Genomic DNA, 45,197 nt, shown 5'->3' with positions numbered 1-45,197 from the left:
GCCGGTGTATTCGAGTTCGGAGAAGGTCTTCTGCACGCGCGTAACGCTCACGGAGAGGGTGGTTGGTTGAAGGTACTCAGTGTGCCAAGGGTGGGGACGGTTGGCTATTTTTGCAGCGTCTCCCTAATAAACGTTATTACCCTGTGGCTCTTTAGTTAGACGAGTGAACATTTTTTATGGTTTCGATGATCGGTGATGGAATTTTTTCGTTGCCACAGAACATGGCGGCGCGGGCGGATGCTGGCGCGGTGACGGCGGCTGGACGGCGCAGTACATCGCCATCCGCCAGTGACTGCAACGAGCCGAAGCCTGGCGGCCGTGGCGAGCCTATGCAGCTCAGCAGCTTTGGACTTCGTTGAGCCATTCGGACTGAGACGATTCCGAGAACGGGGGTAGCCATTTCATTACTAGACCGAGCTCAGACACAAATCATGTGTATGACACAGTTCTAATGTGGGAGCGGGCTTGCTCGCGAAAGCTATTTGCAGGTCACCACCACTGCGCCCGGTGCGAACCCAATTCCCCGGCCGGAATCGTCCATTGCAGTGGCGTGCCGGTCATTTTCAATGGCACCTGCAAACGATGCGCTAGGCCCCATGAAGTCTGCTCGACCAACATGCCCTGATCACCTGCATCTTCTGCCCGCAAAGGCTCCTGCGTATTGACCTGACCATGCTCCAGCAACAACTTCGCGGTGCGTGCCAATGACAGGCGCGCCGAACTGCAGTGGCCGTTACTCAAGCGCTCAGTCAGTGCGCGAATCGCGCTGGCGGCCATCAGGTAGCCAGTCCCGTGATCCAGTGCCTGGACCGGCAGGGGTGTGGGTATGTCGGTTTTTTTCCAGTGCATGCCAGCGTCGGCGATGCCGCTGCTCATCTGCACCAGGCTGTCGAAGCCCCGGCGGTTTTGCCAGGGGCCGCTCCAACCATAGGCGTTGAGGCTGACGTCAATCAGCCCCGGAGCGATGTTCTGCCGATCATCTTGCCCGTAACCAAGGCATTCCAATGCGTCGGCGCGGTAGCCATGAAGCAGGATGTCGGTGTCTTTGAGCAGTGCTTCAAACACGGCGCGATCAGCATTGTCGTGCAGGTTCAGCCGGGTGCAGCGTTTGCCTAACGTGACTTCGGGGATCACACCCGGTTCGTTCCAGTCCGGCGGATCGACGCGCAGTACATCGGCGCCGAGCCCAGCCAGGAAGCGGCTGGCGATCGGGCCGGCGAGGACGCGGGTCAAATCCAACACCTTGATTCCGGCCAGCGGTTTAGCCACTGAACCTTGCCATGTTTTTGCGGTTTCGTGGATGTTCGCAGCGAAGTGGATCAGCGGCTCGGCATTCACCGCCACGCCTTGGGGATGGGTTTGCCATTGCTCCCAGGAACGCATCTCGGCCGCGCAACCTCCGGCATCGACGACGGCTTGTTCCAGCTCGGTTTTGCCCCATTGGCTGACTTTGGCGGCCATCGTCGCTCGATCAGCGCACTGGCCCAGAACACGCTCGGCGCTGGCGCGGTGATGCGGTGCGTTGGTGTGCAGACGGATCCAGCCATCGCCGGTGGCGTAGTCGCCGGCAATCGGGTCCCAGAGAGGCGGGACGCTCCAGCCGACGGGGCGCAGCGAAGTGGCGAACCAGAAGGACGCCAGACGCCGGTCGACTTCCAGCGCGGGCAAGCGGCCGGTCTGTCTGCAAAGGAGTTCGGCGACGGCAAGGCCTGCGGCAGCGATGCTGGCGCTGGCCAGATCGGTGACGGCAAAGGCTGAGGGCAGGGCGCCGGTTGCGGTGAAACGGATGGCTTCAGGGGGGTGCGGTAAGCCGAGTGCAGCATGAATGGACGTCAGAAAATCAGTCATCAAAGGCCCTCCGGGAGAGAGGGCCATTGCAACCTAAAACGGGGAGGTCTGTCGAGATGACTCACGCAGTGCTGAAGTCGCCATGATCCCGTAGCAGCTGCCGAAGGCTGCGTTCGGCCGCGCAGCGGTCGTAAAACGGCATACCGCGATTCTGCAGATGAATCACGGACGGCCAATTACGAGCGCTTCGCACTCGAACGCAGCCTTCGGCAGCTGCTACGGGATATGCGTTGTTACACCCGAAACTGATCCATCAATTTCATTTGCTGCGTCGCGAGGGCGTTCAACTGACCGCTGATCTGTGCCGATTCGGTGGCTTGTTCGGTCAGGGTTTCGGTCACGGTACGGATCGCCGAGACGTTGCGGTTGACCTCTTCGGCCACGGCGCTTTGCTGTTCGGCGGCGCTGGCGATTTGCAGGTTCATGTCGCTGATCACCGTCACTGCATCGCTGATTTTGCTCAAGGCCTGCACTGCTTGTTGGATTTGCCCGGCGTTGCTGTGGGCCTGGGTCTGGCTCGAATGCATGGTGGCGACCACGCCACGGGTGCCGCTTTGAATGCGTTCGATCACCAGGCGGATTTCTTCTACCGAGTCTTGGGTGCGTTTGGCCAGGTTGCGGACCTCATCGGCCACCACTGCGAAACCGCGACCGCTTTCCCCGGCGCGCGCCGCCTCAATCGCGGCGTTCAGAGCCAGCAAGTTGGTTTGCTCGGCGATGCTGCGGATCACCTCCAGCACCGAACCGATCTGCTCGCTGTTGACCGCCAGTGCTTCGACTTCGGTCACTGCTTTGCTGACTTCTTCAGCCAGTTGATTGATGTCGCGGGTGCTGCGTTCGATGATCGACATCCCGTCCTTGGCCGATTGATCGGCACCGCGTGCAGCGTTGGCGGCATTCGAGGCACTGTTGGCGACGTCGTGGGCGGTGGCGCTCATTTCGTTGGAGGCAGTGGCGACCTGGTCGATTTCGCGGAACTGCACTTGCATGCCTTCGCTGGTCTGGCGGGCGATTTCCGAGGACTGATCGGCAGTGCCGCGTGCTTCGGTGATGCTTTGCTTGATCTGCGAGATGGTCGGTTGCAGCTTGTCGAGGAAGCGGTTGAACCAGCTGACCAGTTCGCCCAGTTCATCTTTCTTGCTGTACTGCAGACGCTGGGTCAGGTCGCCGTCGCCGCTGGCAATCGCCTTGAGCATTTGCGCAACGCTGTTGATCGGCCGGGTCACGCCCGACGCGGTAAGCCAGATCAGCAGCAGACCGAGCAGGCCGGCACCGCTGGCCACCAGCAATGTTTTGATCGTGCCGCTGGACTGCGCTTCGTCGAGCACTGCCCGCAGCTTCACCGAATCGGCGAGCAACACCTGCTGCGGCAAGTCGACCACTACGCCCCAGGCCCTGGAGTCGGCAATCGGGCTGACCGGGTAGACGGCGCGAATCAGGTCGCCTTGCTTGAGGATTTTCGGCGAGTTGTTGCCGAGCAGTTGCAGGACGTCCTTACCCTCTGCGCCGAGGGTTTCTCCGATGTTTTTACCGACCTTGCTGGCGTCAGCGCTGTACGCGGCGAGCACGCCACTGCCAGAGACGATCAGCATGTGCCCGGCGCCGTCAAACAGTTCGCGTTGGGAGTCATTGGCAGCGGCTTGCAGCGAGTCGAGGGCGATGTCCAGGCCGACCACGCCGATGGCCTTGCCATTGACCAGCAAGGGTACGGAGATGGTGGTCATCAGCATTTCTTTGCCGGCGACGGTATCGGCGTATGGGTCGAGCAGGCAGGTTCGCTTGCTGTCGCGTGGACAGGTGTACCAGATGTTGTAGGGGGTACCGCTGAGGTTGAGGGTGGTTTTGGTCATGTCGTCTTCGACCATGACCGTGTTGATCCCAGTGCCACCCGCGCGGCTCCAGTAACTGGCGAAACGCCCGGCTTCGTTGGACACGTGAGCCGCATCGTTGGCGAATTCGCTGTCTTTGCCGTCGAGGGCATTGGGTTCGAAGGTCAGCCAGACGCCCAGCACTTTGCTGTTGCGTTCAAAAGCGGTTTTCAGGCTGTGGTTGAGTTCTTCGCGCAGCGCCGAAGCTTCCAGTGAGCGCTTACCGGCCATGACCCGCAGGTCGCTGATCTGATCAGCGAGGGCGGTTACCACTGCCAGGCTTTCGCCAAAGGTCTTCTGCACCCGTACTGCTTGCTCGGCGGCCTTGGCCTGGAGCAGGTTTTCGACGCTGCCGGTGAGCATCCTGGTGCTGGATGCGCTGATGGTTTGATCGTTCTGATGGGTCTGGTAGATGTTCATACCGACGATCAGACCGACCACGCCGAGCAGGCACAGACCGGACAGCAGGACGATTTTCAGGCGGATGGAGAGAGAGTCGAACATAAGGCGATCTCGCGAACAGACGGGTGATTAGCTGTGAGTCGGGCGACTCGTATCGCCAAGTCCATTCAGCGCCATCCCTGAACCATCGGCTTACAAGTGTTTTGCATGAGGGAAAGCCGATGAATGGTCGTCGGGTTGTCAAGATAGGAGACGCATCGGATGGGGGGATTCTGATCGAGGGTCTATGTCGCTTGATTGGGCGCCTCGCGAGCAAGCTCGCTCCTACAGGGGATCGGTGCTTGTGTAGGAGCAGGGGTGTTGTGGCTCTTGCCCGCGATGAAAACGGAGCGGTATTTCAGGATGGTTGGGGTAGTGACTCCGGTCGCGACCAGATCCACATATTCCCCAGGCTCATACCGGTAATGGCGAGGTAGATCGGCCAGCTGTGCTCGAGGATTGCCAGCATCAAAGCGGCGCAGAGCAGCATGCTCAGCGTGGCGCTGACCTTGGCCCTACGGGCGATGATTTTACCGTTGCGCCAGTTGCTCAGGATTGGCCCGAACAGCCGATGGTTTTCCAGCCAGGCACTCAGGCGCGGCGAACTCTTGGTCGCAGCCCAGGCGGCCAGCAGGATGAATTCGGTGGTCGGCAGGCCTGGCACGACGATGGCGATCAGACCCAGCGCCAGGCTGGCGTAGGCCAGCAGGCCAAAGAGGAGGCGGGCGAGTTTTGAGGTGGGCAGGGATGGGCGGGTCATAGGCTTGATTGTATCGGCTCTTTTGAAACATCTCCGAACCCTGTAGGAGCATGTCCGATTCAGGCTAGTTCAGGTGCTGTTGCGTACGCCTGTTCCAGCAACACGGTGAAGCGATTGAACGCGTCGACCGCGCCTTTCTCTACATCAGCTTCTTCTTCGTCGCTGAACTCCAGCCTGTCGAGGGTTTTGATAAAGCTCTTCCAGCCTTCGGCGCGACCACCGGCCGGCTCGCCAAGGTGACGGGCACCGAAGGTGTCGCTCAGACCCAGGCTGACGGCACGCTTGATCAAAAAAGCCGCACCGAGTTTCGAGCCCTCGGAAACGAAGATCCAGCCCAGGGCTTGGGCTTTGCTCGGGTTTTCAATCGCACCGGCGACCGCCGCCGGTACGTCTGTCTCAAGGTCGGCGAGGTCAGCCTTGGCCTGCTCGGCGCGGCAGCGAACCGGCAGGTCCGGGACGATGTTGATCAGCTCGGCATCGTTGTACAGAGCGACCAGTTCCGACTGGAACAGGTACTGGGCCACGACGAACCGAGCGAAGTTAGCCTGTGTTTCGAACGGTGCGTGGGCTTTGACCAGCGCGTCGAGTTTGCTGTGAGGTTCGTTTGTGATCTGGTTCAAACGCTGGGAGCGCAGGTTTGGGCGCTGGGCTAAGTCCTGAGTGGTCATGAAGATGTCCTTGAGAATGAGTGGCGCTTTGTAACTAGACGAACTAGAAGACGTGGCAGCGTAAAAAATATTCACTGCGCTGCCTGCTTCTCTATAAGGAGCGCGAGCGCAGTGAAGGTTTCAGGTCAGATATCCCAGACCAGATTGATCGCGAAGTTACGACCCGGCTGAGTCAGTCGATCGAGGTTGGCGGGGCTGAGTACCGCGGCTTCGCCGACGCTGTCGTAGCCGCGCACGTCATCCCACAACCAGTACTTCTTGTCGGTCAGGTTGTACAGGCCAGCGTTGACGGTGACGTCGTCGGTGACCTTGTAGAAACCGCTGAGGTCGAGAAGGCCGAAGCCTGGTGACTTGAACTGGGTGCTGACGCCGTCCGGCGACTTGAAGTTGCTGTCGTCGACGCGGTCTTTCTTCTTGACCAGTGTCCAGCTGAGCAAGGCGCCGTAGTTGTCTTGATCGTAGCCCAGGCCAAACACGCCGGTCAGCGGGTTGACGCTGTTGATCGGCTCACCGGTGTCGTTGTTGCGACCGTGGGCATAGGCCACCGAGCCCTGGCTGTAGAGGCCTTGCGGTGCGCCAAAGGCATCCAGTTGCAGGCGACCCTTGACCTCGATGCCCTTGATGGTGGCGTGCTTGATGTTGTTGGTCTGGAAGGTTTTCTCGGTGTAACCGGGTTTGATCGCGTCTTCGTTGATGAAGTCGCGGTATTTGTTATAGAACACCGCCACGTCGAACGAGCCGGACTCGAAATTGCCGCGCAGACCGGTTTCGTAGCTTTGGCTTTTTTCGGGTTCCAGGTCTGAGTTGGGTTCGACGATGTAGTTTTCGCTGAGGTTCTCAAAGCGGCCATACAACGCCTTGGCTGATGGGGTGCGGAAACCTTCGGCGTATTGACCGTACCAGGTGTACTGATCGCTCAGGGCGTAGGTCAGTCCGAACTTGGGCGACACGCGGTGCCAGGTTTTGTTTTCGTCGCTGACGGAGCCTTTGCCATCGGCGGCGACAGTGTTGAGGAATTCCTCAGTGATGTGCGGTTTGAGCTGGGTGTAGTCGTAGCGCAGGCCCGGGAGGAAGGTCCAACGGTTCCAGCTGATTTGATCCTGAGCGAACAGGCTGTAGGTGTTGATGGTCGGGTCCGGGAAGTCACTGGATTTCACCAGGCGGTCCTTCGGGCTGTCGGCACCGACCGCTGTGCAGCCAAGGCCGATGGCGAGGCAGGTGCCGGAACCTTCGCGCGAGCCGGTGACCTTCTGTTGTTTCACTGTGGTGCCGTAGGTCAGCAGGTGCGCGGTTTCGCCAATGCTGAAGGCTTTGTCCAATTGTGCGTCGAGCACCCACTGCTGCTCTTCATAGAGCGTGTCGCGCGAGCGCATCACATTGCGGCTGAACGGGAAGTAGTTTTCCAGGGTGCTTTGGTCGGTCTTGGCAATCTGGTAGTTCAGGCTCCACTTGACGTGATCAGCCAGAGCCGTGTCCAGCGCAAACAAATGATCAACGCCGAAACGCTCTCGGGTAACGGTATCGTTACCGGTACGCGAACGGTACATGCCCTGGCCCTGGCCCTTGTCGAACGGGCCACCGACGGCGCTTTTCTGATTGGTATCGCGATCATCCTTGTACTTTTCGTAGGTCAGGCCCAGACGCGAATCTTCATTGTAATTCCAGCCCAGTTTGGCCAGCACGTTGGTGGTACGTGCGTCTTCCGGGTTGGCAGCAGTGCGGTCGAGGCCGGTGCCGTTGTTGCTGCCGAAGGAGTCGGTTTCATGACCGTCGCGCTGACTCAGGTGCAGCAGGCCGTCGAACTGATCGATGCGGCCGGCGACAGTGCCGGACTTCAGCCAGCTTTCGTCGGCAGAGTTGTAGCCGGTCTTCAGGCGCGCACCGAAGTCCTGGCCGGGTCTGATAATGTCGTCCGGGTCGAGGGTGAAGTAACTCACCGCACCGCCAATGGCGTTACTGCCGTAGAGCACCGATGCCGGGCCGCGGAGGATCTCCACGCGTTTGACGATTTCGGGGTCGACGTAATTGCGCTGGGTTTTGGCGTACGGGCCGTTGAAGAATCCGTCGGGGACTTCGACGCCATCGACCTGGGTCAGTATCCGGTCGCCATCGATGCCACGAATGTTGTAGCCGGTGATGCCGCCACGTTGGCCGGCACCGCCCACCGACACACCCGGCTCGTAGCGCACCAGTTCCTTGATGGTGTTGACGTTCTGCCGGTCCAGCTCTTGACGGTCGTGGACGGTGACGGTGCTCGGCACGCTGGTCACGTCCTGTGCCTGACGGGTGGCGCTGATGGTCACCTGTTGCAGGGCCAGGACGCCGCCGGTACGCCTTTCCAGAACGATGTTGTTGTTACCGAGCTTGCGATAGCTCAGGTTGGTGCCCACTAGTAGCCGGTCCAACGCCTTTTCCGGCGGCAGCGAGCCGCGCACGCCAGGCGATGCGACGTCTTCAGCGAGTTCTGCCGGCAGGCCGACCTGCCAGCCAGTGACGGCGGTAAAGGCATTCAGTGCCGACACCAACGGTTGCTGGGCGATGGCGAAGGTGTAATCGCCCATGTTGCGGGTCGGTTGCTCGGCTGGGGTGGCGGCCATGACGGGTGTGGCTTGCGCGCAGGCCAGGATGGCCGCGGTGAGCAAGGACAGCGTGCAGTTTTGCAGGCGTGCAGAAGATGAAGAGGACCGGCTGTTGAGGCGAAAGGACATCGATAACGCTCCGTGTCGCACGAATCTTATAGGTGCAGATCAGCATTCAAAATGCGAATCAATTGCATTGGCTATAACGAGACGTTCTACCGTTTGCTATCGAGTAAAAATAAATTCGAATCAGTTAAGAATCATCAGTGCCGGGAATTCCTGAAGCCTGGCGGAAGTGATGTGAGCGAGGGAACGAACCACGTCCAGCGGTTTGTCGAGGCGGTAGTTACCCGTCACCGCAACATCGGCAAGCTGTTCGTTGTTGTTGATGATCCAGCCTGGGTAATAACGACGCAGTTCGGCCAACACCTGGCTCAGCGGGCAGTTCTCGAACACCAGCCGACCCTGGACCCAGGCCAGATCCTTGTCGAGGTCCAGCTTGGCTGGCCGATCAAAACCGTTCGGACCGATGCGGATACTTTCCCCGGCAAAGAGGCGTACTCGCGCATCGTCATGGGTCGTCTGTAGCTCGACGTCACCGCGCTGAACCCTGACCTGAGCCACGCCATCCAGATAACGCACGGCGAATGCGGTATCGCGCACGCTGGCCCTGACCGGGCCGGCATCGATTTCCAGCGGCTGACCACGATTGGCCGCCACGTCGAAAAATGCCTCACCCTGATACAGGCGGGCAACGCGCTGCTGGTCGTTGATGGTGCTGGAGAAGGCCGAATTGGTGTTGAGCAGCACCTGAGAGCCGTCCTCCAGTTGCAGGCGCTGGCGCTCACCGACCACGGTCAGATGATCGGCCTGCAAGCGTAGCGGCAGGTTGCTGAAACTGAACAAACCGAGCACCAACACGGCCGCTGTGGTCAGCGGCTTCCAGTACGGGCGCAGGCGCGAGAGGATCGAATTTTTACGCTTCGTGCTCAGACTTTGAGCGCATTGCGCCACCTGCGGGCCGTCCCAGATGACCTGGGCTTTGGCAAAGGCCTGCGCGTGTAACGGCGAGGCCGCCAGCCAGTCGTGAAATTGCCGGGTTTGCTCTTCGCTTGGACTTTCCAGCACAATCAGCCAATCCAGCGCCTGGTCCATCGCGCTGTCGCTGGATATCTCCGGCGCCATGGCTGGCGGGTGGAGTCGGTGGGTGTCCGTCACGGGCATTCCTCGGCGGTGTCTGCGCACGGCTGCTGTTTAGATAGATAGCTGGGAAGAGGGCTAAGGGTAACAAACTGAATTGTCTGACACCCATTGTGCATTAAAGAGTAGTCCTGCCGACTGATCAGCTGTTTAAACGTTCGGCGACGCCGACGCAGATGGCCATGATCAGTTTGAGTTCTTTTTGCACGGTGCTCAGGGACACACTAAGCTTCTCGGCGATTTCCAGATAGCTGTGCCCATGCAGGCGGCTGAGAATGAAAATCTGTTGTTGGCGGGGGCTGAGTTGGTTGAGGCTGATGTTCAAGCGTTCGAGCAACTGCTCGGCATGGGCAGCATCTTCGGCACTGCTCAGGGGCGCGGCGACGCTCTGAAGCACCTCCAGCGGGACGTCCTCCAGCATGGTTCGGGCCTGGATGCGCCGCGAGCGCAGATGATCCAGAGCCAGGTTGCGTGCGGTCTGAAAAACGAAGGGCTCCAGGTGATCGATGGCCCGCTCACTCAAGGCGCGGGTCACGCGCAGGTAGGTTTCCTGCAAGAGGTCCTCGGCGGTGCTGTGGTTGTTGACCATCCGCTCCAGCGTGCGCAGCAGAGGGACTCGCTGAGCGAGGAATACGTGATTGAAGCGCGATTGACTCACAGTAGGACCTGATCCATTTCCAGCGAATGATAATGCTTATCATCTGCTCGGGTGGTCAAGCACTACTTTGTGAGAGGGATTATTTGCGACTCAGCAGATAGGCCTCGTAATCGGGAATCCGGTACGAGTGCGATTGATCCATCAGCGGACTGCTGAGTAAATAATCGGCGCTGCATTCATTGCAGGCCACCGGAATGTTCCAGACCGCCGCGACCCGTAGCAACGCCTTGATGTCCGGGTCGTGGGGTTGTGGCTCGAAGGGGTCCCAGAAAAACACCAGCATATCTACCCGTTGCTCGGCGATCCGCGCACCGAGCTGCTGATCGCCACCTAACGGGCCGCTGATCATGCTTTCCACGGGTAAGCCCAGACGTTTACTCAGCAGCAGGCCGGTGGTGCCGGTAGCGAGCAATTGGTGTTGGGCGAGCTTGTCTTTTTGCCGTTCGGCCCAGTCCAGCAGGAACACCTTGCAGTGATCATGGGCGACCAAGGCGATGCGCTTGCGCGCCGCCATGGTTTTCTGAGTAAAGCTGATACCGATCATCGGTTGCTGTTCCACGGAGTATCCGCCTTATTCCGCGTTGCAGAGGGCCAGGCAGTTATCGAGCATGCGGTTGGAGAAGCCCCATTCGTTGTCGTACCAGGCCAGCACTTTGAGCAGCTTGCCGCTGACCTTGGTGTGGTTGGCATCGAAGATCGACGACAGCGGGTTGTGATTGAAGTCGCTGGAGACCAGCGGCAGGGTGTTGTAGCCGAGGATTTTCGAGTGTTGGCTAGCTTCTTTAAGCCGCGCATTGACCTCATCAGCCGTCGCTTCGCGCTTGAGCTGCACGGTCAGGTCCACCAGCGACACGTTGATCACCGGTACGCGCACCGACATGCCGGTCAGTTTGCCCGCCAGTTCCGGTAGCACCAGGCCCACCGCTTCAGCAGCGCCGGTCTTGCTCGGGATCATGTTGTGGGTGGCCGAGCGCGCACGATACGGGTCGACGTGATAGACGTCGGTGAGGTGTTGGTCATTGGTGTAGGCGTGGATGGTGGTCATCAAACCGCTTTCGATACCCAGTTCGCGGTGCAGCACTTGGGCCACTGGCGCCAGGCAGTTAGTGGTGCACGACGCGTTGGAAATGATCTGGTGCGACTGGCGCAGAATGTCGTGGTTGACCCCGTAAACCACGGTGGCGTCCGCGCCTTTGGCCGGTGCCGAGATAATCACTTTGCGTGCGCCGGCAGTAATATGAGCGGCGGCTTTGGCACGGTCGGTGAACAGACCGGTGCATTCGAAGACGACGTCAACTTTCTCGGCAGCCCATGGCAGCTCGGCCGGGTTGCGGATAGCGCTGACCGCGATACGGTCACCGTTGACGGTCAGGCTTTCCTGATCGTGCTGCACTTCGGCATCGAACGTGCCGTGGACGGTGTCGAACTTGAGCAGGTGCGCGTTCATCGCGCTGTCCCCCAGATCGTTGATGGCGACGATCTGCAGATCCTGACGGTAACCTTGGGTATAGAGTGCTCGCAGGACGTTACGGCCAATACGGCCAAAACCATTGATTGCAATTCTTAGAGTCATTTGAAAAGCGCCTGCTGTGATTTTGTTGTTGGAATTACAAGATTATTCGCAAAAAAATAGAAAACAAGCCTTTTTAGTGGCAATATTTTGTTTTATCTACAACGAGTGACCTGAATCAACTGGTCCAGAAGATTGAAAATCACGTCTGCAATGCCACGCGCAGACCCCTTCAATCAGCATAGACAATCAGGTCGCCACATCCGTTAGCCTGGAGTTCTAAACATGCATCCCCGCGTCCTTGAGGTCACCGAACGGCTTATTTCCCGCAGTCGCGCTACGCGTGAGGCTTACCTGGCCTTGATTCGCGGTGCCGCCAGTGATGGCCCGCAACGCGCCAGACTGCAATGTGCCAACTTCGCCCATGGTGTGGCGGGTTGCGGCGCTGAAGACAAAAAAACGCTGCGGATGATGAATGCCGCCAACGTGGCAATCGTTTCGTCATATAACGACATGCTCTCGGCGCATCAGCCGTACGAGCACTACCCGGAACAACTCAAACACGCACTGCGCGAGATCGGTTCCGTCGGCCAGTTCGCCGGTGGCGTGCCGGCCATGTGTGACGGTGTGACCCAGGGTGAGCCGGGCATGGAGCTGGGCATTGCCAGCCGCGAAGTGATCGCGATGTCGACTGCCGTGGCGCTGTCCCACAACATGTTCGACGCAGCAATCATGCTCGGTATCTGCGACAAGATCGTTCCCGGCCTGATGATGGGCGCGCTGCGCTTCGGTCACTTGCCGACGATTTTTGTCCCGGGCGGGCCGATGGTCTCGGGGATTTCCAACAAGGAAAAAGCCGACGTCCGCCAGCGCTACGCCGAAGGCAAGTGCAGCCGCGAAGAGCTGCTGGAATCGGAGATGAAGTCCTACCACAGCCCCGGCACTTGCACCTTCTACGGTACCGCCAACACCAACCAGTTGTTGATGGAAGTCATGGGCCTGCATTTGCCGGGCGCTTCGTTCGTCAACCCGAACACCCCGCTGCGCGATGCCCTGACCCGCGAAGCTGCGCACCAGATCACTCGACTGACCAAACAAAACGGCAACTTCACGCCGCTGGGCGAGATCGTCGACGAGCGTTCGCTGGTCAACTCGATCGTTGCCCTGCACGCCACTGGCGGTTCGACCAACCACACGCTGCACATGCCGGCCATCGCCATGGCCGCAGGCATTCAATTGACCTGGCAGGACATGGCCGACCTCTCCGAGGTCGTGCCGACCCTGTCCCACGTCTACCCGAACGGCAAAGCCGACATTAACCACTTCCAGGCTGCGGGCGGGATGTCGTTCCTGATCCGCGAATTGCTGGACGCCGGTTTGCTCCACGAAAACGTCAATACCGTGGCCGGTCATGGCCTGAGCCGTTACACCCAAGAGCCGTTCCTGGAAAACGGTGAACTGGTGTGGCGTGAAGGTCCGATCGAAAGCCTTGATGAAAATATCCTGCGCCCGGTTGCCCGTGCGTTCTCGCCTGAAGGCGGTTTGCGGGTGATGGAAGGCAACCTTGGTCGCGGTGTGATGAAGGTCTCGGCGGTTGCGCCAGAGCACCAGATCGTCGAAGCGCCAGCAGTGGTGTTCCAGGATCAGCAGGACTTGGCCGATGCGTTCAAGGCGGGCCTGCTGGAGAAGGATTTTGTCGCAGTAATGCGCTTCCAGGGACCGCGTTCCAACGGCATGCCGGAACTGCACAAAATGACCCCGTTCCTCGGCGTGCTGCAGGACCGTGGCTTCAAGGTCGCACTGGTCACCGACGGGCGCATGTCCGGCGCTTCCGGGAAGATCCCGGCAGCCATCCACGTCAGCCCTGAAGCCTTTGTCGGCGGCGCGCTGGCGCGGGTGCTCGACGGCGACATCATCCGTGTCGATGGCGTCAAAGGTACCTTGCAGCTTATGGTGGACGCCGATGAATTCGCGGCGCGCGAGCCAGCCAAAGGTCTGCTGGACAACGGCATTGGCTGTGGTCGTGAATTGTTCGGTTTCATGCGCATGGCCTTCAGCTCGGCAGAGCAGGGCGCCAGCGCCTTTACCTCTGCACTGGAGACCCTTAAGTGAAGCTAGCGCTGGTCGGTGACATTGGCGGAACCAATGCGCGTTTTGCGTTGTGGAAAGACCAGCAACTGGAGTCGATCCAGGTGCTGGCGACGGCAGACCACACCAGTCCCGAAGAGGCCATTGGTGTCTATCTGAACGGGCTGGGCCTGCCGCCCGGTTCGATCGGATCGGTGTGTCTGTCGGTGGCAGGTCCCGTGGGTGGCGATGAGTTTCGCTTCACCAACAACCACTGGCGGTTGAGTCGCAAGGCTTTCTGCCAGACCTTGCAGGTTGATCAGCTGCTGTTGGTCAACGATTTCTCGGCCATGGCGCTGGGCATGACGCGCTTGCAACCGGATGAGTTTCGCGTGGTCTGCGAAGGTACGGCCGAGCCATTGCGCCCGGCGGTGGTGATCGGTCCGGGGACCGGTCTGGGCGTCGGTACTTTGCTGGATATGGGCGAGGGCCGCTGGATGGCGCTACCGGGCGAAGGTGGGCATGTCGATTTGCCGCTGAGCAGTCCGCGAGAGGCTCAACTGTGGCAGCACATCTACGACGAGATTGGTCATGTCAGCGCGGAAACTGCGCTCAGTGGCAGCGGTTTGCCGCGAGTCTATCGAGCGATTTGCGCGGTGGACGGGCATGCGCCTCTCCTTGATACGCCGGAGGCGATCACCGCTGCCGGTTTGGCGGGTGATCCGATTGCGCTGGAAGTGCTGGAGCAGTTTTGCTGCTGGCTCGGCCGCGTTGCAGGCAACAACGTGCTGACCACTGGCGGGCGTGGTGGAGTTTATATCGTGGGTGGCGTGATACCGCGGTTTGCCGACTTCTTCCTTGAGAGTGGTTTTGCTCGCTGCTTTGCCGACAAGGGTTGCATGAGCGATTATTTCAAGGGTATTCCGGTGTGGCTGGTGACAGCCCCGTATTCCGGCCTGACCGGCGCGGGCGTGGCGTTGGGGCAGGCGGTTGGCTGATTAATGATTGCCTGTGGCCCTGATTCCCCCCTGTAGGAGCGAGCTTGCTCGCGATGGACGTTAACGATAGCGCGTATTTTCTGAATAAACGCGTCGCCCGTGAGTCCATCGCGAGCAAGCTCGCTCCTACAGGGGGGTAGCATTAGGGCAAGCCCGCTCGCCACAAAAGCCCATTCGCCGTAGATTTGCGCTCAGGCATAATCCGCTCCATCCATAACAACAAGGACGACCCACGTGAGCTCAGTCAGTAAGTCGATTTTGTTGGTCGATGACGATCAAGAGATACGCGAGTTGCTGGACGCCTACCTCAGTCGCGCCGGTTTTCAGGTGCGGACCACGCCCGACGGTGCCGGGTTTCGTCAGGCGTTGAACGACGCACCCAGTGATCTGGTGATCCTCGATGTGATGCTGCCGGACGAAGACGGCTTCAGCTTGTGTCGCTGGATTCGCCAGCACCCGCGTCAGTCCCAAGTGCCGATCATCATGCTCACCGCCAGCTCCGATGAAGCCGACCGGGTCATCGGTCTGGAGTTGGGCGCAGACGACTACCTTGGCAAACCTTTCAGCCCCCGTGAATTGCAGGCACGGATCAAGGCCTTGCTGCGCCGGGCCCAGTTCGGCCAGGAGCGCTGCGGCAGTGAAGTGTTGTCTTTTGATGAGTGGCGACTGGATATGGTTAGCCATCGTTTGTTTCATACCGATGGCGAAGAGGTGATTTTGTCCGGCGCCGATTTCGCCTTGCTGAAACTGTTCCTCGATCACCCGCAGGAAATCCTCGACCGCGACACCATCGGCAATGCCACTCGCGGCCGCGATCTGATGCCGCTGGACCGTATCGTCGATATGGCGGTCAGTCGTCTGCGCCAGCGTTTGCGCGACACCGACAAACCACCGCGCTTGATTCGCACGGTGCGCGGCAGCGGTTACCAATTGGCAGCCAATGTGATTGCCAGCAATGGTCACTGAGTTCTTCACCAGCATCGCTCGCCGCGTGCCGGTACCGCGCTCGCTACTCGGGCGGATGCTGCTGCTGACGTTGCTGGCGGTGCTGTTCGCGCAGACGCTGTCGAGTGTGATCTGGGTTTCGCAATTGCGTGCCACACAGCTTGAAGGGCTGGTCACCAGCGCCCGCAGTCTGGCGCATTCGATGACCGCCAGCGTCAGTTACTTCCGCTCCTTGCCGGTGGCTTACCGGCCATTGGTGCTCGACCAATTGCGCAGCATGGGCGGCACACGCTTCGTCGTGACCCTCAACGACAAGCCGTTGGGTATGGAAGTGCTACCGTCGACGCCGCGCAAGCAGGCGGTGCTCAAGGCGGTGGAAGAGGTGCTGCGCCAGTCCCTGGGCAATGATGCAGTTATCTCAGTGCAGTTCGTCAGTGCCGAAGACTTGCGGATATTCAATGGCGGTTTGAAACTCGATGAGTTGCCGCGTTCGTGGGCGCATTACGCGTTGACGCTGGAACCGGTAAATCCGCCGGTGCTGGTCACGCAAATCCAGCTGGCCCCGGGCGAATGGTTGTACATCGCCTCGTTGTTGCCCGAGCCCTACACCAGCCTCGAAGAGCAAGGGCTGCCTTCGCAGCAGGTCTGGTTCATCCTGCTGACCAGCGGCTTTCTGCTGTTGTTCATCGGTCTGTTGGTGCATTGGCAAAGCCGGCCGCTCAAGCGCCTGGCGCGGGCTGCGCGGGACATGTCGTTGGGCGCCGAAGTCGAGCCGGTGGCGGAGGGCGGTGGCAGCGAAGTGGTCGAGGTCGGCCGTGCCTTCAACGCCATGCGTGAGCGCATCAGCCGCTACTTGACCGAGCGCAGCCAATTGTTCAGCGCCATTTCCCACGACTTGCGCACGCCGATTACCCGTCTGCGGCTGCGGGTCGAACTGCTGGAAGATGAACAGCTACAAGCCAAGTTCGGCCGCGATCTCGATGAACTGGAGTTGCTGGTCAAAGGCGCGCTGCAATGCGTCAAAGACACCGACATTCACGAAAATATCGAGCCGGTGGATCTCAATCATGTGCTCGATTGCCTGGTCGAGCCCTATCTGGGACCCAACGGCAACGGTCGTGTGACCCTGCAAGGCCGGGCGCTGGCAACCTATCCCGGCAAGCCGCTGGCCCTCAAACGTTGCATCGGTAACCTGATCGACAACGCCTTGAAGTACGGACGCAAAGCCCATCTGCATATCGATGACGATGACAGCGCGTTCATCCTGCATGTCGACGATGAGGGACCAGGGGTGCCTGAACAACGATTGGAGCAGGTCTTCGAACCGCACTTTCGTTTGGCGGGACAGCAGCAGGGTTACGGCCTAGGGCTCGGTATCGCCCGTAACATCGCCCACAGCCATGGTGGGGAAGTCAGTTTGCAGAATCTGCGTGAAGGCGGGTTGCGAGTGACGTTGCATTTACCGCGTTCCGTGGATTGACTGGGCGGTTTGCCTGGTCCACCACGTCATCGTTCATCGCGAGCAAGCTCGCTCCTACATTAGATCTTCAGTGGACACAGCATTTGTGTTCAAAGCAGATCCACTGTGGGAGCGAGCTTGCTCGCGATGGCGGCAAGACATTCACCACAACTTATGAAGTCTGGCCTTATGTCACTGATCGGTGACACTCCTCCGGTCCTTCGTTACCTGCGCCGCTCTGCCTGTTGTTTAGACTCCAGTCAGTCATAACAACAAAAAAGGTTCCCAATGGACACCACTTCTCCAACGTTCAGCAGTTGGCTGAACGCGCCTGCGCACCACGCCTGGCTCTTCGCCGAAGGTCAGCGTCTGTTGTCATTCGCCAAGGCTTCGAAGGTCGCTGAAGGTTTTGGCAATCTCGACGATCAAGGCCGCCTGCCGTCGAGTGCCCAGTCCGAAACCATGAACACCGCCCGCATGACCCATAGCTTTGCCATGGCCCATATCCAGGGCATCCCGGGTTTTGCCGAGTTGGTGGACCATGGTATCGCTGCCCTGAGCGGACCGCTGCGGGACGCTCAGCACGGTGGCTGGTTTGCTGCGCCGTCACACTGCGACGGCAATACGGGCAAAGCCGCCTACCTGCATGCCTTCGTCGCACTGGCCGCAAGCTCCGCGGTGGTCGCCGGGCGTCCGGGTGCACAGGCCTTGCTGGCGGATGCGATCAATATTATTGACGAGCACTTCTGGAGCGAAGAGGAGGGCGCCATGCGCGAGTCCTTCAACCGTGACTGGAGCTTCGAGGAAGCCTATCGCGACGCCAACAGCAATATGCACGCAACCGAGGCCTTTCTGGCCCTGGCGGATGTCACCCAGGACAACCGCTGGCTGAGTCGCGCTTTGCGCATCGTCGAGCGAGTGATTCATACCCACGCTGCGGCCAACGAGTTCATGGTCATCGAGCATTTTGATCGACACTGGCAGCCTCTACGCGAATACAACAAGGACAATCCCACCGATGGTTTCCGGCCCTACGGGACCACCCCAGGTCACGGTTTCGAATGGTCGCGTTTGGTCTTGCATCTTGAGGCTGCGCGGGTACAAGCCGGCATGCTGACACCCGGTTGGCTGGCGGTCGACGCACAAAAGTTGTTCGAGAATAACTGTCGTCACGGTTGGGAAGTTGATGGCGCGCCGGGCATCGTCTATACCCTGGACTGGGACAATCGCCCGGTGGTTCGCCATCGATTGCACTGGACCCACGCCGAAGCCAGTGCCGCCACCAGCGCCTTGCTCAAGCGTACCGGTGAGCAACAGTACGAGACCTGGTATCGGCGATTTTGGGAGTTCAGCGAAACCCGTCTGATCGACCGGGATAACGGCAGCTGGCACCACGAACTGGATCCGCAGAATCGACCCAGCGCGGATATCTGGGCCGGCAAGCCCGATCTCTATCACGCCTGGCAAGCTGTTCTGCTGCCCCGTCTTCCGCTGGCGCCCAGCATGGCGACTGCGTTGGCGCAGTTATCCCTGAGCGCTGCTGTGTAACCATGTCGTGACATTTACGCGTCCCTTCGTTACCTGCGAAGGCCAAAGTCCTGGTTAAAATCCTATGCAGCGCAAGCACCAGACTTGCATGTATAACAACAAGAAAGGTACTCAGATGAATGCGATCACTCGCCTCGCCACTGTCATTTCTCTCGCCTCGTTGTTTCCCCTCAGCGCGCTTGCTGCCGAATCCAAAGGTACGGTGGAAGTTGTGCATTGGTGGACCTCGGGTGGCGAAGCCAAAGCTGTCAATGTCCTGAAAAACCTCGTTGAAAAAGACGGCTACACCTGGAAGGACAGCGCTGTCGCCGGTGGTGGCGGTGCTGCGGCCATGACCGTGCTGAAAACCCGCGCCGTCTCCGGCAACCCGCCTTCTGCCGCACAAATCAAAGGCCCTGACCTGCAAGAGTGGGGCGCTCTGGGGCTGCTGACCAATCTCGATGAAGTCTCCAGTCAGAACAATTGGGACAAGCTGCTCTCCAAAACTGTTTCCGACACCATGAAGTACGACGGGCACTACGTGGCGGTGCCGGTGAACATTCACCGGGTCAACTGGTTGTGGATCAATCCTGAAGTCTTCAAAAAGGCCGGCATCGAAAAAGCCCCGACCACTCTCGAAGAATTTTATGCCGCGGGTGACAAGCTTAAGGCCGCCGGTTTCATTCCACTGGCCCACGGCGGTCAGCCTTGGCAGGACAGTACGGTTTTCGAAGACCTGGTGCTGAGCATCATGGGCGCTGACGGCTACAAGAAAGCGTTCATCGACCTCGACGAGAAAACCCTGAACGGCGAGAAAATGGTCGAAGTCTTTACCGCCCTGAAGAGACTCGGCAGTTACATGGACGAAAACCGTGCCGGGCGTGACTGGAACATCGCTGCCGCCGAGGTCATCAACGGCAAGGCCGGCATGCAGATCATGGGTGACTGGGCCAAGAGCGAATGGACGGCTGCCGGCAAGGTCGCCGGTAAGGATTACCAGTGCGTTCCGTTCCCGGGCACCCAAGGCAGCTACACCTACAACATCGACTCCCTGGCGATGTTCAAGCTGTCTGCCAAGAACAACACCCCTGGCAATATCGCTGCGCAAAACGATGTGGCCAAGATCGCCCTGGAGCCTGAATTCCAGTACGTGTTCAACCAGAATAAAGGCTCGATCCCGGTTCGCAATGACCTGGACATGAGCAAGTTCGACAGCTGTGGTCAGGCTTCGATGAACGACTTCAAGGATGCCGACAAGAACGGCAAGCTTGAACCGAGCATGGCCCACAACATGGCCACGACCCTGGCGGTACAGGGCGCGATCTTCGATGTGGTGACCAACTTCATGAGCGACAAAAATGCTGATCCGGCCAAGGCTGGCAAGCAAATGTCCTCAGCGATCAAGGCTGCCATGTAACACCTGCACCGGCCGCAGGTAAGCCTGCGGCAAACCCCTCACCGTTGCCTGCACTGCATGAGCCTTGGCCCATGCTGTTGGAGGCGCTCGGTCTGGATTTCACTTCTTCAACAGGAGTTTTCCGATGAGCTCTGTGGCGGTATTTAGCAAAGCCTCACCGTTCGATGCGCTGCAGCGCTGGCTACCGAAGTTGGTGCTGGCGCCAAGCATGCTGATCGTGCTGGTCGGTTTTTACGGTTACATAATCTGGACGTTCGTTCTGTCCTTCACCAACTCCAGCTTTATGCCGAGCTACAAATGGGTAGGCCTGCAGCAATACGCCCGTTTGCTAGACAACGACCGCTGGTGGGTCGCGAGCAAGAACCTCGCGGTCTTCGGTGGCATGTTCATCGGCATTAGCCTGGTGCTCGGCGTGTTTCTCGCGGTGCTGCTGGATCAGCGCATTCGCAAGGAAGGCTTCATCCGCACCATTTATCTGTACCCGATGGCGCTGTCGATGATCGTCACCGGTACCGCCTGGAAATGGCTGCTCAACCCGGGTCTGGGCCTGGACAAGATGCTGCGCGACTGGGGCTGGGAAGGCTTTCGCATGGACTGGCTGGTGGATCAGGATCGCGTCGTCTACTGCCTGGTGATCGCCGCGGTATGGCAAGCCTCGGGCTTTGTCATGGCGATGTTTCTGGCCGGTCTTCGCGGGGTTGATCAGTCGATCATTCGTGCCGCCCAGGTCGACGGTGCAAGTCTGCCGACCATCTATCTGCGCATTGTTCTGCCAAGCCTGCGTCCGGTATTTTTCAGCGCCTTCATGATCCTCGCGCACATCGCGATCAAGAGCTTCGACCTGGTGGCGGCGATGACGGCCGGCGGGCCGGGTTACTCCTCCGACTTGCCGGCGATGTTCATGTATTCCTTCACCTTCAGCCGTGGCCAGATGGGCATCGGTTCGGCCAGCGCAATGATGATGCTCGGCGCGATCCTGGCGATTCTGGTGCCGTACCTGTACTCCGAACTGCGAGGCAAACGCCATGAGTAATCAACCTGGCAAACCAGCCCTGAGCTTCAGTCGCGTGGCGATCTACGCCACCTTGCTACTGGCGGCGGCGGTGTACCTGATTCCGTTGGTGGTGATGCTGCTGACCAGCTTCAAGAGCCCCGAAGACATTCGCACCGGCAACCTCCTGAGCTGGCCGCAAGTGATCGACGGCATCGGCTGGATCAAGGCCTGGGACACGGTCGGCGGCTACTTCTGGAATTCGGTGAAAATCACCGTTCCGGCGGTGCTGATCTCAACCTTCATTGGTGCCATGAACGGTTACGTGCTGTCGATGTGGCGCTTCCGGGGTTCGCAGTTGTTCTTCGGTCTGCTGTTGTTCGGCTGCTTCCTGCCGTTCCAGACCGTGCTGCTGCCGGCCTCGTTCACCGTCGGCAAACTCGGCCTGGCCAACACCACCACGGGCCTGGTGCTGGTGCACATCGTCTACGGTCTGGCGTTCACCACACTGTTCTTCCGCAACTACTACGTGAGTATTCCCGATGCGCTGGTCAAGGCGGCGCGGCTGGATGGCGCGGGGTTCTTCACCATCTTTGGACGAATCCTGCTGCCGATGTCGGTACCGATCGTGATGGTTTGCCTGATCTGGCAGTTCACGCAAATCTGGAACGACTTCCTGTTCGGTGTGGTGTTCGCCAATGGTGATGCCCAACCGATTACCGTGGCCCTGAACAACCTGGTCAACACCAGCACCGGGGCCAAGGAATACAACGTTGATATGGCAGCGGCGATGATCGCCGGGCTGCCGACACTGCTGGTCTACATATTCGCTGGCAAGTATTTCCTGCGTGGGCTGACGTCCGGCGCGGTCAAGGGGTAGAACATGGCAACTCTCGAATTACGCAACGTCAACAAAACCTACGGCAGCGGTTTGCCGGACACCCTGAAAAACATCGAACTGAAGATCGATGACGGTGAATTCCTGATCCTCGTCGGCCCGTCCGGTTGCGGCAAGTCGACCCTGATGAACTGCATCGCAGGGCTTGAAAACATCAGCGGCGGATCGATCCTGGTGGACGATTTCGACATCAGCGGCATGAGCCCGAAAGACCGTGACATCGCCATGGTGTTCCAGTCCTACGCGCTGTACCCGACCATGAGCGTGCGCGACAACATCGCCTTCGGGTTGAAGATCCGCAAAAAGCCGGCGGCCGAGATCGAAGAAGAAGTCGCCCGCGTCGCCAAGCTGCTACAAATCGAACACCTGCTCGGCCGCAAACCCGGCCAGCTCTCCGGTGGTCAGCAACAGCGGGTTGCCATGGGCCGGGCACTGGCTCGGCGGCCGAAGATTTATCTGTTCGACGAACCGCTGTCCAACCTCGACGCGAAGCTGCGAGTCGAGATGCGCACTGAAATGAAACTGATGCACCAGCGCCTGAAAACCACCACGGTCTACGTCACCCACGACCAGATCGAAGCCATGACCCTGGGCGACAAAGTGGCGGTGATGAAGGACGGGATCATTCAGCAATTCGGTACGCCAAAGCAGATCTACAACGACCCGGCGAACCTGTTCGTTGCCAGCTTCATTGGCTCACCGCCAATGAACTTCATCCCGCTGCGTTTGCAACGCAAGGAAGGCCGTTTGGTGGCGCTGCTCGACAGCGGCCAGGCGCGTTGCGAGCTGCCGCTGGGCATTCAGGACGCCGGTCTTGAGGACCGTGAAGTGATCCTCGGCATGCGTCCGGAGCAGATCGTTCTGGCACCGAGCGAGCCAAATGGTTTGCCGATCATTCGTGCCGAAGTTCAGGTGACTGAGCCGACCGGTCCGGACACTCTGGTGTTCGTCAATCTCAACGAGACCAAGGTCTGCTGCCGTTTGGCGCCGGACGTCGCGCCGCAAGTGGGCGAGACCCTGACCCTGCAGTTCGATCCATCCAAAGTGCTGCTATTCGACGCCAAAACTGGCGAGCGTTTGGGGACCGCCGGTCAAGCAAAAACCGCAGCGCACGGCGCCAATGTCGCTCAATTCAAAGGCAGATAAAGATCAAAAATGTGGGAGCGAGCCTGCTTGCGATTGGGGTGTAACAGTCAACAGTGATGCTGAATGGCTGACCTCATCGCGAGCAGGCTCGCTCCCACAGGGGGATGCGCGGCGCGCGGCCTGTCGCCCGTCGCAACCGCTGTAAACCGCGTTAGATAAAAACAGTTAATAACAATAAAGACGAGGATGTAGGGATGAAAAAGAAGAACAACGCGCAGCTTATCTGCCAATTGTCAGCTGTTGCGGTGATGATCATGGCCGGTACCGTACACGCGGCTGACGCGTTCAGCGCCGACTCCAAGTGGATGACGGGTGACTGGGGTGGCGAGCGGACCAAGCTGATCGAACAAGGTATCGACATCAAGGCGGACTACGTCGGTGAAGTGGGCGGCAACCTCCACGGCGGCTACAACGACGACAAGACTGCGCGTTACGCCGACCAGTTTGGCCTGGGCGTGGCGCTGGACCTGCAAAAACTGATGGGCTGGGATAACACCCAGGCCAAGATCCAGCTCACCAACCGTAACGGTCAGAACATCTCCAATGACCGTGTCGGCGACCCGCGTGCCGGCACCTTGAGTTCCTCCCAGGAAGTCTACGGCCGTGGCCATATGGTCCGTCTGACCCAATTGTGGGTCCAGCACCAGTTCCTCGACGGTAAACTAGACGTCAAAGCCGGTTACTTCGGCGAAGGCGAAGACTTCAACACCTTCCCTTGCGAGTTCCAGAACCTGGCGTTCTGCGGTTCCCAAGCGGGTAACTGGGCGACCGGTATCTGGTTCAACTGGCCGGTCATGCAGGCGGCGATCCGCGTGAAGTACAACATCACGCCTGAGTTCTATGCGCAGATCGGCGCGTACAACCAGAACCCATCGCAACTGGAGCACGGTAACGGCTTCAAGCTCAGCGGCAGTGGCACCAAGGGCACCGTCTTGCCAGTCGAACTGGTCTGGTCGCCGAAGGTCAACGACCTGCCGGGCGAATACCGTGTCGGTTACTACAAAAGCACGGCTCCTGCCAATGACGTGCTCAAGGACGACAATGGTGGAAATGCCGCAACGACGGGTGCGCCCTACCGTGTTCACGACAGCAAGCACGGTTACTGGTTCGTTGCGCAGCAGCAACTCACCAGCCACAACGGCGACGCTTCTCGCGGTCTGAACGTCGCGGCCAACGCGACCTTCCACGACAAGGACACCAACCTCGTTGATAACTACCAATCGCTGATGTTCGTGTACAAGGGGCCGTTCGACGCACGTCCAAAAGATGACGTCGGGATCGGTTTTTCCCGTATCCATGTCAACGATGATGTGAAGAAAAACGCCGAGTTGGTCAACGCCGCCAATGGTGTCACCGACTATGACAATCCGCTGTTCTCGCCACTGCGTTCCACCGAGTACAACTACGAGATCAACTACGGTTTCCACGTTACCAACTGGTTGACTGTGCGTCCTAACTTGCAATACATCACTCACCCGGGCGGTGTTGATGAAGTCGACAACGCGCTGGTGGCTGGTCTGAAAATTCAGTCGGTGTTCTAACGCTGTTGCGATAAGCTCCTCTCTATGTGCGCATATTTGCGGATGGCCAAGGCTATCCGCTTTTTTTTGGGGGCGGCGCAACCCCTCATACAGATCGCGTTCCCACGCTCTGTGTGAGAACGATCAGGTAGGGCAAATGATTTTCAGGACCGCGGCACATGCATGAGCATCCGCTACAACGCTTCTTCAAATCCCTGCGCGAGCGCCCGACGTTTGCGTGGGAGCGCTATCAGTTGCGTGATGTGCTGGTGATCGATCATCCGCTGTGCCAGGCGGTGTTCAGTCGCCAGGGCGCGCAATTGCTGCACTTCCAGCCACGGGGGCAAAAGCCCTGGCTCTGGTGTGCGGCAAAATGGCCGCAGGTCGGGGCGATTCGTGGTGGTGTGCCGGTGTGCTGGCCCTGGTATGGCCGTCATCCTAGCGAAAACGCCTGGCCCTCCCATGGCTGGGCACGATTGATCGACTGGAAGCTGCTCGACAGCAGCAGTGACGATGATGGCGTGCGACTGCACTGGCAATTGCAACTGTGCGACTGGCAAGTGGACCTCCATGCGCACTTGGGCGAAAGCATGGATTTGCGTCTGAGTACCGAGCATCAGGACAGCCTGCCGTGCCAGTTGAGTCATGCTTTGCATGCTTACTGGCGTATTGGTGATGTTGGCGAGGTAGCGCTGTCTGGGCTCGATGGCGTGCAGGGTTATGACCAGTTGAGCCGCCAGGCTTGCCAGCAAAAAGGCGAGTTACGGGTGGAGGGCGGCTGCCAGCGGGTGTTCCAGCATGAGGGTGAGTTACAGCTCAAGGACCATGCCTGGCAGCGCGAATTGTGTATCGATACCGGTGACAGCGCCGACACCGTGGTCTGGCATCCCGGGACGCGGCCACTGTTGGGCGTGAGCTGGAGTGAGGTTTCAGGGTTCGTCTGTGTCGAGGCGGCCAGCGGCGGGACCAACAGCCTCAGCCTGGCGCCGGGGGAGAGGGCGCATTTGAGTTTGCAGGCGCGGGTTGGGGGTTAGCTCAAGCTCTGTGGTGTTGCGGCCATCGCCTTCGCTTGCTCGCGAAGACGGTTTATCCGGCGACGAAGAGATCAGGCCGGGTTAGCTAAACTCATCTCCAATCGGATAGCGGCTGGCATTCAGGCTTTCCTTGATCTTGCGCAGGTGCGGCTGGAAGTCCACGCCACGGCGCAAGGTCATGCCGGTGGCGAGCACGTCGAGCACGGTGAGCTGGATGATCCGCGAGGTCATCGGCATGTAGATGTCGGTGTCTTCAGGCAGCGGAATGTTCAGGCTCAGGGTGCTGGCCTTGGCCAGGGGTGAGCCGGCCGCGGTCAGGCCGAGTACTGACGCACCGTTCTCCCGAGCGATGCGCGCCACTTCCACCAGTTCGCGGGTGCGACCGGTGTAAGAGATGATCACGAACAACTCACCGGTGTGGGCGACTGAGGCGATCATCCGCTGCATCAGCACATCCGCATGGGCGGTGACCGCCAGGTTGAAGCGGAAGAATTTATGCTGGGCGTCCAGTGCCACCGGAGCCGAAGCCCCGAGGCCGAAGAAGTGAATCTGTCGGGCCTGGATTAGCAGGTCGACGGCGCGGCTGATCAGGTTCGGGTCCAGCGCCTGGCAAGCGCTGTCCAGGGATGCGATGGCGCTGCCGAAGATCTTCTGGGTATAGGCTTCAGGATTGTCGTCGGCCTCTACCGCACGGCTGACATATGCCGCGCCGCTGGCCAGGCTCTGGGCCAGCTGCAGTTTAAGTTCCGGATAGCCGCTGACGCCGAACGAGCGGCAGAAACGGTTGACCGTCGGCTCGCTGACCGAAGCGGCCTGGGCGAGGGCGGCGATGCTGAAGCGGGTCGCCTGCTGTGGGTTGAGCAGGATGACTTCGGCGACTTTGCGTTCAGCCTTATTCAATTCTTCGAGGCGTTTCTGGATATGTTCCAGAAGATTTCGCATGCGGTCCATTCGGGTTTCCTTGGTCGGCTATGCAAATTGGGCCTTTGTAGCGGCCCTCGGCGGTGGCCTATCCTACTGATGGCCTCGACCTACCACCACTCGGAATCTATATTTTGAGTAAATGTTGTGGTTATTACTACATTTTCCCTTGAGTGATGCCTTAAAAAAAGGTATTTGTAGCTTAACTTGATAAAAGAACAAACATCATGCCCTCGATTACGGTTGAACCGTGCACCTTTGCCTTGTTCGGCGCCCTCGGCGATCTGGCGCTTCGCAAGTTGTTTCCTGCCCTGTATCAACTTGATGGCGCTGGCCTGCTGCACGATGACACGCGGATTATCGCGCTGGCGCGTGAGCCTGGCAGCGAGCAGCAGCATTTGGCATTCATCGAGGCCGAGCTGCGCCGTTATGTGGATGCCAAAGAACTCGACGAGGCGGTGGCCGAACGCTTCCTGGCGCGCCTGAGTTACCTGCATGTCGACTTCCTCAAGGCTGACGATTACGTCGCCCTGGCCGAACAAGCCGGCACCGCGCAGCGTGTGATTGCTTACTTCGCCACCCCGGCGGCGGTCTACGGCGCGATCTGCGAGAACCTGTCGAAGGTCGGCCTGACCGAGAACACCCGCGTGGTGCTGGAAAAACCGATCGGTTCGGACCTCGAGTCGTCACGTAAGGTTAACGATGCGGTGGCGCAGTTTTTCCCGGAAAACCGCACCTACCGGATCGACCACTACCTGGGCAAAGAGACGGTACAGAACCTCATCGCACTGCGCTTTGCCAACAGCCTGTTCGAAACCCAGTGGAACCAGAACTACATCTCCCACGTGGAAATCACCGTGGCGGAGAAGGTCGGTATCGAAGGCCGTTGGGGCTACTTCGACAAGGCCGGCCAACTGCGGGACATGATCCAGAATCACCTGCTGCAACTGCTCTGTCTGATCGCCATGGATCCGCCGGCCGACCTGTCCGCCGACAGCATCCGTGACGAAAAAGTAAAAGTACTCAAGGCACTGGCGCCGATCAGTCCGGAAGGCCTGACCACGCAAGTGGTACGCGGCCAGTACATTGCCGGCTACAGCGAAGGCAAATCGGTACCGGGTTACCTGGAGGAAGAAAACTCCAACACCCAGAGCGACACCGAAACCTTCGTTGCCCTGCGCGCCGATATTCGCAACTGGCGTTGGGCCGGGGTGCCGTTTTACCTGCGCACCGGCAAGCGCATGCCGCAGAAACTGTCGCAGATCGTCATCCACTTCAAGGAACCGTCGCACTACATCTTCGCCCCCGAGCAGCGCCTGCAGATCAGCAACAAACTGATCATCCGCCTGCAGCCGGACGAAGGTATTTCCTTGCGCGTGATGACCAAAGAACAAGGCCTGGATAAAGGCATGCAACTGCGCAGCGGTCCATTGCAGTTGAATTTTTCCGATACCTGGCGCAGCGCACGGATTCCCGACGCCTACGAGCGGTTGTTACTGGAAGTGATGCGCGGCAATCAGAACCTGTTTGTCCGTAAAGATGAAATCGAAGCTGCGTGGAAGTGGTGTGACCAGTTGATCGCCGGGTGGAAAAAATCCGGTGATGCGCCCAAGCCGTACGCGGCCGGGTCCTGGGGGCCGATGAGTTCCATTGCATTGATCACGCGGGATGGGAGGTCGTGGTATGGCGATATCTAAATTCAAACTGCCTCAGGGCGTCAGCGCCCATGAGTTCCACAGTCCGACGATGTTGGCCGAAGGTCTGGCGCTGAAGATTGCAGAGCAACTGCGCGAGGCCATTAGCGCCCGTGGCGTAGCGACTCTGGTGGTGTCCGGCGGTCGCAGCCCGGTGGCGTTTTTCCAGCACCTGGCCAAGCAGGAACTGGACTGGTCGAAGGTGGTGGTCAGCCTCGCTGATGAGCGCTGGGTACCGGTTGAACATGCCGACAGTAATGCCGGTCTGCTCAAGCGTTATCTGTTGCAAGGTCCGGCTGGGAAAGCACGTTTCCTGAGCCTGTACAGCGCTTCGGCAAACCTGGAAGAAGCTGCGCAGTTGGCAGACCGCTTGTTGGCCGAGTTGCCGCCCATTGATGTGCTGGTGTTGGGTATGGGCGATGACGGGCATACCGCGTCGCTGTTCCCCAACAGCCCGAACCTTGGCGAGGCGTTGAAGCTTGATGGCTTGCGTCGCTGCTGGCCGATGCTCGCGCCAACCGTGCCGCATCAGCGCCTGAGCATGAGCCGCGCGCTGCTGGCATCGGCGAAGGTCACTGTTCTGTCGATTTCCGGTCAATCCAAATTGACCACCCTGAGTGCGGCACTGGCCGGTGACGATGTCGCCGTTATGCCGATTCGCGCGTTTCTGCAACCTACGTTAGAGATTTACTGGTGCCCATGAGCCAAGGATCAGCCGCTATGACAAACACACTCCCGACCGTTTCCATGGCGGACAAAGTTGCCCTGATCGACAGCCTCTGCGCCAAGGCGCGGATTCTGCCGGTGATCACCATTGCCCGCGAGCAAGACATTCTGCCGCTTGCCGATGCATTGGCCGCTGGTGGTTTGAAAACCCTGGAAGTGACCCTGCGTTCGCAGTTCGGCCTTCAGGCGATTCGTGTGCTGCGTGAACAGCGTCCGGAACTGGTCACCGGTGCCGGCACCGTGCTTGATCGCACTATGCTTGCCGCTGCTGAAGCGGCCGGCTCGCAATTTATCGTCACCCCGGGCATTACCCGCGACTTGCTCCAAGCCAGTGTCGACAGCCCGATTCCGCTGTTGCCCGGCATCAGCAACGCTTCCGGGATCATGGAGGGTTACGCCTTGGGTTATCGCCGCTTCAAGCTGTTCCCGGCGGAAGTCAGTGGCGGTGTCGCAGCGATCAAAGCCCTTGGCGGTCCGTTCGGCGAAGTGCGCTTCTGCCCAACGGGTGGCGTCAGCCCAGCCAACATCAAGAGCTACATGGCATTGAAGAATGTGATGTGTGTCGGCGGTAGCTGGATGCTGGATCCCGAGTGGATCAAAAACGGCGACTGGGCCCGGATCCAGGAATGCACCGCAGAGGCTCTGGCCCTGCTGGACTGATTGGTTTTACTGAAAACGTTGTTGTTCTACGGCTTTACGGTGCACTTGGTCGGTGCGCCGTTTTTTTTTGCCTGAACAAAAGCCATCTTCGTCAGGTTTTGTATCGCCGCTCAGGGCGCCATCGCGGGCAAGTCGGATCGCCGCACCGCTCGCTCCTACAGGTACGCGTAATTTGTAGGAGCGAGGCTTGCCTGCGAAGGCAATGGTGCTGGCAACAAAGACCTAACTGCTCAACTCAATCAATGCCCGCGCCAGTAACCGCATATCTGCTGCCGAAGTGATAAACCCCGGTGTAATCCGAATGCATGGGCCAACCGCCGAGCCGCTGCGTACCACGGTAAACAGGTTGTAGTCCTTGAGCAGTCGCTCGGCCATCAAGTGCTGATCGGCGTGTCGGGTGAAGCGCATCGAGGTGATGCCGCAATACAGTCGTGGGTCGTCCGGGGTCATCACTTCGATGCCCGGTAACTCGCGAACCGCTCTCACCCACAGATCACGCAGGTAATTCAGTCGCGCGCCTTTAGTGGCCGAACCGCCCATGATCCGATGTTCTTCAAACACCAGCGGCAAGGTCAGCAACGCCGGAATATTTGGCGTGCTATAGGCCGTGCGTGAGCGAATGTCCGTGATCGGGAAATGACTTTCACCCATGTCCGGATCAATGTCGGCCAAGCGCTGTGGGGCGATATAGACAAAGCCCAAGGTCAGCGGCGCACCGATCCACTTCTGTAAATTGAAACCGGCAAAGGAGATGCCCAGCTCATCGAGGTTGAACTCAATCTGACCGAGGGCATGGGCGCCGTCGAGGATCACATCGACGCCATGTTCCCGGGCCGCCGCGGCAATGGCCTGCACCGGCATGACCAGCCCGGTGCGATGGGTTACGTGAGTCAATGCCATCAGCTTCAAACGCGGGTACTGCATGAAGGCGTCACGGTAGCTTGCCAGCAAGCTGTCGAAGCTGGCGGGGTGGCGATGCTCGATCTTGATTACCTCCACCCCGCGATTGCGCGCCAGCCAACGCATGGCACCTTTGACCGTGTCGTACTCCAGATCGCTGAACAGCACCTGGTCGCCGGGCTGCAAGGTGTTGTAGTTACGGATCAGCGATTGCAGGGCATCCGAGGCGCAGCGGGTGAGGGCGACCGCTTCGGGATCGACCCCCAGCAGGTCGGCCAGTTGACTGCGAATCTGCACGCTTTCGACGTGTTCGAAATGCTGGCGAACATGCACCGAGTTGCTGCGGTTGATGAAGGCAATATTGCGCTGGTATTCATCAACCACGGTGCGGCTCATGCGCCCGAAGTACCCGTTTTCCAGGTTGATGGGGCCTGGCTCGACCTCGAAGCGGTCGGCGAATGTCTGCCAAAAATCTTCATCGCGGGCGTGGCGGGTATTCTCGGGCATGGGACGGCTCGGTCAGTGGTTAGTGGCCTGTGTGGCTAGTTCTGTTAGTCAACTTCGGCGCCAGAAGCCCATATCCAGCGTTGCTGTTCCTCGCCATAGCGGGCTATGACTCGTCACAGCGCCTTGGCTATGGACTTCTGGCATCCGAACTTGAGCTAACGAACTAGCCATACAGGCCACCAGGTTTGGGTTTGCCGTGCTTGGCGCGTAGTGGGTCGAGCAGGTCGGACAAACCGTTGTGATCGATTTCCTGCATCAAGGCCAACAAGCCGCCCAGTTCACCGTGAGGAAAACCTTCGCGGGCGAACCAGTTCAGGTATTGGCCGGGCAGGTCGGCAATGATGCGGCCCTTGTATTTGCCGAAGGGCATTTCACGAGTGACCAGCAGTTCGAGCTTTTCGGGATTCATGGTGCAGCCGTCTTGATTCAAACATTCTGGAAAATACAGGCATTCTGCATGCAGGCCAATTGACAGATCATGCAAATAACGCGGATACAGATATTCAGTAAAAAGTTAACTTATTGAAAAGTAACATAAAAATATTAATTTTCGGGCTGCCATAAACGAAGCCGAACATTGTGAAGATCATGTGCAGTAGGTTCGTGCCCGTTCGTAAGCTGTAACCATCTGTCAAAAACGCCTGCCAGTCTGGATTTTTTTGTGAGTTCGATTTAACGCTAGACTAAAAATAGTTAGCTAGCTAATAATTTGCTCATCATATCCTCACACTTATCCCGACTATCGTTACGGTGTCGTTTCAAGGGTTCTCCTCGTGCGTATTACCTTGCAAGCCTTGCTTGCGCCTAACCTTCGCGCACTGCAATTTGCGATCAAAACCGTGCTCGGCGGTGGCTTGGCGCTATGGCTTGCATTGCGCTGGGGTCTGGAGCAGCCGGCCTGGGCGTTGATGACGGCGTTTATCGTCGCGCAACCCTTGTCCGGCATGGTGGTGCAAAAGGGACTGGCGCGGCTGCTGGGAACCCTGGTGGGGACCATTATGTCGGTGGTGTTCATGGGGCTGTTTGCCCAGACACCCTGGTTGTTTTTGCTGGCATTGGCGCTGTGGCTAGGGTTGTGTACGGCCAGCTCGACCTTGCTGCGCAGCGCCTGGTCCTATTCCTTTGTGCTGGCTGGTTACACCGTAGCGATCATTGCCTTGCCAGCGTTGACACATCCGCTGACGGTGTTCGATCAGGCCGTAGCGCGTTGTACGGAAATCAGCCTCGGTATTGTATGCGCCACGGCCAGCAGCGCTTTGCTTTGGCCGATGCGGGTCGAGCGCCAACTGGCCGAGCAAGCGCGCACTGCCTGGCAGAGCGGACTTCAAGCAGCTCGTGCAACCTTGGCTGGCGATGCTCAGGCGCGCAAAGGGTTGTTGGAAATTCTCGGGCGAATCGTCGCCGTAGATGCTCAGCGCGAGCATGCCTGGTTCGAGGGTGGCCTGGGTCGTCAGCGGGCACGAGCGATCAGCGGTTTGAGCCAAAAGCTATTGATGCTGCTGCGGATCGCCCGCTCGGTGCGCCGACAATGGCGACAACTGGACGAGCAAGAAACCGCGCAGTTGGCGCCCTGGTTGAGTGAGGTGCTGGAGGCGCTGGAAGCACTAGACACGTCGGCTCTGCAAGCCTTGCGCCCTCGGGTTCAGGACGCCGCTCATGACCCGCAGATCAGCTCGGCACACAGTTATTGCCTGGCGCGTTTGGCCTTGCTGCTGGACACCGCATTGGTCGCGGGGCTGGCATTGCGCGCGGTGGAGGAGGGCAGCAATCCGAGCGAGCTACCTAACAGCCTGGCACCCCATCGCGACCTCGCACTGGCGCTGGTTTTCGGTGCCCGCAGCGCGTTGGCGTTTCTTGTGGTGTCGTGTTTTTGGCTGGCCACGGCCTGGCCTGCGGCCTCGGGCGCATTGTTGCTGACCTGCGTGGTTTGCAGCTTGTTTGCCAGTCGCGAAAATGGTGCGCAGATCGGCATGAGTTTTTTGCGCGGGATCCTGCTGGCGATTCCCGTGGCCTTTGTCGTTGGCGAAATCCTGTTGCCGCAATGGAGCGGCTTCCCGATGTTGTGCATGGCCATGGGTGTGCCGTTGTTCTTCGGTGCGCTGGGCATGGCCAAGCCACAGATCGGCGCGACGGCCACCTCCTTTTGCCTGCATTTTGTGGTGCTGGTGTCACCGTTGAATGCGATGAAGTTTGACGTCGCGACCTTCTTTAACAGTGCACAGGCGATATTGCTTGGTGTGGGTGCGGCGGTGTTGGCCTTCCATCTGCTGATCTTGCGTAACCCCGCGTGGCACGGTCGCCGTTTACTGGCCGCGACTCTCGATGATCTGGTGCGACTGACCCGGCGCAATCTGCGTGGGGCAGAAAGCTGGTTCGGCGGGCGCATGGCTGATCGTCTGCTGCAACTGGCGCGGCATTATCCGGAGTTGCCGGAGCAGGCCCGCAGCCGCTGGGATGACGGTCTGCTCGGTTTGGACATCGGCGATGAGCTGCTGCATTTGCGCTTGAGTCTGGCCGTCGCGCAGGTCCCGATCAGCACGCAACAGCGCGATTATCTTCAGCAACTGGAAAATGTGTTGGAGCAAGGTCCGGCCGGCAGCCGCGCCGATGCACTCGCGCAACCCAGTGCTGCGTTGCTGCAAACCCTGCAAGCCTTGCCGCCCAGCGATGCACTGAAACTGGCACAAGGTGCAGTGCTGCAATTGCAAAACAGTTGGCGCAGCTGGTGTCGTCAACAGGAGGAAAACCATGGGGCTGCGTGAGTGGTCACTGGGCGGGATTCTGCTCAGTCCGTTTCTGATTTATGTCGTGCTGGCGCTGCTGCTGACGGGGGCGTTGCGCATGTTGCTGCGTGTCACGCCGTTGGGACGCTGGATTTGGCACGAAGCACTATTCGATTGTGCCTTGTACGTCTGTGTATTGACCCTGATCACCGTCGTCCTCGGACCTTTATAAGGAGTTGACTATGCGTACATCGGTACGTGTTGCTATTACCCTGTGCCTGGTGGCTGTGGCGGTGCTCGCCGGCTTCCATCTGTGGAAGTACTACATGCTGACGCCCTGGACCCGCGATGCGCGGATCCGTGCCGACGTAGTGATCGTTGCGCCGGACGTTTCGGGTTGGGTGCGCCAGCTCAAGGCCTACGATAATCAGCAGGTGAAGGCCGGCGATTTGCTGCTGAGTATCGATCGTGACCGCTTCGAAGCCGCGCTGGAGAAAGCTCAGGCGGTGGTGCAAACCCGTCAGCAGCAACTCAGCTTGCGTGAGCATGAAGCGAGTCGCCGCGCCAGCCTCGGGCCGCAGGCGATCAGTGCCGAGCTGCGGGAAAACGCGCAGATCAATGCCGGGATTGCCCGAGGTGAACTGCGCCAGGCTCAGGCTGAAGCCAAGGTCGCCGAACTCAACCTGGCTCGCAGCGAAGTGCATGCGCCGCGCAACGGACATATCACCAACCTGCGTCTGGCCGAAGGTAACTACGTGAATGCCGGGCAGCCGGTGATGGCGCTGATCGACGATTCAACCTTCTACGTGCAAGCCTATTTCGAAGAGACAAAACTGCCGCGTATTCAGGTCGGTGACTCAGTCAAGGTCTGGCTGATGAGCGCAGGCGAAGCGCTGCAAGGCCATGTCGAAAGCGTCAGCCGCGGCATCACCGACCGCAACGCCACGCCGGACGGGCAACTGTTGGCGGAAGTGGAGCCGACCTTCAACTGGGTGCGCCTGGCACAGCGGATTCCGGTACGGATCAAACTCGATAAGCTGCCTGACGGCATCAACCTGAGCGCGGGGATGACGGCGAGTGTGCAGGTGGAGGAGCAGGCGGGTGGGTCGCAGTAAGGCTGTTGCATTCGTAGCAGCTGCCGCCAGGCTGCGTTCGTCCCGGGCCGGACGCAGCCTTCGGCAACTGCTACAGAAAACTTTCGATCCTTAACAAAATTTCAGCCAATACTGATCGCCGGCAATGTCGGCAGTGTCACGGTCTGCTGTTTACGCGGAGCGAGGATTTCAGCCTCGCCATCTACCACCAACTCATCGCGTTGGTTAAACACGCGTGTAGCGATGCGCACACGAAATTTCGGTAGCTTCTCGAGGATTTCCAGGCGCACGGTCAAGGTGTCGCCGATCTTCACTGGTTTCTGGAAGCTCATTTGTTGACCGATATAGATAGTGCCCGGCCCAGGCAACTCGCACGCAACGGCAGCGCTGATCAGGGCGCCGCTGAACATGCCGTGAGCGATGCGCTCCTTGAACATGGTCGCGGCTGCGAATTCGGCGTCCAGGTGCACCGGGTTGTGGTCACCGGACATCGCGGCGAAGAGCTGAATATCGCGCTCTTCAACGGTTTTGCTGTAGCTGGCGGTCTGGCCGACTTCGAGGGCTTCGTATGGGGTGTTGGTAACCTGGGTCATGTATCTCAAGTCCTGTGACGAAGTAATTAAATTAACGTATTGATTTTAAACAAAAATTATTCAGTTCGTGGTGGTCGGCGATTTTTCAATGCCTGCTCCAGCCACGCCAGTACATCCCTCGTTACTTCATCGCGGTTGCTTTCGTTGAACAGCTCGTGCCGAGCCTGCGGGTAGATATTCAATTGCAGGCACTGGCTTCCGGCCTTGCGCAGAGCATCGGACAAGTCTTTGAGACGTGTGCCGTTGCTCACAGGATCACATTCACCACCGATTACCAGCAGCGGCAGGCCCGGATCGATCTGAGCGAGATTGGACGCTTTGCTGATTTGCTGCAACCCGCCCAGCATGTCGATCCATAGCTGATTGGTGCACCGGAAGCCGCAGAGCGGGTCATTGACGTACTTGTCGACTTCGTCGGGATCTCGGCTGAGCCAGTCAAAACGTGTTCGATTGGGTTTGAACGCTTTGTTGAAAGATCCAAATGACAACCATTCGATCAGCGCACTGCGACCGGTGGGGCCCTGGCGCAAGCGTTCGAAACGCGTAATCAGACGGGCGACTCGGTAAAGCGCAACGGGTTGAAAATTTGAACCGCTGAGAATCGCTCCGTGCAAGCTGGCGCTGTGGTGCAGCAGATAACCTTGGGCGATGTAGCTGCCCATGCTGTGGCCAAGTAGCACGATAGGTGTTCCGGGATGATGCTGGCCGATGTGCTGGTTAAGGCACGCCAGGTCGCCGACCACCTTGCGCCAGCCGTCCTTGTCTGCGTAATGCCCCAAGACACCGTGCTCGGCGGTTTTACCGTGACCACGTTGATCCGGGGCGTACACCCCATAGCCTTGAGCGCAGAGCTCTTCGGCCAGGCGAGCGTAGCGACCGCTATGTTCGGCCATCCCATGGGCCAACAAGATCACCGCTTTGAGCGGGGCTTCAGGTAGCCACTGGTTGACGTAAAGGCGGCTGCGGTCACTCGCAGTCAGCCAGAAAGTATCGTGGATCATGGCGATTCCTTTGCTCGGGGTCATTGCATTGTATAACTCATCAGACGATTGCCGTCTGATCAGGGCGTGCCTCAGCAACAAGATTCACACTATCAATGACACGCCTGCGTGTATTTGCCTGAATCGTTATAACTGCTAACGTCCGGAGAGCCCCGCTTTTCAAAGCAACAGAGATGCGGCCCGGACACGCTCAGGTAAAGAGGACAAGAACAATGCAACCTGATTTCTGGAATGACAAACGCCCGGCCGGCGTCCCCCTGGATATCGATTTGGATGCCTACAAGTCGGTGATCGAGGTTTTCGAGCGTTCCTGCAAGAAATTTGCTGATCGCCCGGCGTTCAGCAATATGGGGGTGACCCTGACTTATGCCGAGCTGGAACGCTACAGCGCGGCATTCGCAGGTTATCTGCAAGCGCACACCGATCTGGTGCCTGGCGACCGTATTGCGATGCAGATGCCCAATGTCCTTCATTATCCGATTGCCGTGTTCGGGGCGTTGCGCGCCGGGTTGATCGTGGTCAACACCAATCCTTTGTATACCCCGCGTGAGATGCGTCACCAGTTCAAGGACTCCGGCGCCCGGGCGCTGGTCTACCTGAATATGTTCGGCCATAAGGTCCAGGAAGTGCTGGCCGATACGGATATCCAGTACCTGATCGAAGCGAAGATGGGCGACCTGATGCCTTCCGCCAAGGGCTGGCTGATCAACACCGTAGTCGACAAAGTGAAGAAGATGGTGCCGGCCTACAACCTGCCCCAGGCCATTTCGTTCAAGAGCGCGCTACGTCTGGGTCGTGGGCAGGGCATCAAGCCATTAACCGTCAGCCTCGACGATGTCGCGGTGCTGCAATACACCGGCGGCACCACGGGACTGGCCAAGGGGGCGATGCTCACCCATGGCAACCTGGTGGCGAACATGCAGCAAGCGCGGGCTTGCCTGTCCCAGCTCGGCGACGATGGCCAGCCACTGCTCAGGGAAGGCCAGGAGGTGATGATCGCGCCATTGCCGCTGTACCACATCTATGCCTTCACCGCGAACTGCATGTGCATGATGGTGGCCGGTAACCACAACGTACTGATCACCAATCCGCGGGACATCGCCAGCTTTATCAAAGAACTGAAAAACTGGCGGTTCTCGGCGCTGCTCGGGCTCAACACCTTGTTCGTCGCGCTGATGGATCACCCGGACTTCAAGACCCTGGACTTTTCCAATCTGAAACTCACCAACTCCGGCGGGACGGCGTTGGTCAAAGCCACTGCCGAGCGTTGGCAGGCCATGACCGGTTGCCGTATTACCGAAGGTTACGGGCTGACCGAAACCTCGCCGGTCGCTTGCACCAATCCTTACGGTGACAAGTCACGATTAGGCACGGTGGGTCTTCCAGTGCCGGGTACCACCCTGAAAGTCATTGACGACGAGGGCGTCGAGCAGCCGCTGGGCGAGCGCGGTGAGCTCTGCATCAAAGGCCCGCAAATCATGAAGGGTTATTGGCTGCAGCCTGAAGCCACAGCACAAGTTCTGGATGCCGAAGGCTGGTTCAAGTCAGGCGACATCGCGGTGATCGATCCGGACGGTTTTGTGCGGATCGTCGACCGTAAGAAGGACATGATCATCGTCTCGGGTTTCAACGTGTATCCGAATGAAATCGAAGATGTGGTCATGGCCCATCCGAAAGTCGCCAACTGTGCGGTAATCGGTGTGCCGGACGATCGTTCGGGCGAGGCGGTGAAGTTGTTTGTGGTCGCTCGCGAATCGGGTGTCAGCCTTGAAGAGCTGAAGGCTTACTGCAAGGAAAACTTCACCGGCTACAAAGTGCCCAAACACATTGTGCTGCGCGATTCGCTGCCGATGACCCCAGTGGGTAAAATCCTGCGGCGGGAGTTGCGCGATATCGCGTGATTGGTTTGTAGCGAAGTATTGGATCGAGTCGATACCGAATAGATCGCAACCTATCGGCAGCTACTACGCCGACCGAGCTCACTCCATGATTTTGCGGTGAACACAGGTCCCGTAGGCGTTGCCGATAGGCTGCGATTTTTTGCTTTTAAAGGCCCATTTCAGAGGGCTTCAAGGCACTATAGAATCTTTACTCTAAAAGTGACCACTGAACAATCATGAGTCACTAATGTGACTATAGAGGCCTTCTTTGGCTCTAGTCGGCCCTTGGCAAAGCTGCTACTCTCGGCCCGCTTTGTGACTTCTCGGCCTAAGTAAAAAGCCAGATTCACCAATAAAAAACACACACCAATAATAATCGCACTAACTAAATGCGGTGATGAATTCGCGTTGCTGAGGAGTGGGCTTCCATGATCGAAAACTTTTGGAAGGATAAGTACCCAGCTGGGATTGCTGCCGAGATCAATCCAGACGAGTATCCGAATATTCAGGCGGTGTTGAAGCAATCTTGCCAGCGTTTTGCCAACAAGCCGGCCTTTAGCAACCTCGGCAAGACGCTCACCTACGGTGAGCTGTACGAATTGTCGGGCGCTTTTGCCGCTTACCTGCAACAGCATACCGACTTGCAGCCAGGCGATCGAATTGCCGTGCAGTTGCCGAACCTGTTGCAATACCCGATCGCCGTGTTTGGTGCCATCCGCGCCGGTTTGATCGTAGTCAACACCAACCCGCTGTACACCGCGCGGGAAATGGAACACCAATTCAACGATTCCGGTGCCAAGGCGCTGGTGTGCCTGGCCAACATGGCGCATCTGGCACAAGCCGTGGTGCCCAAAACTTCGGTCAAGCATGTCATCGTCACCGAAGTGGCCGACCTGCTTGCGCCACTCAAGCGCTTGTTGATCAACAGCGTCATCAAGTATGTAAAGAAGATGGTCCCGGCGTATCACTTGCCCAAGGCCATCAAGTTCAATGACGTGTTGAGCAAAGGCCGCGGTCAACCGATCCGCGACGCCAACCCTGCCGGCAGCGATGTCGCAGTACTGCAATACACCGGCGGCACCACTGGCGTGGCCAAGGGCGCGATGCTCACCCACCGCAACCTGGTGGCGAACATGCTGCAGTGCAAGGCGCTGATGGGTTCCAACCTGAATGAAGGTTGCGAGATCCTGATCACGCCGCTGCCGCTGTACCACATCTATGCCTTCACCTTTCACTGCATGGCGATGATGCTGATCGGCAACCACAACATCCTGATCAGCAACCCGCGCGACCTGACGGCGATGGTCAAGGAACTGTCGAAGTGGAAGTTCAGCGGCTTTGTCGGCTTGAACACCTTGTTTGTGGCTCTGTGCAACAACGAGGCATTCCGCAAGCTGGACTTCTCGGCACTGAAAATCACCCTGTCTGGTGGCATGGCCCTGCAACTGGCCGCTGCCGAACGCTGGAAAGCGGTGACCGGTTGCTCCATTTGCGAAGGTTACGGCATGACCGAAACCAGCCCGGTGGCGACGGTCAATCCGATCCAGAACATTCAGATCGGCACCATCGGTATTCCGGTGCCGTCCACTGTCTGCAAAATCATTGATGACGCCGGTGTCGAACAGCCGCTGGGCGAAATCGGTGAGCTGTGCGTCAAAGGCCCTCAAGTCATGAAGGGCTACTGGCAGCGTCAGGAGGCTACTGACGAGATTCTCGACAGCGAAGGCTGGTTGAAGACCGGTGACATCGCACTGATCCAGCCAGATGGTTATATGCGCATCGTCGATCGTAAGAAGGACATGATTCTGGTCTCCGGATTCAACGTTTATCCGAACGAGCTGGAAGACGTACTGGCGACCTTGCCAGGCGTGTTGCAGTGCGCGGCCATCGGCGTACCGGACGAGAAGTCCGGTGAGGCGATCAAAATTTTCCTCGTTGCCAAACCGGGTGTGACCCTGACCAAGGAGCAGGTGATGGAGCACATGCGCGCCAACGTCACCGGTTACAAAGTGCCGAAAACCATTGAGTTCCGCGATGCGCTGCCGACCACCAATGTGGGCAAGATCCTGCGCCGTGAACTGCGCGATGAAGAACTGAAGAAGCTGGGCTTGAAGAAGTAAGCTGGCTGTAAAATACAAAGCCCGCCAAGTGCGGGCTTTTTGCTGTCTAGCGTTTGCCTTTTACACAGCCTTTGGCGTCGAACACGATTTGAGCGCTACGACCTGTCTTTGCGTCGTAACGATAGCTTGTGGTCGCATTTCGAATGCTGATTTTGTCAGGTTTGCCGAGTGCGCTTTCGACTTCCTGCTGATTCATGCCAGGCACGATTCGTTGATTGATAATCGCTTGGCGGCGTTCTTTGGCGCTGAGTAAATTTCCACAATCGTCATCGGGCTGCCCGACGAGAACCAGCTGCTCTTTTGCTGATTTCGTACTGAATGTTTCCTGGAATCGGCTCTTTGGGGCGATTGCCTTGATGCCGCCCGGTGCTACATTGACCGCATTCTGAATCAACAGTGTCTCTTGTGGCGCACAACCCAGGGTGGTGAAGGTGACATGCCCGCCAGCGTTTTCGCATCGGTGCACAGTCGTGGCGTTTGCTTGCATCGATAGCCAGAGCAGGGTGAAACACAAGGATGAGATCTTTCTCAGTGGCATGCGACGTCCTCCGTGACGGTCCGGAAAAAGGATAGACGGTACTTTTTTGACCCGTGTGTGTTTTCTTTTCTGAATGAGTCGTCGCAGGTCTATAGATTCGGACAGCGCTCAGGTTTGCGTCGCAAGCGCTTGTTCTTGCCAAGATTTTTTAGCGTTAAAGGGCATCAGGCGGTGTATCATTGCGCCCGTCAGCCCCGCCGGGGCTTGTGGAATACCTCCATGGACTTACCCAGTAGTTACTCAGTACCTCGTTTTTACAATCATGAATTGACTGATTGATCCTTCCGGCGTGCCCCGCTGCTGGGAGTGGAGTTCGCCTATGTCTGAAGTTGAAGTAAAGAAAACGCAAGAAAGTTTGCAAGACCGCCTCGCTCAAGTCGTTGAGCTGCTGCAGCGCCAGCGGGTAGTCGAAGACCTGACTCATCGCCAGGAAGGTCATCATCACGACCGGGTCGAGAACCTGGTTCACCGGCAAAACCTTGTCGAGTTGCAGCGCAAACTCGATGACCTGCACTCCGCCGACGTTGCCTACATCCTTGAAGCCCTGCCGCTTGCAGAGCGTCTGACTGTCTGGCAACTGGTCAAGGCCGAGCGCGACGGCGATATCCTCCTTGAAGTATCCGATTCGGTTCGGGAAACGCTGATCGCCGACATGGACGATCACGAGCTTCTGGCTGCTGCCAAGGAAATGGATGCCGACGAACTCGCTGACCTGGCGCCTGAGCTGCCGCGAGACGTCGTCCACGAACTGATGGAAACCCTCGATGGCCAGCAGCGTGAGCGTGTCCGCTCCGCGTTGTCCTATGACGAGGATCAGGTCGGCGCGCTCATGGACTTCGAGATGGTGACTATCCGTGAAGATGTCAGTCTCGAAGTGGTGTTGCGTTACCTGCGTCGGCTCAAAGAGCTGCCGAGTCATACCGACAAACTGTTCGTGGTTGACTACGGCGGTGTGCTCAAGGGCGTGCTGCCGATCAAGCGGTTGTTGGTCAACGACCCGGACAAGCAAGTGCTTGATGTCATGGCCAGCGATCCGGTGAGTTTTCACCCGGACGAAGATGCGTACGACGCTGCACAGGCTTTCGAACGTTATGACTTGATTTCAGCTCCGGTGGTCGACAAGAACGGCAAGCTGATCGGCCGTCTGACCATCGACGAAATGGTCGACCTGATTCGTGAAGAGAGCGAAAACGAAGTTCTCAACATGGCGGGTCTGCGCGAGGAGGAAGATATTTTTGCGTCAGTCTGGAAGTCCCTGCGCAACCGCTGGGCCTGGCTGGCAATTAACCTGATTACCGCTTTTGTGGCGTCTCGAGTGATCGGCCTGTTCGAAGGTTCCATCGAGAAACTGGTGGCTCTGGCCGCGTTGATGCCGATTGTTGCCGGTATTGGCGGCAACTCGGGGAACCAGACAATTACCATGATCGTGCGCGCTATGGCGCTGGATCAGGTCAGTACCGGCAATACCTCCCGTTTGATGCGCAAGGAACTGGCCGTCGGATTGATCAATGGCCTGGTCTGGGGTGGGGTGATCGGTGTGGTCGCCTACCTGCTCTATGGCAGTTGGTCGCTGGGCGTGGTGATGACGGCGGCGATGACCCTCAATCTATTACTGGCGGCGCTGATGGGCGTCCTGATTCCCATGACCCTGGCGAGGGTCGGGCGTGACCCTGCAATGGGGGCGAGCGTGATGATCACTGCGGTGACTGACAGTGGCGGGTTCTTCATCTTTCTCGGGCTGGCGACGATTTTCCTGCTCTGAATCTTCTCTGCGCAGTCTCGCCGATTGGCAGGCTGCGCGACTCCTTATATCCATTCTTGATTGCTCAGCAGTAGAGCTGCGCTTGCATCCACTGAAACGCCGGGTCGTGCCGGATTTTGGTCGAAAAAAAGCCAGCGCTAGGCTGGCTTGAGCTTTCAGGATGGAATCAGGAGGCGTCTGCTGCCATTTCGGCGTCATGGGCGATCAGGGAAACCAGTGCGTTTTGCTGACGATGTGAGAGTTGGCGGAAGCGTTGAAGCAGTTCGCGTTCATGCAGTGACAGCTCCGGGCTGTCCATCCGCATGCTCAATTCTTCACCCAGCGCGCCTTCCTGAATAAGACTTTGCTCCATGCGCGCGATGATTTCAGAGTTCATGCTGCGATGATGATTGCGAGCCACCTCGGCGATGCGTTCACGCATTCCATCGGGCAGACGCACGACGAACTTGTCAGCCGTACGGCTGGAATAAATTGCCTGTTTCAATGGGCGCATATATTTAACCGGTTAGTTCAGGGGAGCGGTTTTCGGAATTGGCCGCAAGATGTCTGTTAGGACAAGCGTTACAACCAAATGTTCAACCTGAATTGTTAAGAGGCCCGCATCATGCCTCGAAAATGCCAGATCGTTGGCGTCAATTCTGTGACAAATATTGAACTGGATAAAGGCGTTATGCCAGCACCAATTATCAGAAATGCGGACTGGTTTGAAAGATTGCTCCAGCCCGCTTATCTGACCGCGTCCACTCGCCCGACAGAAGGTGTCTGAAGCCTCCCAAGGGCGCATGCTATGCGGATCCGATCATTAATCCCTGTCTTGTACAGAATAGTGGCAAATGGCCGATTTACTAGGCTGCCAGCTGACAAGAGACGTTACCGAGATGCCGGGCAGACTGATTTATTTGATGGGGCCGTCGGGGGCGGGTAAAGACAGCCTTATCGACGCTTCCCGCGAGCTTTTGCACAGGCTTGGCTGCGATGTGGTGCGACGAGTCATCACGCGCTCGGCCGAGTCTGCAGGGGAGGAGGCCATGGGTGTCTCTCAAGCGGAGTTCGAGCGACTTAGGCAGCAAGGAGGCTTTGCGTTGTATTGGCACGCCAATGGTCTCGATTACGGAATTCCGGTCCAGATTGATGAGTGGCTGGCCCTTGGACGCAATGTGCTGGTAAATGGCTCCAGGGAGCATTTAGCTCAAGCGCGCAAGCGTTACCCGACGTTGCTACCCATCTTGTTAACAGTAAAGAGCGAGGTCTTGCGTCATCGACTTGTACGGCGCGGGCGTGAAAACTCCGATGAAATTGAAGCGAGGTTGCAGCGCAATGACTTGTTTCTCGCCAGTGGATCTTCAGACGGCGCGGATCCAGTCATGCGTCTGGATAATTCAGGTGAATTGTCTGTCACTGTCGACCATTTCCTCAGGCTGCTGGAGCTGGTAAGTATCAGCGCAACACCGGATCAAACTTGATTTTGCGTCCGGCGATCAGCGCCAAAATGAACAATCCGGTAAATGCTCCGCAAGCAACCATCGGCAGAGGGCTTGAGTCTTTCCCTGTCGGGGTGAGATTCAAGGCACCACTGAGTATTGCGAGAATCAAAAATCCTGCGGCTGGTTTTGACATGCTGTGCTCCTGATGAAGTGATTCAAAATACCCAGCTTTCCGAATGCTGACGGGTAGGGTGCTCGACCTGGGTATCGCTCGCTATCTGGGCCGACTCAAGAGCCTGGTCGCTCATCACCATCATTTTGGGTGGTCGATCTTGTGTGTAATGGGCATCAGCTGATGCCAACTGATCAGCGCTGCTAGCAGGCTAAAAATGAAAAATCACCACGACCGCCAAGGCAATGGCATTCAGGAGAAAAAGGGCGCTGTTCATGGCGTTGTCTCCGCTGTTCTTTTGAGAGGTAATAAAGCAGCGGTCGTACCAAACGTTTATTGTCTATTAAGTCTTTTAAAAACAATAGCTTAAGTTTTTATTGGGGGAGGTCGATGATTGCATTTTGTAATGATGGCTTTTTGCATGGACGCAATTTGCACGATCGTCGACGCAGCGGTGCCGCGTTGACTCTGGCCTACACTTAAAAAGCCCCACGGACGACATGACAAAAGCAGGCTTGGCCGTTACCATGCACGCCGTCCCTCGCGCCGCTCATTTTTGCGGTCGCCCTATGTCTCAGTAGCTCAATTGGATAGAGCATCCCCCTCCTAAGGGGAAGGTTGGCAGTTCGAACCTGCCCTGGGACACCATATAATTCAAGGTTTTCAGCGATTTATTTAGTTTTGCTTTTGACTGGTTGTCGTTTTAAGTGGCTACTTCGAAAAGCCTACCTCAGTTTGATTCCTGCTATCTCCCAGCTGCCTATCGTGCGTGTGCATACGAGCCCATGCGGTCGCATGGATGTGCGCCTTTTCGCTGCGCGCTAGTGTCCTGAGCGGTTAATTCAATAACTTATTCTTTATCGCCCCCAGCTTTGCTTTGTTTACAGAGCTGATGATTGATTCAGCCGTCTTATTCCACCTGAAGGGCTTGGCTGAAAGGTCATTGTG

Annotated in this window: 38 protein-coding genes, 1 tRNA gene and 2 pseudogenes; 23 read left to right on the top strand and 18 right to left on the bottom strand. The window is 58.3% G+C overall.

All coding sequences use genetic code 11. The annotated features are described in order from the left end of the window. Nucleotides 1–176: 176 nt before the first annotated feature. Nucleotides 177–251 (top strand): annotated as a pseudogene (locus ACZYSM_RS25365) (hypothetical protein); the annotation flags it as partial. Between the two features lie 238 nt (nt 252–489). On the opposite strand, the gene ACZYSM_RS25360 reads toward ACZYSM_RS25365, so the two are convergent. The 10 genes and pseudogenes from ACZYSM_RS25360 to gap all read right to left on the bottom strand — a co-directional run bounded on the left by ACZYSM_RS25360 (nt 490) and on the right by gap (nt 11,595). Next, nucleotides 490–1,848, bottom strand: a complete 1,359-nt coding sequence (locus tag ACZYSM_RS25360; protein ID WP_489075779.1) for a CoA transferase — start codon at nt 1,846–1,848, stop codon at nt 490–492. A 233-nt stretch (nt 1,849–2,081) separates the two neighbouring features. Next, entirely contained in the window at nt 2,082–2,837 is a 756-nt protein-coding gene (locus ACZYSM_RS25355; RefSeq protein WP_489075787.1) for a methyl-accepting chemotaxis protein, read from the bottom strand. Nucleotides 2,838–2,939: 102 nt separating this feature from the next. Further along, nucleotides 2,940–3,947, bottom strand: a pseudogene (locus ACZYSM_RS25350) (methyl-accepting chemotaxis protein); the annotation flags it as partial. A gap of 568 nt (nt 3,948–4,515) precedes the next feature. Continuing rightward, nucleotides 4,516–4,917 carry a YbaN family protein gene (locus ACZYSM_RS25345; protein WP_489075777.1) on the bottom strand — a complete coding sequence of 134 codons (402 nt, stop codon included), beginning with the start codon at nt 4,915–4,917 and terminating at the stop codon, nt 4,516–4,518. A gap of 59 nt (nt 4,918–4,976) precedes the next feature. Beyond that, complete coding sequence (locus ACZYSM_RS25340) at nt 4,977–5,585, bottom strand: biliverdin-producing heme oxygenase (RefSeq protein WP_489075775.1); 609 nt, start codon at nt 5,583–5,585, stop codon at nt 4,977–4,979. Between the two features lie 125 nt (nt 5,586–5,710). Then, on the bottom strand, nt 5,711–8,293 hold the full coding sequence (locus tag ACZYSM_RS25335; protein ID WP_489075773.1) for a TonB-dependent receptor: 2,583 nt from the start codon (nt 8,291–8,293) through the stop codon (nt 5,711–5,713). A gap of 120 nt (nt 8,294–8,413) precedes the next feature. Next, nucleotides 8,414–9,382 (bottom strand): FecR family protein, encoded by a 969-nt coding sequence (locus tag ACZYSM_RS25330; RefSeq protein ID WP_489075771.1) that lies wholly within the window; start codon nt 9,380–9,382, stop codon nt 8,414–8,416. Nucleotides 9,383–9,506: 124 nt separating this feature from the next. Next, complete coding sequence (locus ACZYSM_RS25325) at nt 9,507–10,022, bottom strand: RNA polymerase sigma factor (protein WP_489075769.1); 516 nt, start codon at nt 10,020–10,022, stop codon at nt 9,507–9,509. A 79-nt stretch (nt 10,023–10,101) separates the two neighbouring features. Next, on the bottom strand, nt 10,102–10,566 hold the full coding sequence (locus tag ACZYSM_RS25320) for a methylglyoxal synthase (protein WP_489075785.1): 465 nt from the start codon (nt 10,564–10,566) through the stop codon (nt 10,102–10,104). Between the two features lie 27 nt (nt 10,567–10,593). Next, entirely contained in the window at nt 10,594–11,595 is a 1,002-nt protein-coding gene (gap, locus tag ACZYSM_RS25315; RefSeq protein ID WP_489075767.1) for a type I glyceraldehyde-3-phosphate dehydrogenase, read from the bottom strand. A gap of 222 nt (nt 11,596–11,817) precedes the next feature. Here gap and edd point away from each other — a divergent pair, with 222 nt between their 5' ends. From edd to ACZYSM_RS25260, 11 genes are all read left to right on the top strand, one after another. Continuing rightward, complete coding sequence (edd, locus tag ACZYSM_RS25310; RefSeq protein ID WP_489075765.1) at nt 11,818–13,644, top strand: phosphogluconate dehydratase; 1,827 nt, start codon at nt 11,818–11,820, stop codon at nt 13,642–13,644. Next, on the top strand, nt 13,641–14,597 hold the full coding sequence (locus tag ACZYSM_RS25305; RefSeq protein WP_489075763.1) for a glucokinase: 957 nt from the start codon (nt 13,641–13,643) through the stop codon (nt 14,595–14,597). Before edd ends, ACZYSM_RS25305 begins: the two co-directional genes overlap by 4 nt. Before the next feature lie 234 nt (nt 14,598–14,831). After that, nucleotides 14,832–15,563, top strand: coding sequence for a response regulator (locus ACZYSM_RS25300; RefSeq protein ID WP_489075761.1), 732 nt, complete (start codon nt 14,832–14,834; stop codon nt 15,561–15,563). Next, the gene (locus ACZYSM_RS25295) at nt 15,553–17,022 is read left to right on the top strand and encodes an ATP-binding protein (protein WP_489075759.1); all 1,470 of its coding nucleotides are present in this window, start codon (nt 15,553–15,555) and stop codon (nt 17,020–17,022) included. The genes ACZYSM_RS25300 and ACZYSM_RS25295 overlap by 11 nt, the downstream gene beginning before the upstream one ends. Nucleotides 17,023–17,289: 267 nt before the next feature. Next, a complete protein-coding gene (locus tag ACZYSM_RS25290; protein ID WP_489075757.1) occupies nt 17,290–18,549 on the top strand; it encodes a D-mannose isomerase in 1,260 nt (419 codons plus the stop codon). A 115-nt stretch (nt 18,550–18,664) separates the two neighbouring features. Beyond that, complete coding sequence (locus tag ACZYSM_RS25285; protein WP_489075755.1) at nt 18,665–19,945, top strand: ABC transporter substrate-binding protein; 1,281 nt, start codon at nt 18,665–18,667, stop codon at nt 19,943–19,945. 124 nt (nt 19,946–20,069) lie between these two features. Continuing rightward, the gene (locus ACZYSM_RS25280) at nt 20,070–20,978 is read left to right on the top strand and encodes a carbohydrate ABC transporter permease (RefSeq protein WP_489075753.1); all 909 of its coding nucleotides are present in this window, start codon (nt 20,070–20,072) and stop codon (nt 20,976–20,978) included. After that, nucleotides 20,971–21,816 carry a carbohydrate ABC transporter permease gene (locus ACZYSM_RS25275; protein WP_489075751.1) on the top strand — a complete coding sequence of 282 codons (846 nt, stop codon included), beginning with the start codon at nt 20,971–20,973 and terminating at the stop codon, nt 21,814–21,816. The genes ACZYSM_RS25280 and ACZYSM_RS25275 overlap by 8 nt, the downstream gene beginning before the upstream one ends. A 3-nt stretch (nt 21,817–21,819) precedes the next feature. Then, nucleotides 21,820–22,980, top strand: coding sequence for an ABC transporter ATP-binding protein (locus tag ACZYSM_RS25270; RefSeq protein ID WP_489075749.1), 1,161 nt, complete (start codon nt 21,820–21,822; stop codon nt 22,978–22,980). Between the two features lie 194 nt (nt 22,981–23,174). Continuing rightward, a complete protein-coding gene (locus ACZYSM_RS25265; RefSeq protein ID WP_489075747.1) occupies nt 23,175–24,521 on the top strand; it encodes a carbohydrate porin in 1,347 nt (448 codons plus the stop codon). A 158-nt stretch (nt 24,522–24,679) separates the two neighbouring features. Continuing rightward, nucleotides 24,680–25,534, top strand: coding sequence for a D-hexose-6-phosphate mutarotase (locus tag ACZYSM_RS25260; RefSeq protein ID WP_489075745.1), 855 nt, complete (start codon nt 24,680–24,682; stop codon nt 25,532–25,534). Between the two features lie 81 nt (nt 25,535–25,615). Here the strand turns inward: ACZYSM_RS25260 and ACZYSM_RS25255 are convergent, their stop codons facing one another. After that, on the bottom strand, nt 25,616–26,476 hold the full coding sequence (locus tag ACZYSM_RS25255; protein WP_489075783.1) for a MurR/RpiR family transcriptional regulator: 861 nt from the start codon (nt 26,474–26,476) through the stop codon (nt 25,616–25,618). A gap of 206 nt (nt 26,477–26,682) precedes the next feature. Here ACZYSM_RS25255 and zwf point away from each other — a divergent pair, with 206 nt between their 5' ends. From zwf to ACZYSM_RS25240, 3 genes are read left to right on the top strand one after another with little or no spacing between them, the layout of a single operon-like run. Then, nucleotides 26,683–28,152, top strand: a complete 1,470-nt coding sequence (gene zwf, locus ACZYSM_RS25250; RefSeq protein ID WP_489075743.1) for a glucose-6-phosphate dehydrogenase — start codon at nt 26,683–26,685, stop codon at nt 28,150–28,152. Then, the gene (gene pgl, locus ACZYSM_RS25245) at nt 28,139–28,852 is read left to right on the top strand and encodes a 6-phosphogluconolactonase (protein WP_489075741.1); all 714 of its coding nucleotides are present in this window, start codon (nt 28,139–28,141) and stop codon (nt 28,850–28,852) included. The genes zwf and pgl overlap by 14 nt, the downstream gene beginning before the upstream one ends. A gap of 17 nt (nt 28,853–28,869) precedes the next feature. Continuing rightward, nucleotides 28,870–29,535 (top strand): bifunctional 4-hydroxy-2-oxoglutarate aldolase/2-dehydro-3-deoxy-phosphogluconate aldolase, encoded by a 666-nt coding sequence (locus ACZYSM_RS25240; protein WP_489075739.1) that lies wholly within the window; start codon nt 28,870–28,872, stop codon nt 29,533–29,535. Between the two features lie 222 nt (nt 29,536–29,757). Here the strand turns inward: ACZYSM_RS25240 and ACZYSM_RS25235 are convergent, their stop codons facing one another. Together ACZYSM_RS25235 and ACZYSM_RS25230 are read right to left on the bottom strand one after the other, a co-directional pair. Beyond that, the gene (locus ACZYSM_RS25235) at nt 29,758–30,942 is read right to left on the bottom strand and encodes an aminotransferase class V-fold PLP-dependent enzyme (RefSeq protein ID WP_489075737.1); all 1,185 of its coding nucleotides are present in this window, start codon (nt 30,940–30,942) and stop codon (nt 29,758–29,760) included. A gap of 163 nt (nt 30,943–31,105) precedes the next feature. Beyond that, entirely contained in the window at nt 31,106–31,351 is a 246-nt protein-coding gene (locus ACZYSM_RS25230) for a DUF3820 family protein (protein WP_489075735.1), read from the bottom strand. A 364-nt stretch (nt 31,352–31,715) separates the two neighbouring features. Between ACZYSM_RS25230 and ACZYSM_RS25225 the strand changes: the two genes are divergently transcribed. Genes ACZYSM_RS25225 through ACZYSM_RS25215 form a run of 3 tightly spaced genes read left to right on the top strand, consistent with a single transcriptional unit; the run spans nt 31,716 to nt 34,780 of the window. Beyond that, nucleotides 31,716–33,704, top strand: a complete 1,989-nt coding sequence (locus ACZYSM_RS25225) for an FUSC family protein (RefSeq protein WP_489075733.1) — start codon at nt 31,716–31,718, stop codon at nt 33,702–33,704. Then, complete coding sequence (locus ACZYSM_RS25220) at nt 33,691–33,897, top strand: DUF1656 domain-containing protein (protein WP_489075731.1); 207 nt, start codon at nt 33,691–33,693, stop codon at nt 33,895–33,897. Before ACZYSM_RS25225 ends, ACZYSM_RS25220 begins: the two co-directional genes overlap by 14 nt. Before the next feature lie 10 nt (nt 33,898–33,907). Further along, nucleotides 33,908–34,780 (top strand): efflux RND transporter periplasmic adaptor subunit, encoded by an 873-nt coding sequence (locus ACZYSM_RS25215; RefSeq protein ID WP_489075729.1) that lies wholly within the window; start codon nt 33,908–33,910, stop codon nt 34,778–34,780. A 101-nt stretch (nt 34,781–34,881) separates the two neighbouring features. Here ACZYSM_RS25215 and ACZYSM_RS25210 read toward each other — a convergent pair whose 3' ends face one another. Beyond that, nucleotides 34,882–35,352 (bottom strand): MaoC family dehydratase, encoded by a 471-nt coding sequence (locus tag ACZYSM_RS25210; RefSeq protein WP_020295762.1) that lies wholly within the window; start codon nt 35,350–35,352, stop codon nt 34,882–34,884. Between the two features lie 56 nt (nt 35,353–35,408). Continuing rightward, a complete protein-coding gene (locus tag ACZYSM_RS25205; RefSeq protein WP_489075727.1) occupies nt 35,409–36,353 on the bottom strand; it encodes an alpha/beta hydrolase in 945 nt (314 codons plus the stop codon). A gap of 212 nt (nt 36,354–36,565) precedes the next feature. On the opposite strand from ACZYSM_RS25205, the gene fadD2 reads away from it, so the two are divergent. Continuing rightward, entirely contained in the window at nt 36,566–38,254 is a 1,689-nt protein-coding gene (fadD2, locus tag ACZYSM_RS25200; protein ID WP_489075725.1) for a long-chain-fatty-acid--CoA ligase FadD2, read from the top strand. Between the two features lie 407 nt (nt 38,255–38,661). Then, on the top strand, nt 38,662–40,353 hold the full coding sequence (gene fadD1, locus ACZYSM_RS25195; protein ID WP_489075723.1) for a long-chain-fatty-acid--CoA ligase FadD1: 1,692 nt from the start codon (nt 38,662–38,664) through the stop codon (nt 40,351–40,353). 46 nt (nt 40,354–40,399) lie between these two features. Here fadD1 and ACZYSM_RS25190 read toward each other — a convergent pair whose 3' ends face one another. Beyond that, complete coding sequence (locus tag ACZYSM_RS25190; protein WP_489075721.1) at nt 40,400–40,891, bottom strand: cell envelope protein SmpA; 492 nt, start codon at nt 40,889–40,891, stop codon at nt 40,400–40,402. A 319-nt stretch (nt 40,892–41,210) separates the two neighbouring features. On the opposite strand from ACZYSM_RS25190, the gene mgtE reads away from it, so the two are divergent. Next, nucleotides 41,211–42,653, top strand: coding sequence for a magnesium transporter (mgtE, locus tag ACZYSM_RS25185; protein ID WP_489075719.1), 1,443 nt, complete (start codon nt 41,211–41,213; stop codon nt 42,651–42,653). Nucleotides 42,654–42,819: 166 nt separating this feature from the next. Here the strand turns inward: mgtE and ACZYSM_RS25180 are convergent, their stop codons facing one another. Next, nucleotides 42,820–43,146: an Arc family DNA-binding protein gene (locus tag ACZYSM_RS25180; protein WP_489075717.1), complete on the bottom strand. Its 327-nt coding sequence runs from the start codon at nt 43,144–43,146 to the stop codon at nt 42,820–42,822. Between the two features lie 385 nt (nt 43,147–43,531). On the opposite strand from ACZYSM_RS25180, the gene phnN reads away from it, so the two are divergent. Further along, nucleotides 43,532–44,116, top strand: coding sequence for a phosphonate metabolism protein/1,5-bisphosphokinase (PRPP-forming) PhnN (phnN, locus tag ACZYSM_RS25175; RefSeq protein WP_489075781.1), 585 nt, complete (start codon nt 43,532–43,534; stop codon nt 44,114–44,116). On the opposite strand, the gene ACZYSM_RS25170 is transcribed toward phnN, so the two are convergent. Further along, nucleotides 44,091–44,270, bottom strand: coding sequence for a PA3371 family protein (locus ACZYSM_RS25170; protein ID WP_489075715.1), 180 nt, complete (start codon nt 44,268–44,270; stop codon nt 44,091–44,093). The two genes, phnN and ACZYSM_RS25170, sit on opposite strands and share 26 nt — an antisense overlap. Before the next feature lie 550 nt (nt 44,271–44,820). On the opposite strand from ACZYSM_RS25170, the gene ACZYSM_RS25165 reads away from it, so the two are divergent. Beyond that, a tRNA-Arg gene (locus tag ACZYSM_RS25165) sits at nt 44,821–44,897 on the top strand. The last annotated feature ends 300 nt before the right edge of the window (nt 44,898–45,197 follow it).

Source organism: Pseudomonas sp. F220 (assembly GCF_057813935.1).
Note: the sequence above shows the minus strand (reverse complement) of the source record. Positions and strands in the feature narration are given on the sequence as shown.

Bases quoted from the DNA above. Each gene is read 5' to 3' on its own strand.
- ACZYSM_RS25355 (WP_489075787.1), bottom strand. From the start codon at position 2,837: ATGCAAGTGCAGTTCCGCGAAATCGACCAGGTCGCCACTGCCTCCAAC.
- ACZYSM_RS25180 (WP_489075717.1), bottom strand. From the start codon at position 43,146: ATGCGCCCATTGAAACAGGCAATTTATTCCAGCCGTACGGCTGACAAG.
- ACZYSM_RS25285 (WP_489075755.1), top strand. From the start codon at position 18,665: ATGAATGCGATCACTCGCCTCGCCACTGTCATTTCTCTCGCCTCGTTG.
- ACZYSM_RS25335 (WP_489075773.1), bottom strand. From the start codon at position 8,293: ATGTCCTTTCGCCTCAACAGCCGGTCCTCTTCATCTTCTGCACGCCTG.
- ACZYSM_RS25265 (WP_489075747.1), top strand. From the start codon at position 23,175: ATGAAAAAGAAGAACAACGCGCAGCTTATCTGCCAATTGTCAGCTGTT.
- ACZYSM_RS25205 (WP_489075727.1), bottom strand. From the start codon at position 36,353: ATGATCCACGATACTTTCTGGCTGACTGCGAGTGACCGCAGCCGCCTT.
- ACZYSM_RS25345 (WP_489075777.1), bottom strand. From the start codon at position 4,917: ATGACCCGCCCATCCCTGCCCACCTCAAAACTCGCCCGCCTCCTCTTT.
- ACZYSM_RS25260 (WP_489075745.1), top strand. From the start codon at position 24,680: ATGCATGAGCATCCGCTACAACGCTTCTTCAAATCCCTGCGCGAGCGC.
- ACZYSM_RS25230 (WP_489075735.1), bottom strand. From the start codon at position 31,351: ATGAATCCCGAAAAGCTCGAACTGCTGGTCACTCGTGAAATGCCCTTC.
- ACZYSM_RS25275 (WP_489075751.1), top strand. From the start codon at position 20,971: ATGAGTAATCAACCTGGCAAACCAGCCCTGAGCTTCAGTCGCGTGGCG.
- ACZYSM_RS25255 (WP_489075783.1), bottom strand. From the start codon at position 26,476: ATGCGAAATCTTCTGGAACATATCCAGAAACGCCTCGAAGAATTGAAT.
- ACZYSM_RS25280 (WP_489075753.1), top strand. From the start codon at position 20,070: ATGAGCTCTGTGGCGGTATTTAGCAAAGCCTCACCGTTCGATGCGCTG.
- ACZYSM_RS25190 (WP_489075721.1), bottom strand. From the start codon at position 40,891: ATGCCACTGAGAAAGATCTCATCCTTGTGTTTCACCCTGCTCTGGCTA.
- pgl (WP_489075741.1), top strand. From the start codon at position 28,139: ATGGCGATATCTAAATTCAAACTGCCTCAGGGCGTCAGCGCCCATGAG.
- ACZYSM_RS25215 (WP_489075729.1), top strand. From the start codon at position 33,908: ATGCGTACATCGGTACGTGTTGCTATTACCCTGTGCCTGGTGGCTGTG.
- gap (WP_489075767.1), bottom strand. From the start codon at position 11,595: ATGACTCTAAGAATTGCAATCAATGGTTTTGGCCGTATTGGCCGTAAC.
- edd (WP_489075765.1), top strand. From the start codon at position 11,818: ATGCATCCCCGCGTCCTTGAGGTCACCGAACGGCTTATTTCCCGCAGT.
- ACZYSM_RS25210 (WP_020295762.1), bottom strand. From the start codon at position 35,352: ATGACCCAGGTTACCAACACCCCATACGAAGCCCTCGAAGTCGGCCAG.
- mgtE (WP_489075719.1), top strand. From the start codon at position 41,211: ATGTCTGAAGTTGAAGTAAAGAAAACGCAAGAAAGTTTGCAAGACCGC.
- ACZYSM_RS25220 (WP_489075731.1), top strand. From the start codon at position 33,691: ATGGGGCTGCGTGAGTGGTCACTGGGCGGGATTCTGCTCAGTCCGTTT.
- phnN (WP_489075781.1), top strand. From the start codon at position 43,532: ATGCCGGGCAGACTGATTTATTTGATGGGGCCGTCGGGGGCGGGTAAA.
- zwf (WP_489075743.1), top strand. From the start codon at position 26,683: ATGCCCTCGATTACGGTTGAACCGTGCACCTTTGCCTTGTTCGGCGCC.
- ACZYSM_RS25320 (WP_489075785.1), bottom strand. From the start codon at position 10,566: ATGATCGGTATCAGCTTTACTCAGAAAACCATGGCGGCGCGCAAGCGC.
- ACZYSM_RS25290 (WP_489075757.1), top strand. From the start codon at position 17,290: ATGGACACCACTTCTCCAACGTTCAGCAGTTGGCTGAACGCGCCTGCG.
- ACZYSM_RS25340 (WP_489075775.1), bottom strand. From the start codon at position 5,585: ATGACCACTCAGGACTTAGCCCAGCGCCCAAACCTGCGCTCCCAGCGT.
- ACZYSM_RS25170 (WP_489075715.1), bottom strand. From the start codon at position 44,270: ATGTCAAAACCAGCCGCAGGATTTTTGATTCTCGCAATACTCAGTGGT.
- ACZYSM_RS25235 (WP_489075737.1), bottom strand. From the start codon at position 30,942: ATGCCCGAGAATACCCGCCACGCCCGCGATGAAGATTTTTGGCAGACA.
- ACZYSM_RS25240 (WP_489075739.1), top strand. From the start codon at position 28,870: ATGACAAACACACTCCCGACCGTTTCCATGGCGGACAAAGTTGCCCTG.
- ACZYSM_RS25270 (WP_489075749.1), top strand. From the start codon at position 21,820: ATGGCAACTCTCGAATTACGCAACGTCAACAAAACCTACGGCAGCGGT.
- ACZYSM_RS25295 (WP_489075759.1), top strand. From the start codon at position 15,553: ATGGTCACTGAGTTCTTCACCAGCATCGCTCGCCGCGTGCCGGTACCG.
- ACZYSM_RS25360 (WP_489075779.1), bottom strand. From the start codon at position 1,848: ATGACTGATTTTCTGACGTCCATTCATGCTGCACTCGGCTTACCGCAC.
- fadD2 (WP_489075725.1), top strand. From the start codon at position 36,566: ATGCAACCTGATTTCTGGAATGACAAACGCCCGGCCGGCGTCCCCCTG.
- fadD1 (WP_489075723.1), top strand. From the start codon at position 38,662: ATGATCGAAAACTTTTGGAAGGATAAGTACCCAGCTGGGATTGCTGCC.